Source organism: Nocardia sp. NPDC004123, assembly GCF_053603795.1.
Map to the genome: position 1 here is coordinate 1 of NZ_JBSGGG010000004.1, position 57671 is coordinate 57671.

At 68.9% G+C, this 57671-nt stretch carries 9 protein-coding genes and 1 tRNA gene (1 of these 10 running past the window's edge); 8 read left to right on the top strand and 2 right to left on the bottom strand.

Translation table 11 applies throughout. The features are described 5' to 3' along the window. Positions 1-505: 505 nt before the first annotated feature. Both ACWEQQ_RS06305 and ACWEQQ_RS06310 read left to right on the top strand, forming a co-directional pair. Entirely contained in the window at positions 506-718 is a 213-nt protein-coding gene (locus ACWEQQ_RS06305; RefSeq protein ID WP_452347439.1) for a hypothetical protein, read from the top strand. Positions 719-1083: 365 nt separating this feature from the next. Continuing rightward, a complete protein-coding gene (locus ACWEQQ_RS06310; RefSeq protein WP_452347440.1) occupies positions 1084-1500 on the top strand; it encodes a hypothetical protein in 417 nt (138 codons plus the stop codon). Positions 1501-1581: 81 nt separating this feature from the next. Here the strand turns inward: ACWEQQ_RS06310 and ACWEQQ_RS06315 are convergent. Next, positions 1582-1658 (bottom strand) — tRNA-Pro (locus ACWEQQ_RS06315). A 1000-nt stretch (positions 1659-2658) separates the two neighbouring features. Here ACWEQQ_RS06315 and ACWEQQ_RS06320 point away from each other — a divergent pair. The 4 genes from ACWEQQ_RS06320 (at position 2659) to ACWEQQ_RS06335 (ending at position 54298) form a co-directional block, all read left to right on the top strand. Continuing rightward, positions 2659-16419 (top strand): type I polyketide synthase, encoded by a 13761-nt coding sequence (locus ACWEQQ_RS06320; protein ID WP_452347441.1) that lies wholly within the window; start codon positions 2659-2661, stop codon positions 16417-16419. Beyond that, positions 16416-32195 carry an SDR family NAD(P)-dependent oxidoreductase gene (locus ACWEQQ_RS06325; protein WP_452347442.1) on the top strand — a complete coding sequence of 5260 codons (15780 nt, stop codon included), beginning with the start codon at positions 16416-16418 and terminating at the stop codon, positions 32193-32195. Before ACWEQQ_RS06320 ends, ACWEQQ_RS06325 begins: the two co-directional genes overlap by 4 nt. A gap of 52 nt (positions 32196-32247) precedes the next feature. After that, on the top strand, positions 32248-53607 hold the full coding sequence (locus tag ACWEQQ_RS06330) for an SDR family NAD(P)-dependent oxidoreductase (RefSeq protein ID WP_452347443.1): 21360 nt from the start codon (positions 32248-32250) through the stop codon (positions 53605-53607). A gap of 175 nt (positions 53608-53782) precedes the next feature. Beyond that, complete coding sequence (locus ACWEQQ_RS06335; protein WP_452347444.1) at positions 53783-54298, top strand: hypothetical protein; 516 nt, start codon at positions 53783-53785, stop codon at positions 54296-54298. Positions 54299-54405: 107 nt separating this feature from the next. Here ACWEQQ_RS06335 and ACWEQQ_RS06340 read toward each other — a convergent pair whose 3' ends face one another. After that, the gene (locus tag ACWEQQ_RS06340; RefSeq protein WP_452347445.1) at positions 54406-55497 is read right to left on the bottom strand and encodes an ROK family protein; all 1092 of its coding nucleotides are present in this window, start codon (positions 55495-55497) and stop codon (positions 54406-54408) included. A 212-nt stretch (positions 55498-55709) separates the two neighbouring features. Between ACWEQQ_RS06340 and xylA the strand changes: the two genes are divergently transcribed. Both xylA and ACWEQQ_RS06350 read left to right on the top strand, forming a co-directional pair. Next, complete coding sequence (xylA, locus tag ACWEQQ_RS06345; protein WP_452347446.1) at positions 55710-56891, top strand: xylose isomerase; 1182 nt, start codon at positions 55710-55712, stop codon at positions 56889-56891. Positions 56892-56895: 4 nt separating this feature from the next. Then, positions 56896-57671, top strand: the 5' portion of a protein-coding gene (locus ACWEQQ_RS06350; RefSeq protein ID WP_452347447.1) for an FGGY family carbohydrate kinase. The gene runs 667 nt beyond the window's last position; only the first 776 of its 1443 coding nucleotides appear in the window; its start codon is at positions 56896-56898; its stop codon lies off the right edge, out of view.

Here is a 57671-nt window from a genome sequence, read left to right on the forward strand (position 1 = left end):
CAACGACCTGCTACACCGGCTCGGCCGCTACGACCTGGCCGCACCCCTCCCGCTCGCCGCGTAACCCCCGACGAACTAACGGGCGCACCCACTAGGTGGCTGGCCGCTCACGCACGGTCTTGTGCACGATTTCGGGAGCTACGTGATCAGCATCCTACTGTTGGCGATCGCGGCGTTCTGCGGGCTATGGGTAGTCGTGATCCTTCATGACTACTTCAGCAAATAGTCACACCGGTCGGCTCCGGCGGTCCGTGCTCACCAAGTCCGCTCGGTGACGCACACCCGAGGAGCATGGCACACCTGCCAGCTCCTCGGGTTTTTTTTGTCCGACTTCTGGGGGCGGAAATCTCGGTTCCCGAGCACAACTGACCTTCCGCCGCGGACGGTCGGCCAACATTGTCCCAACCCGGTTCGAGGTAGGCCACCACTTCCGCAGCGGCGTGGTGAAAGGCCTGATCGGGGCCGACGTACCTACGAGGGGCAGGCACGCATCCGAGGGGCTGGTGTGGCCTGGACCGCTGATCGTGTAGGACGAGCCACAAGATCGGGTGGCTCGAGATGGTTTGGGGCACAGGATCCGAAGACGATCAAGATCGAGAACTCGATCGGGAATCTACAGGTGTGGCAGGCGACCGCCGGTGAGCTGGATCGTCATCTCGAGCGTCTGGTCGCGATGGGTCTGCGCCGTAAGGCCAAGCAGTACAAGATAATTCTGTGAGCGATGATGCAGATTGCCGTCCGGCACTGCGCTGTCGAGACCAACCCTGTCGACGGGGTGAGCTCGTTCACCCGGCGCAGCACCCGCGCTCGGGGCAAGGCCGGAGACCAGGATGCGTTGCCGGGCTTCAGGGCTCAGGTTCGTGCCTGGGCGTCCGGGGAGACTGTTCCCGGTACGCCGGCCTACACGTCCGGCCCGCCGCGCGATTGGTCGGTGGTGTGGGTGACCGATCTGACCTGCGGCACCGGGCTGTGCTCGCACGAGGTGTTCGCGGTCCTGCTCGAGGAGATCGATCTCGATGCCACGATTCCCTACCTCGATGTCACGGGCACGCTGGTGGAGGTGAAAGGCTCCGGGACCGGCGGGTGGGTGCGCCAGCCGTTCCCGAAGTCGGCGAACGGGTGGCGCCGGATACTGCTGCCCGAGCACTCCGCGCAGGCCTGCCGCGAGGCGCTGAAGGACCTCGAGGTCACCGGGCAACCGAACCCCACAGGGTCCTGTTTCCCGCACGCAACGGTTCCCTGCGCAACCCGAACAACTTCGGGCGCAGCTGGCGCGCCGCACGTGGGGAGAACTACTACTCCTGGGTCACTCCGCAGACGTTCCGGCGCGGGGTCGGCACGGCGGTCGACAACGCCTACGGCGATCCGGAGCGGGCCGCGCGACAACTCGGCAACACCAAAGCGGTGGCCAAGGCTCACTACATCGATATCCCCGAAACGGCACCCGACAACCGGGAGGTTCTGGAGCGGTGGGCGCGGGGAGAGCGGCCGAAAACGTGAGATTTCTGTGAGAAACGGCCGATTTTGGACGAGCTCGGTGACACAAAAAATCCCCTCCGACCCTGGTCGGAGGGGATTTCTTGGTCGGGCTGACAGGATTTGAACCTGCGACCACTTGACCCCCAGTCAAGTGCGCTACCAAGCTGCGCCACAGCCCGTTGCATTCGCTCTCGCTTGTGCTCGATGAGATTACCCCAGGACCCCCCTGAACATCCAAATCGGCTGGTACTCGGCGTGTGGCAGGGGTAAAGCGGACGCACTTGGCTGGGGGTCAAGTGCGTCGCGGGGTTGGGTCATCTGGCGCTCGGGCTGCGCGCACCGCGTGATCCTGTGCTCGCTCGACTCCGAGGCCATCCAGGACGATGACCGACCAGAGGGTGATCCGACGCTTCGGGTGTGGCGCACGGTCCCTCGCTGGCGAGGTGGTTGGACGCCTTCGCGAAGGTGTCGGTTCTATGTGCCGGAGGGGTGCGGCATAGGTGGTCGACGTGCCGGCCGGAACCTGCGTTTCTGCGGCGGCGGTCATGGGACGGCAATGGTTTCGACACATGTTCGAAATCGTTTGTGCCGCAGGGTAATAAAGTGCAAAAAGGTGCGGTTTTCATTGCCGCTCTCGGGGCCCTGGGTGCGGCTGTGCTGCCGGTGGTTTCGGGGGCAGTTGGACGATTGACAAGTCAAGATCGTTCGAACTACTGTTCAGTACGATGACCCCCGCCGCTCGAAAACCCCTGGTACACATGCCTCATTGGGTTGGCATGGCCACGTAGCGTGGCAGTCTTCAGCATCCGTTGCTGATCAATTGTTGCACTGATCCTGGCGGCACAGCTGGGTCAGTTGACCTGGTCTGAAACATCTCCTCGGCCAGGGTCCCTGTGGAGGCACCCCATATCATGCGGGCTCTTCTCTAGGTCGCTGTCGCATCGAAATCCGTTGTGTCGAAAGAGGAATCATCTGTGTCGTCGGCATGCTGTCGACTGGATCCGGACGCTGCGCGCTCGGTGCGATGGTGTTTGGCCACGGGTTGGCCAGGGTAGAAGAACGGAACTTGTTGGCCGCGGTCGTCTTCGGCTGTCCGGCGGTGGATGAGGGCGCGCGGTGGGTGCGTGCCATGAGGAAGGATTTGCAGAGGTGACCGGATCGGCGTTTGCCGTCGCTATCGTGGGTATGTCTTGCAGGATGCCGGGGGCGGCCGATCTCGACAGTTTTTGGCAGTTGCTCACGGAGGGGCGCGCCGCGATCGGCGCGGCTCCCGAGAGCCGGGAGAGTATTACCGAGCGAGCCGGATTCGTCGGCACCGCAGGGGAGTTCGACGCGGATTTCTTCGGGGTTTCGCCGAATGAGGCGCGGGCACTCGATCCGCAGCAGCTGCTGGCGCTGGAGCTGAGCTGGGAGGCGCTCGAGGACGCGGGCCTGGCCGCCACGGCGCGCGAGGCCCGGCGGTGCGGTGTGTTCCTCGGCTGCACCGGAAGCGATTTCGCCGAGATTCTGGCCTCGCGGGGCGGCCCGGGGGTCAGCCGCCACTCGCTGTGGGGTGTCGGGCGGGGCATTATCGCGAACCGCATCTCGAACTATTTCGGTTTCAGCGGCCCGAGCATCGTGGTCGACAGCGCCCAGGCATCGTCGCTGGTCGCGGTGCATCTGGCCTGTGAGAGCCTGCGCAGCGGCGAGAGCGATGTGGCCCTGGCCGGCGGCCTGAACTTGATTCTGTCGCCGACGAGCGGTGAGCGGATCGAGCAGTTCGGCGCGCAGTCGGCGCTCGGCGCCTGCTACACCTTCGATGCGCGGGCCGACGGGTTCGTGCGTGGCGAGGGCGGCGGCATGGTGCTGCTGAAGCCTCTCGCCCAGGCAATCGCCGACGGTGACCGTATTCATGGCGTCATCCGTGGCAGCGCGATCAACACCGGCAATGAACGCCGAGTGCTGAGCGCGCCGAGCCGGGATGCGCAGGCCGCGGCGATTCGCGATGCCCTGACCGCGGCGGGCGTCGAGGCGGCGTCGGTGCAGTACGTCGAATTGCACGGCACCGGCACGCCCGCCGGTGATCCGGTGGAGGCCGCCGCGCTCGGCGAGACCTACGGTGCGGGCCGGGCGCAGGACGCGCCGCTGGCCGTCGGATCGGTCAAGACGAATATCGGGCATCTGGAAGGCGCTTCCGGTATCGCGGGCCTGATCAAGACGGTGCTCTGCCTGAGCCATCAGGAACTGGTGGCCAGCCTGAACTTCGAGACGCCGAATCCGCGAATTCCGCTCGCGGACATGGGTTTACGGGTGGTGACGGGCACCGAGGACTGGCCCGTGACGGACGTGCGCAGGGCGGCTGTGTCGTCGTTCGGCATGGGCGGATCGAATGCCCACGTGATCGTGGAGGAGGCGCCCGCCGTCGGGTCCGCCGCAGCTGCCAGTGAGCCCGGTGCGGTGCCGTGGGTGGTGTCGTCCCGCAGCGAGGCCGGTGTGCGTGCGCAGGCGGCCCGGCTGCGGGAGTGGCTGCTCCGGCATCCCGATTCGACCGCGGTCGACGTGGCGTACTCACTGCTGGCCACGCGCGCCCAGATGGAGTGGCGCGGAAGCGTTGTCGGCCGGGATCGCTCCGAGCTGCTGGCCGGTTTGGCGGCCCTGGCCGACCCGACCGCACCCGCCGTGGCGATCGAGCCCGCCACCGGGCGGGCCGAGCAGCGCCGCATCGCGTTCGTCTTCCCTGGGCAGGGCAGCCAGTGGGAGGGTATGGCGCTGGGCCTGCTGGACGCGGGTGGGCCGTTCGCGGAGTCGATCGCGGATTGTGAAGCCGCGCTTGCGCCGTACGTGGACTGGTCGCTGACCGCGGTACTGCGCCGCGAGGCCGGCGCGCCCCCGCTGGATCGCGTGGACGTGGTGCAGCCGGTGCTGTTCGCGGTGATGGTCTCCCTGGCCCGGATGTGGCGAGCGGCCGGCGTGGAGCCGGACGTGGTGATCGGCCACTCTCAGGGCGAGATCGCCGCCGCCTATATCGCGGGCGGACTCTCGCTGCCCGATGCGGCGCGCGTGGTCGCGCTCCGGTCGCGCGCGGTCGCCGAGGAACTGGCAGGTCAGGGTGGTATGGCCTCGATCGGCCTCGGCGCCGATGCGGTCCGGGAGCGGTTGGCGGCGTACGGGGATCGGCTCTCGCTCGCGGCCGTGAACGGTCCGGCGCAAACCGTGATCGCCGGCGATGTCGCCGCGATGGAGGACTTCCTCGCCGCCTGCGCCCGCGACGGCGTGTGGGCCCGCCCGATTCCGGTGGACTACGCCTCGCATTCGAAGGCGGTCGAGCGGCTGCGTGATCGCCTGCTCGCGGAACTGGCGCCCATCCGCCCGCAATCCGGGTCGGTGTCGTTCTTCTCCACGGTCTCCGCCGACCGGCTGGATACCGCGGAACTGGATGCCGAATACTGGTATCGATCCCTGCGGGAACCGGTCCGATTCGCCGATGCCGTCACGGCGCTGATCGCCGACGGTGTCAACGGATTCGTCGAGTCGAGTCCGCATCCGGTGCTCACGATGGGCATCGGCGTGACCGCCGAGGCCGCCGGTGCGGCCGAGAGCGTCGCCGTTGTCGGCTCGTTGCGGCGTGGCGAGGGCGGCCCGGACCGCTTCCTGGCATCGCTGGCACAGGCGCACTGCGCCGGCGTGCAGGTGGATCCGAGTGCGCTGGTCTCCGGCGGGGCGCGGATCGACCTGCCGCCGTACGCATTCCAGCGTCGCAACTTCTGGGCCGGCGCGCCGGCCATTTCCGGCGGCTCGACCGACATCGCCGAGGTCCCCGAGGACCGCACGCCCGAGAGCGGTGAGCAGGCGTGGGATGACAGCCCGCTGGCACGCACATTGCAGGCGACCCCCGAATATCAGCGCGGCGCCGTCGTTCTCGACCTGGTCCGTGAGCAGGCCGCCGCCATCCTCGGCCACGAGTCGGCCCGATCCATCCACCCCGACCTGCCCTTCACCGAGTTCGGCTTCGACTCCGTCAGCGGCGTGGAGTTGCAGAACCGCCTGACGCGCGCCACCGGTGTGCCCCTGCCGTCGTCGCTCATCTTCGACCACCCGACCGCGAATGCGGTGGCGGCGCTCCTGCAGGCCCGGGTCACCGGGACCGATCGGGGCGAGCGCCGGGTCTCGCGGCGCGCGAATACGGACGAACCGATCGCGATCGTCGGCATGGCCGCCCGATTCCCCGGCGGTGTGCGTTCCGCCGAGGACCTGTGGGACCTGCTCGCGGCGGGCCGCGACGCGATCGGTGAATTCCCCGAGGATCGCGGCTGGGACCTGGACCGGCTGTTCGATCCCGACCCCGACAAGCCGGGTAAGGTCTACACCCGTCACGGTGGATTCCTCAGCAGCGCAGGCGATTTCGATCCAGGATTCTTCGGCATCAGCCCGCGCGAAGCCTTGGCGATGGACCCGCAGCAGCGGCTGTTGCTCGAAACCTCCTGGGAAGCACTCGAAGACGCGGGCATCGACCCGGTGTCGTTGCGGGGCAGCGACACCGGTGTCTTCGCCGGCGCCTGCTCGTCCGGATACGCCGGCCGGGTGACCGGCGACCTGGAGGGCTTCCGCCTGACCGGCACCTCGCACAGCGTCATCTCGGGCCGCGTCGCGTACGCGTTCGGCCTGGAGGGCCCGGCGGTGACGGTGGATACGGCGTGCTCGTCCTCGCTGGTGGCCTTGCATCTGGCCTGCCAGGCGCTGCGCCAGGGCGACAGCTCGCTGGTGCTCGCCGGTGGCGTGACCGTCGCGGCCAGCCCGTACCTGTACGTGGACTTCGCCCGCCAGCGCGGCCTGGCGCCGGACGGCCGGTGCAAGGCGTTCTCGGCGGCCGCCGATGGTGTGGCGTGGTCGGAGGGCTCGGGTGTGCTCGTCCTCGAGCGACTCTCGGACGCCCAGCGGCTCGGCCACCATGTCCTGGCCGTGGTCCGCGGTAGCGCCGTGAACCAGGACGGCGCGAGCAATGGCCTGACCGCGCCGAACGGTCCGTCGCAGCAGCGAGTGATTGCCCAGGCCCTCGCCAATGCGGGGATCACCGCGGTCGACGTGGACGCCGTGGAGGCGCACGGAACCGGCACGGCCCTGGGCGATCCGATCGAGGCCCAGGCGTTGATCGCGGCCTACGGCCAGGATCGCGGCGAGCGGGAACCGCTGCGGATCGGCTCGTTGAAATCGAATATCGGCCATGCGGTGGCCGCCGCCGGTGTGGCCGGTGTGATCAAGATGGTGCAGGCGCTGCGGCACGAGCGCCTGCCGCGGACACTGCACGCCGAAACGCCGTCGCCGCACGTGGATTGGGCCGCGGGCGCGGTGCGCCTGCTGACCGACGCCGAACCGTGGACCGCGGGCGACCGGGTGCGCCGGGCGGGTGTGTCGTCGTTCGGGATCAGCGGCACCAACGCGCACGTCATCCTCGAGGAAGCGCCTGCCGCACCGGTTACCACGGGCGACACTGCGAAGGCGCAGCCGGGCAGCGCCGCACCGGTGGCGCCCGCCGAGAGTGACTGTGCGGAGACGCAGCCGGACAGCGTGGCACCGCCCATCCCAGTGCTGGTGTCGGGTAAGGGCGAGGCGGGTCTGCGCGCGCAGGCCGCCCGATTGGGTGCCTGGCTGTTCGAGCGCCCCGACATCGACATCGCGGATGCGGCCGAGGCGCTGGCGAATTCGCGGTCGCAGCTGGATTCACGCGCTGTGGTCCTCGGTCGCGATCGCGCCGAGTTGCTCGAGCGGCTGGCGAATCTCGCCGAATCGGGAACCGGCGCCGGTGTCGTCACGGGTGTCATCGGCGCGGGGACGACGGCCTTCCTGTTCACCGGGCAGGGTGCCCAGCGGATCGGCATGGGAGCCGGGCTGTACGAGGCCTTCCCGGTGTTCGCCGACGCGTTGGATTCGGTGTGCGCCCACTTCGATCCGCTGCTGGAGTGCTCGCTCCGGGACGTCATGTTCAACGGTTCCGCCGATGGCGGTACCGCTGTCCTGGATCGCACGGAGTTCACCCAGCCCGCCCTGTTCGCCTTCGAAGTGGCGCTGTACCGCTTGCTGGAGTCGTTCGGCGTCACCCCGGATGTGGTGATCGGTCATTCGATCGGCGAGATCGCGGCCGCATACCTCGCGGGTCTGTGGTCGCTCGAGGACGCCTGCCGATTGGTGGCAGCGCGCGGCCGTCTCATGGGCGCGCTGCCCGAGGGCGGCGCGATGCTGGCTGTCGGAGCGCCCGAATCCGAGGTGAACGAGGTCGTCGCCGGCTATCCGGGCCGCGTCTCGGTCGCCGCGGTGAATGCGCCGCAGGCCCTGGTGGTCTCGGGTGACGAGGACGCCGTCGCCGAGATCGAGGCGCTGTTCGCCGATCGTGGTGCGAAGACGTCACGGCTGCGGGTCAGCCACGCCTTCCACTCGCATCGAATGGAGCCGATGCTGGCCGAATTCGAGTCTGTTGCACAGGATTTGACCTACAACCCGCTTCGGCTTCCCGTGGTGTCGAACGTCTCCGGTCAGCTGGCCGGGGACGAGATCATGGAGCCCGCCTACTGGGTTCGCCAGGTGCGGGGCGCGGTGCGATTCGCGCCGGGCATCCAGACGCTGATCGCCTCGGGGGTGCGCCGATTCCTGGAGGTGGGCCCCGACGCGGTGCTGGCGGCGCTGACCCGGCAGACCCTTCCCGAGGACGCCGAGTCCGCGTCGGTGGTGGCCGCGGCCGCGCGCCGGGATCACGATGAGCCCCAACAGTTCTCGACGATGCTGGCACACGCTCACACCGCCGGTGTGCGGGTGGACTGGACACCCCTGCTCGGTAGCCGGTCGGCCCGGCGAATTCCCCTGCCCACCTACGCCTTCCAGCATCAGCGATTCTGGCTGCCACCGCGTCGCGAAGCCACCGGCGACCCCCAAGCTCACCCCTTGCTCACCGGTGTCTTCCCGGTAGCCGGTAAGGACGAGTTCGTCTTCACCGGCCGGTTCTCGCTGCCCACCGACCAGTGGGTCGCCGACCACATGACCTACGGCACCGTGGTGCTGCCCAGCGCGACCCTGATCGAATTCCTGCTCGTCGCGGGCAGCCGAATCGATTGCGGCGTCGTCGAGGAGCTGACCCTGGAGGCTCCGATCCTCCCGTCGGAAACCGACGAGGTCGAACTCCAGGTATCGGTGCAGGAGCCGGACCCGACCGGCCGACGCCAGTTCAGCTTCTACTTCCGCAAGGCCGGCCGCGCGGGCGAATGGGTCCGCAACGCCAGCGGTGTCCTGGCCCCCGCCTGGGACGGCGATGACGTCCTGCTGGACCAGCTGCGCGACGAGGCATGGCCGCCGGCCGACGCCGAAACCCTCGATACCGCATGGATTCCCGAGCGAATCGCGAAGGGTTCCGGACTCGAATACGGCCCGGCATTCCTCGGTGTCGACGCCGCCTGGCAGCGGGACGGAGCCGTCTTCTCCGAGATCACCCTGAACACGGCCGCCGCGCCCGAACCGGAGCGATTCGATCTGCATCCGGCCCTGCTCGACCTGGTGATGCACGCCGGGCTGGCCGGGCTCATCTGGCGCGATCAGGACAGTGACCCCGACACCGGTCGATTGCTGTTCCGCTGGGGCGGCGCGCGACTACATCAACCGCTGGTCAAGGCGACGACGCTGCGGGTCATCGCCGTCGAGAGCGGCCCGGAGACCATCTCCGTTGCGACCGTTGACGATTCGGGGCGGCCCGTGGTCTCCGTCGACGCCGTCGTCATGCGGCCCTATGACGTGAAACAGATGCGCGGCACCCTCGCCGCGGATGATGCCGACCTCTATGACATCCAGTGGACGCCGACGGCAGCGGCGACACCGGGTCCCGCCGCGGACCGGATGGCTGTGCTCGATTCAGCGCCGGTCGCCGGTATCGCCACCCACGCGCCGACCCCCTCGGAACTCGCTGCAGCACAATCGATTCCAGATTTCGTGACCTGGATTCCGCACGACGCCGCCGCGGCCGGCGATCCCACGGCCGTCGGTGGCTACCTGGAATCGGTACTGGCGACGGTACAGTCGTGGCTCGCGGAACCGCGTCTGGCCGACACCCGACTGGTCGTGGTGACCTCGAACGGCGCCGCGCTGACCGGCGAGACACCGGATCTCGCCGCGGCAGCGGTCTGGGGCCTGATGCGCAGCGCCCAAACCGAATACCCGGGCCGATTCGTTCTCCTCGACACCGACCCGTCGGCCGACGCGCCCGCCGTCGACCAGGCGATGGTCGCCGCAGTGATCGCGACCGGCGAACCGCAGGTCGCGGTGCGCGCCGGAGCCTTGCTCGTGCCCCGGCTGGCGAAGACGCGAGCCGACCAGGACGCCGAGCCCGGATCCTCCTTCGGTACCGGCACCGTCCTGATCACCGGCGGCACCGGTGGCCTCGGCGCACTGCTGGCTCGGCATCTGGTCACCACGCACGGCGTCCGCCATCTGATGCTGGTGTCCAGGCGCGGCGAAACCGCCGACGGCGCAACCGAATTGGTGCATGAGTTGTCGGAAGCCGGTGCTTCCGTCCGCGTCGCGGCCTGCGATGTGGGCGATCGGGAGGCCATCGGCTCGCTGCTGGATTCCCTCGACGCCGATCATCCGCTGACCGCCGTGGTCCACGCGGCGGGCGTCCTCGACGACGGCACCCTCGCGGGCCTGACCGCCGAGCAATTGCGGCGCGTGTTCACCGCGAAGGCCGCCGCCTGGCACCTGCACGATCTCACCCGTGACCGGAACCTCTCCGCCTTCGTGCTGTTCTCGTCGGTCGCCGCGACGATCGGTTCGGCGGGACAGGGCAACTACGCGGCGGCCAACGCCTTCCTCGATGCCCTGGCGCACCGTCGCCGCGCCGCAGGGCTGCCCGCGATTTCCCTGGCCTGGGGGCCCTGGAACTCCGCCGGCGGCATGACCGGTGGCTTGGACCGCAGCGCGCTCGCCCGCTGGGAAAGGCTGGGCCTGCACCCGCTCGCGCACGACGAAGGCCTGCGGCTGTTCGATGCGGCGACCAGCCGAGCCGCCGCGCACCTGGCGGCGATCCGGTTCGACCCGGCCGAACTGCGCCGCGAAGCGGGCACCGGTGCCGTGCCGTCGGTACTCCGCGGGTTCCTGCCCCGCACCACGGCTCAGGCTGCGGCCCCGTCGAGTTCACTGGGCGCGCGCCTGAGCCGGGTGCCCGAGGCCGACCGTGCCGAGGTGGTGCTCGACCTGGTTCGCGAGCACGCCGCAGCCGTGCTCGGACACGGTTCGGCCGAAGACATCAGTCCCACCGAACGATTCGACGCTCTGGGATTCGACTCGCTCGGCGGCGTCGAATTCCGCAACCGGCTGGCGAAGGCCACCGGTATCCAACTGCCGTCCACCCTGGTCTTCGACCACCCCACCGCCGCGGCGGTCGCCACCCTGCTGCACAGCAAGATCGAGGGAACCGAATCCGGTTCCAAACCGACCCGCGTCTCGCGCCGCGCCCGCACCGACGAGCCCATCGCGATCGTCGGCATGAGCTGCCGATTCCCCGGCGGCGTCCGCACCCCCGAGCAGTTGTGGGATCTGGTCCGGTCCGGAACCGATGCCACCACGGAATTCCCGGACGATCGCGGCTGGGATCTCGAGCGCCTGATCGACCAGGACCCGGACAAGCCCGGAACGGTCTACAGCCGCGGAGGCGGATTCCTCGACGACGCAGCAGATTTCGACGCGGGCTTCTTCGGAATCAGCCCGCGCGAGGCCCTGGCGATGGACCCGCAGCAGCGGCTGCTGCTGGAGGCCTCCTGGGAGGCACTGGAGGAATCCGGCATCGACCCGATCACGTTGCGCGGCAGCGATACCGGCGTGTTCGCCGGCGCATGCGCCTCGGGCTATGTCGACAATGTCACCGGCGACCTGGAGGGATTCCGGCTGACCGGCACCACCCACTCCGTCGTCTCCGGCCGCGTGGCCTACGTCTTCGGTCTCGAGGGACCGGCGGTCACCATCGACACCGCCTGCTCGTCCTCACTGGTCGCGCTGCACCTGGCGTGCCAGGCATTGCGTCAGGGCGAGACCTCGCTGGCGTTGGCCGGCGGCGTCACCGTGGCCGCCACCCCGTATCTTTCCGTGGATTTCGCGCGGCAGCGCGGGCTGTCGCCGGACGGCCGCTGCAAGGCGTTCTCCGCCGCCGCTGACGGCGTGGCCTTTGCCGAGGGCGTGGGCGTCCTGGTCCTGGAGCGGCTCTCGGACGCCCGGCGACTGGGCCACGACATCTTGGCAGTCATTCGCGGCAGCGCGGTCAATCAGGACGGCGCCAGCAATGGCCTGACCGCGCCGAACGGCCCGTCGCAGGAGCGCGTGATCGCGCAGGCCCTCGCCAATGCCGGGCTCACGCCCGCCGACGTGGATGCGGTGGAAGCGCACGGGACCGGCACCCCGCTGGGTGATCCCATCGAAGCCAACGCGTTGATCGCCGCCTACGGGCAGGATCGCGGCGACCGCGAGCCGCTGCGCCTGGGATCGATCAAATCGAATATCGGTCACACCGTCGCGGCCGCCGGTGTCGGCGGCGTGATCAAGATGGTGCAGGCGCTGCGCCACGAGACCCTGCCCCCGACCCTGCACGCGGAAGCACCCTCTCCGCACGTGGATTGGTCGGCCGGGGCGGTGCGCCTGCTGACCCGTCCGGAACCCTGGCCTGCCGGGGGAATGGCCCGCCGGGCGGGTGTGTCGTCGTTCGGAGTCAGCGGCACCAATGCCCACCTGATCCTGGAGGAAGCGCCCACCGCACCGGTCGTCTCGTCACCGGCCGCCGACGGCCCGCGCACGGTGCTGCCGTGGCTGGTGTCGGCCAAGAGCGAGAACGCCCTGCGCGCACAGGCGGCGAAGCTGCACCGGTGGCTGATCGATCACCCCGACGCCGACGCGGCGGACGTGGCCTACTCGCTCGTCACGACACGTGCCCGGCACGAGTGGCGGGCAGCGGTCCTCGGCGGTGATCGTGACGAACTGATGGCGCGGCTGGCGAAGCTGGCCGCCGGATCCGCCTCTGCCGGAGTGGTTTCCGGCACGGTCGGCTCCGGGAAGACCGCCTTCCTCTTCACCGGTCAGGGCGCGCAGCGGGTCGGCATGGGCGCGGGTCTCGCCGCCGCCTTCCCGGTGTTCGCCGCGGCGTTGGACGAGGTATGTGCCCGGTTCGATCCCTTGCTCGGATGTTCCCTGAGGCAAGTGATGTTCACCGGACACCTGATCGACGATCACGGAGTCGCCGCCGAGACCGGCACCTTGGATCGGACCCGACTGACGCAGCCCGCGCTGTTCGCGTTCGAAGTGGCGATGTACCGGCTCCTGGAGTCGTTCGGCCTGGCTCCGGACCTGGCGGTCGGGCACTCGATCGGCGAGCTGGCGGCAGCGTACGTGGCCGGTGTGTGGTCCCTGGACGACGCCTGCGAACTGGTCGCGGCTCGCGGACGACTGATGGAGGCGCTGCCTGCGGGCGGTGCGATGCTGGCCGTCGCCGCGACCGAGACCGAAGTCGCTGCCATGATCGTCGGGTTCGGTGACCGGGTATCGGTGGCCGCGGTGAATGCGCCTGCGGCCGTGGTGGTCTCGGGTGACGAGGACGCCGTCGACGAGATCGACCGTCGGTTCACCGCGCAGGGACGCAAGACGAACCGCTTGCGGGTGTCGCACGCATTCCATTCGCCTCGGATGGAGCCGATGCTGGCCGAGTTCGAGACCCTCGCCGCGCGCGTAACGTTCAATGCACCGCGAATTCCGTTGGTGTCGAACGTTTCCGGCCGGATCGCGGGCGACGAGATCCTGGCACCCGAGTACTGGGTGTCTCAGGTGCGTGCCGCGGTGCGTTACGCCGACGGTGTCGAGACGCTGACGGCATCGGGCGTACGCCGGTTCCTCGAGATCGGCCCCGACGCGGTGCTGGCGGCGATGACCCGGCAGACGCTCCCCGCGGAGGCCGAGGCCCGATCGGTGGTCGCCGCGGCCGCCCGCCGGGACCACGACGAGGTCGAGCAGTTCCTGACGATGCTCGCCCAGGCGCACAACGCCGGGGTGACGGTCGACTGGAACCAGCTGTTCACCGCCCGCCCGATGGCGCGAATCACCCTGCCCACCTACGCCTTCGACCATCGGCGGTACTGGCTCGAACCCAACCTCGACGAGCCCCGGAGCGCCACCTCGGAACACCCACTACTCACCGATGTGGTGCGGGTGGCCGACCGTGACGAGTGGCTGTTCACGGGACGGCTGTCGCTGCGCGCCCAGCCCTGGATCGCCGACCACACCACCTACGGCGTTGTGCTCGTCCCGAGCGCCGCGCTCATGGAGATGCTGCTGGTCGGCGGCCGGCGGATCGGCTGCGACGCCGTGGAGGAACTCACCCTCGAGGCGCCGATCCTGCCGCCGGCGGAGGGCGAGGTCGAACTCCAGGTCCTGGTGCGCGAACCGGACGCCGAGGGCCGCCGATCGTTCACCTTCCACTACCGCCTGACCGGCGATGCCGCCGACGGCGAATGGACCCGCAATGCCAGCGGCGTGCTCAGCGCCCGGCAGTTGATCGACATCGGGCTGGTGGACATGATGCGCGCCGCTTCCTGGCCGCCCGCCGATGCCGAACCGGTGGACCCCGAATGGATTCCGGCCCAGGTGGCGCGTGCCGCCGGACTGGAATGGGGACCCGCGTTCTTCGGCATCGAGGCCGCGTGGCGCAGCGGCGACACGGTCTTCTCCGAGGTCGCCCTGACCGAGGACACCCCGGCCGACCGGTTCCGGCTGCACCCGGCGCTGTTCGACATGGTGATGCATGCCGGACTCGCCTGCCTGATCTGGCCCGACCACCAGGGCGACGCGTCCCAGGGCAAGCTGCTGTTCCGCTGGGGCGGAACGCAATTCCACACCGCGTCCACGGTGACCAGGCTGCGGGTGATGGCCATCCAGCGCAGCAGTGAGGCGATCTCCGTCGTGGCCGTCGACCAGGACGGCAACCCGGTCGTCAGCATCGACGAAGTACTCATGCGCTCCTACGACGTCCAGCAGTTCCGGGCGGCGCTGCCCGGCGGCCGCGCGGCACGGTACGGGTTGGGCTGGGCCCCGGCGGAGGCGCTCGCCGACGTCCCGGCCGGGAGCATGGCCGTGCTCGGGGCCGGGCAGGTGGCCGGAATCGACGAGCAGTACCCGGATCCGGCGGCACTCGCCTCGGCTCCGATCGTTCCGGGCGTCGTGGTGTGGTCCGAAGCCGCAGCGCCGCACGATGGTTCGCAGCCCTCCGGACGCGATCGGGTCGATACCGCCCGGCGTACGGTGCGGGACTGGTTGGCCGACGAGCGATTCGCGCGGTCGCAGCTGGTCGTGGTGACCAGCCGGGCCGCAGCGCTGCCCGAAGAGACACCGGACACCGGATCGGCCGCGGTGTGGGGGCTGATCCGCAGCGCCCAGACCGAGTATCCGGGGCGGATCGTACTGCTCGACGCCGAGGAATCCGCTGGTGTGCAGCACCTTTCGGCCGACTCGATCCGAGCCGTGATCGCGACCGGAGAACCGCAGGCGGCGGTGCGGGGCAATGGTGTCCTGGTGCCGCGACTACAGGCACTGGCATCCTCGGCGGCCGAGCGGGTGTCGTTCGGTCCCGGGACCGTGCTGATCACCGGCGGTACCGGGGGATTGGGTGCGCTGCTGGCCCGCCACCTGGTCGCCGAACACCGGGTCCGGCACCTGCTACTGGTCTCACGCCGCGGCGAGAGTGCCGACGGTGCAACAGAACTCGCGGCGGAGCTGACGCGATCCGGTGCCGAGGTACGGATCGCCGCCTGCGACGTCACCGACCGCGACGCGCTTCGGGACCTGCTGGCCGCCGTGCCCGCGGAGCATCCGCTGACCGGTGTCGTCCACACCGCGGGCGTGCTCGACGACAGCGCGTTCCACACGCTCACCGGCGACCGGATCGACCGGGTGTTCGCCCCCAAGGCCGATGCGGCGTGGACTCTGCACGAGCTCACCCGCGACCTGAAGCTGTCGGCGTTCGTGATGTTCTCGTCGATCGCCGGCGTGATCGGTTCGGCCGGGCAGGCGAATTACGCTGCCGCGAACAGCTTCCTGGACGCCCTCGCGGTGCAGCGCCGCGCCGCGGGACTCCCGGCGCTCGCGCTCGCCTGGGGGCCGTGGCAGCAGGGTATGACCGGCGTCCTGGATCGTGCCGCCATGAACCGGTTGGAGCGACTGGGCCTGGCCCCGCTGGATCGTGCCGAGGGCCTGCGCCTGTTCGACGAATCGCTGACCACGGCGGAACCGGTGCCGGTGCTGGCGCGGCTGGACACCGACAAACTGCGTATGGAATCGCATTCCGGTCCGGTGCCCGCGGTGCTGCGCGGATTCGTTCGCACCCGGGCCCGGTCGGTCACAGCGCCGAGCAGTGCGCAGTCACTCGGAGACCGCCTGCACGGTGTGGCGGAAGCGAAGCGCCGCGGGTTCGTCCTGGACCTGGTGCGGGAACACGTGGCGGCGGTGCTGGGCTACGGCTCGGCCGACGACATCGGAGCCGATCGGGGCTTCAACGAACTCGGCTTCGATTCCCTCGGCGGCGTCGAATTCCGAAACCGGCTGGCGAAGGTGACGGGGCTGTCGCTGCCCTCGACCCTGGTGTTCGACTATCCGACGGCGGGTGATGTCGCCGACTATCTGCTGGCACAGACCGTGGTGACCGCGCCGGCGCAACCGCCGTCGGCGACGGCCGACGACCTGGCGCGGCTCGAGGCACTGCTCGAGCGAATCATCGCCAACAGCAGCGACAACGACGAGATCGTCACCGGATTGCGGGGCGTCAACGAGCGCCTCGTCGCCCATCTGGGCGGTACGTGGTCGCGCAGCGGCTACGACGATCTCGAATTCGATTCCGACACTGCGCTATCCGACAGTGAGCTCTTGGATCTGATCGACGAGGAGTTTGGCCCAGCATGAGCAACCCCGGCACCAGCAACGAGGAACGGCTCAGCCGGTATCTGCGCAAGCTCACCGGAGACCTCCGCGCCGCCAAGAAGCACATCCAGGATCTGGAGGACCGGGCCGGCGAGCCGATCGCGATCGTCGGCATGAGCTGCCGCTATCCGGGTGGGGTCGAAACTCCGGCGCAGCTGTGGGATCTGGTCGCCTCGGGCACCGACGCCATCGGGCCCTTCCCGGCCGACCGCGGCTGGGACCTCGAGCGGCTGTTCGACACCGACCCCGATACGCCGGGCACCATCTACACCCGCGAAGGCGGATTCCTGGATGCGGCAGGCGATTTCGACGCCGGATTCTTCGGGATCGGCCCGCGCGCGGCCCTGGCGATGGATCCGCAGCAGCGCCTGTTCCTGGAAGCGGCCTGGGAGGCCCTGGAGGATGCGGGCATCGATCCGGTGTCGCTGCGCGGCAGCGACACCGGGGTCTTCGCCGGTGTCATCCATCAGGACTACGGCCCCCGCGTGGGTGCGCCGGGCCTGACCGCCGAGGCGGAAGGCCATGCCTACCTGGGTGTTTCCTCCAGCATCCTCTCCGGCCGGGTCGCCTTCACCTTCGGGTTCAAGGGCCCGGCGCTCTCGGTGGACACCGCGTGCTCATCGTCGCTGGTCGCCCTGCACCTCGCGTGCCAGGCGCTGCGGCAGGGCGACACCTCGCTCGCCCTGGTCGGCGGCGTCACCGTGATGTCCGATCCGGCCCTGCTGATCGCCTTCGGCCGCCAGCGCGCGCTGTCCCCGGACGCGCGGTGCAAGGCCTTCGCGGCGGCGGCGAACGGGACCGGATTCTCCGAGGGCCTCGGCATGCTCGCGGTCGAGCGACTGTCGGATGCCCGCCGTCTCGGCCACCCCGTCCTCGCGGTCATCCGCGGCAGCGCGATCAACCAGGACGGCGCCAGCAATCGCCTGACCGCACCGAACGGTCCGTCGCAGGAAAAGGTGATCGCGCAGGCCCTCGCCAATGCCGGTCTGACACCCGGCGACGTCGATGTGGTCGAAGCGCACGGCACCGGCACCACCCTCGGCGACCCGATCGAGGCGCAGGCGCTGATCGCCGCCTACGGTCGCGGTCGCGTCGGAGCTCCGCTGCGCCTCGGCTCGCTCAAGTCGAACATCGGGCACACCTCGGCCGCGGCCGGTGTCGGCGGCGTGATCAAGATGGTGCAGGCGCTGCGGCACGAAACGCTGCCCGCCACACTGCATGTCGATGCTCCGACCCCGCACGTGGACTGGTCGGCGGGCTCGGTGCGGCTGCTCACCACGGCCGAACCGTGGCCGGCGGGGGAGCGGGTGCGTCGCGCCGGTGTGTCCTCCTTCGGCGCCAGCGGCACCAACGCGCACCTGATCCTGGAAGAGGCCCCCGCTCCGGAGGAGGCCGCCGCCGAACCAGCGGACCAGGCGCCCGATCAGGGTGCGCAGACCGTGGCGTCCGATGTCTCCGCCTGGCTGGTCTCGGCGAAGACCGAGGACGGCCTGCGTGCGCAGGCGGGCAAACTGCGGCAGTGGGTGACCGAACACCCCGACCTGACCACCGACGAGATCGCCCATTCGCTGTTGACGACCCGCGCCCGGCTGGACTGGCGGGGCACGGTGGTCGCCGGCGACCGGGACGCCATGCTGGCCGGACTGGCAGCGCTGGCGGAACACGGATCGGCGAGCACCGCCGCGGGCGTGACGGCGGCGCAGGCGGTCACGCGCAAGGCTGCCTTCCTGTTCACCGGGCAGGGCGCACAGCGGGCCGGAATGGGACGTGAACTGGCCGAGGCGTTTCCGGCGTTCGCCGCCGCGTTGGACGAGGTGTGTGCGCAATTCGACCCGCTATTGGGCGGATCGCTGAAGCAGGTGATGTTCACCGGCCGGCAGGTCGGCGCTGCCGATGCCGCCGTGCTGGATCGGACCGAGTTCACCCAGCCCGCACTGTTCGCCTACGAGGTCGCGCTGTGCCGGCTCCTGGAATCCTTCGGTGTGACACCGGATTTCCTGATCGGCCATTCGATCGGTGAGCTGGCCGCCGCGTACATCGCCGGTGTGTGGTCGCTCCCGGACGCGTGCCGGCTGGTCGCGGCGCGCGGCCGCCTCATGGGCCGGCTGCCCGAGGGCGGCGCGATGCTGGCCGTCGCGGCCACCGAGCGCGAGGTGTCCGAGGCGCTCGCCGACCATGCGGACCGCGCGTCCATCGCCGCCGTGAATTCGCCTGCGGCCGTGGTGGTATCCGGTGACGAGGACGCGGTGACCGCGCTCGAGCAGTGGTTCACCGACCGTGGCCTCAAGACCTCGCGGCTACGGGTGTCGCATGCGTTCCATTCCCACCGGATAGACCCGATGCTGGCCGAGTTCGCCACTGTCGCACGGGAAGTGACCTATCGCCGCCCGCAGATTCCCCTGGTCTCGAATCTCTCCGGCCGGATCGCCGGTGATGAGGTACTCGAGCCCGCGTACTGGGTCCAGCAGGTGCGGGCGAGCGTTCAGTTCGCCCGGGGCGTCGAGACCCTCGCGGCCTCGGGTGTGCGCCGGTTCCTGGAGATCGGTCCCGATGCGGTCCTGACGGCCATGACCCGGCAATGCCTGCCGGAGGACCTCGAATCCCAGTCGTCGGTGATCGCCGGAGCCCGCCGAGGCCGAGCCGAGGTCGAACAGTTCGTCACCTGCCTGGCCCACGCGCACACGGTCGGCCTCGAGGTCGACTGGACCGCGTTCTTCGCCGGTCGGCCGGTATCGCGAGTGTCGTTGCCCACCTATGCTTTCCAGCGCCGCCGCTACTGGCTCGAGGCTGCGCAGGGCACCGCCGGTGTCGAGTCCGCGGGTTTGGGTGCGGTGCAGCATCCGCTGCTGGGCGCGGTGGTCTCGGAACCCGAATTCGGTGGCGTGTTGTTGACCGGCCGGTTGTCGGTGGCGACCCATGCCTGGCTGGCCGACCATGCGGTGGCCGGGTCGGTCCTGCTGCCCGGGACCGGTTTCGTGGAGCTGGCGCTGCGCGCCGGCGCCGAAGCCGGGTGCCCGGCGATCGAGGAACTGACGCTGCGGGCGCCCCTGGTCCTGCCCGCGTCCGGCGGTGTCCAGATCCAGGTGGTTGCCGGCGGGCCGGAAGATGAACTCACGCAACGGCCGGTGTCGATCTACTCTCGGGCCGAACAGGATCGCGACGGAGAGTGGGTACTCAACGCGCGGGGTCTGCTGACCACTCGCGACGACGCCACCGAACCCGTATCGCAGACCTGGCCGCCTGCCGAGGCGACCGGTCTCGATGTCTCGGCCGCCTACACGGCGCTGCTGGCACGTGGTTACGACTACGGCCCGGCGTTCCAGGGTGTGCGGGCGCTGTGGCGACGCGGCGACGAGGTGTTCGCCGAGGTCGCCATCGATACGGACTCCGGGATGCGAGCCGAGGGTTTCGGAATCCATCCGGCACTGCTGGACGCGGCCTTGCAGGCGGGACTGCTTGCCGGGGTGTCCGAAAGTGCTGCGGGACAGCCGGATTCACTGTTCAAGGTAGCGGCGGGCCAGGTGGTGTTGCCGTTCTCCTGGGAGTCGGTGTCGCTGTACGCGGCCGAAGCGTCGGTGCTGCGCGTGCGTCTGACCACGACCGGATCGTCGGTATCGGTGTGGGCGGGCGACGAGCAGGGACAACCTGTGCTGTCGGGTTCGGTGACGCCCCGCTCGATGCCATTGGCGCAGCTGGCCGCCGCCGGAGCGACCGGCGCGGCCGATCCGCTGCTGGAACTGGTGTGGTCGCCGACCACGTCCGAGCCGGTGGCGGCGGATGCCGTTGTGGGCCAGTGGGATCGGTTGGATTCGCAGTCACCGGTACCGCCGGTGGTGGTCGTCGAGGCCGGGTCCGGCTGGAACGAACACACCGGCACCGACGTGGTGACCACCACCCACACCGAGGTCGCACGAATCCTCGAGGTGGTGCAGGCGTGGCTGGATCAGGACCGGTTCGCCTCGAGCACCCTGCTGGTCGCCACCCGCGGCGCGGTCGCCCTGCCCGGTGAAGATCTCACCGACTTCGCGGGCGCCGCCGTGTGGGGCCTGGTGCGTACCGCGCAGACGGAGGACCCGGGCCGAATTGTCCTGGTGGACTCCGACACCGGCCTCGACGAGCGACTCGCGGCCACCGTCCTGGCCGTGGACGAACCCCAGGTGGTCGTGCGCGCCGGCGTCACCCACACCGCTCGACTCACCCGGCCGACACCCGTGTCTTCCGCAAGCGGTGACGAAGCTTCCGCCTTCGGCGCGGGAACGGTGCTGATCACCGGCGGCACAGGCGGTTTGGGTGCCGTGGTGGCCCGGCACGTGGTCGTCGAGCACGGCGTCCGGTCGCTGCTGCTGGTCAGCCGCAGCGGTTCGCAGGCCGAGGGCCTGCCAGCCCTCTGCGACGAGTTGACCGACCTGGGCGCACAGGTGCGAGTCGCGGCCTGTGACGTCACCGCCGCCGACGCGGTGGCACGACTCCTGGCCGACGCACCCGAGCCGTTGACCGCCGTGATCCACGCCGCGGGTGTGCTCGACGACGGGATCATCGCGTCCCTGACCCCGCAGCGGCTGGACGCGGTCCTGGCGCCGAAGGCAGACGCCGCCTGGTACCTGCACGAGGCGACCGCGGATCTGAATCTGGCTGCGTTCGTGGTGTTCTCCTCGGTGTCCGGCACGATCGGCGGACCCGGACAGGCCAACTACGCGGCCGCGAACACCTTCCTCGACGCCCTGGTGGCGCACCGGCGTGCACGGGGACTGGCCGGGCAATCGCTGGCCTGGGGTCCGTGGGCACGCTCGAGCAGCATGACCGGGCACCTGGGTGAGACCGATGTGGCCCGGATGAGCCGCGGCGGCTTCACCGCGATGCCGGACGAGCAGGCACTGGCCGGATGGGATGCGGCGCTCGCACAGGACACGGCGCTGGCGGTGATCGCGGCGGTGGACACCACCGCGATTCGCGCTCGCGCCGAGGCGGGACTCCTGCCGCCACTGCTGCGGGAACTCGGGCCGGCCGTGGCCCGGCGTCCAGCGGCGACGACCTCGGCGGCGGGATCCGGTCTCCGGCAACGACTTGCCGGTCTGGATACCGATCAGCAGCGGCAGGCGGTACTCGCGACCGTGCGCACCCATATCGCGGCCGTGCTCGGTCACGACGGTGCCTCCGCGATCGAACCCGATTCCTCCTTCCAGGACCTGGGATTCGATTCGCTGAGCGCGGTCGAGCTGCGCAACCGGCTCAAGACCGCCACCGCCCTGTCACTGTCGGCCGCAGTCGTTTTCGACTACCCGACACCGCGCACCCTGGCCGCCTACCTGGCCGACGAGCTCACCGGCACCGGGCGCGCCATCGCCGTCACCGCCACCAGGACCGCCGACGACGAACCGATTGCGATCGTCGGCATGGCGTGCCGGTACCCGGGCGGGGTGAGTTCTCCCGAGCAGCTGTGGAATCTGGTTGCGAACGGGACCGACGCGACCTCGGAGTTCCCGGTGAACCGAGGCTGGGATGCCGACCGTCTGTACGACCCCACCGGCGAGACGCCGCACACCACCTACACGCGCGAGGGCGGATTCCTGCACTCCGCAGGCGAATTCGATCCCGCGTTCTTCGGCATCAGCCCCAATGAAGCCGCGGTGATGGATCCGCAGCAGTTCCTGCTGCTGGAAACCTCCTGGGAGGCATTGGAGCGGGCCGGTGTCGATCCGGCGGAACTGCGCGGCAGTTCGACCGGGGTGTTCACCGGCATGATGTATCACGACTATCCGGTCAACGCGAACGCGGGATCCATTGCCTCCGGCCGGGTTTCGTATGTGTTCGGGCTGGAGGGCCCGGCGGTCACCGTGGATACGGCGTGCTCGTCCTCGCTGGTGGCGATGCACCTGGCCGCGCAGTCGCTGCGGTCGGGGGAGTGCGATCTGGCGTTGGCCGGTGGTGTCGCGGTGATGGCCACCCCGGAAACGTTCGTGGAGTTCAGCCGCCAGCGCGGGCTGGCCCCGGACGGGCGTAGCAAGTCGTTCTCCGACACCGCTGACGGTGTCGCCTGGTCCGAAGGCGCCGGCGTGCTGGTGCTGGAGCGACTGTCCGACGCGCGCCGCAATGGTCATGACGTGCTCGCGGTGGTTTCCGGTTCGGCGGTGAATCAGGATGGCGCGTCGAACGGGCTGACCGCGCCGAACGGTCCGTCGCAGCGGCGGGTGATCCGCCAAGCGCTGGCGAATGCGGGGGTGTCCTCGGCCGACGTCGATGTGGTGGAGGCCCACGGCACCGGTACGACGCTGGGTGATCCGATCGAGGCCGAAGCGCTGCTGGCCACGTACGGGCAGGACCGGGATGCCGATCGCCCGCTGTGGCTGGGGTCGTTGAAGTCCAATATCGGTCATGCGCAGGCCGCCGCGGGCGTGGGTGGCGTGATCAAGATGGTGATGGCGATGCGCCACGGCATGCTGCCCAAGACGCTGCATGTCGATCAGCCCAGCACCAAAGTCGATTGGACCCAGGGCCATGTCCGGTTGCTGACCGCGGCGGTGGCGTGGCCGGAGGTGGATCGTCCGCGTCGTGCGGGCGTGTCCTCGTTCGGTATCAGCGGCACGAATGCTCACGTCATCGTCGAGCAGGCTCCGGCGGCGGACCCGGCTCCGGCTGTGGTCGAGACCGTCCCGGCTGGTGGAGTGCTGCCGTGGGTGGTCTCGGCGCGCGGCAGCGCGGCCCTCGCCGCTCAGGCCGAGCGCTTGACATCGCTTGCGGGTGACCAGGATCCGGCGGACATCGGTTTCTCGCTGGCGTCGACGCGCGGTGTTTTCGAGCACCGTGCGGTGGTCGTGGCCGAGGGCCGCGATGGTCTGCTGGCGGGTGTGCGGGCATTGGCCGCGGGCGCACCGGCTGCCGGAGCGGTGTCCGGTCGTGTGGTGTCGGGTTCGACGGGTGTGGTGTTCTCGGGTCAGGGTGCGCAGTGGGCCGGTATGGCTGTCGATTTGCGTGCGGCGTATCCGGTGTTCGCCGAGGCGTTCGATGGGATTGTTGCTGAGCTGGATCCGTTGCTGGGGCAGTCGGTTTCGTTGAGTGAGGCGTTGGCGGACGCTGATCTGGTTGATCGGACGGTGTTTGCGCAGGCGGGTTTGTTCGCGTTCGAGGTGGCGTTGTTCCGGCTGCTCGAATGCTGGGGTGTGCGTGCCGATGTGGTGGCGGGTCACTCGATCGGTGAGGTCGCTGCCGCGCATGTGGCCGGGGTGTTGTCTCTGGCGGATGCGTGTGTGCTGGTGGCGGCGCGTGGCCGGTTGATGCAGGCATTGCCCGCTGGTGGGGCGATGGTCGCGGTCGGTGCGTCCGAGTCCGATGTGTTGCCGTTGCTGGCCGGTGAGGTGTCGATCGCGGCGGTCAACGGCCCTGCGTCGGTGGTGCTTTCCGGCATCGAGGACGACGTCGCCGCTGTCGTCGAGCGGTGTGCCGAGCAGGGTTGGCGGACACATCGACTGCGCGTTTCGCATGCCTTCCACTCGACCCTCATGGAACCGATGCTGGCCGAATTCGCCACGGCCATAGCGGGTTTGACCTTCGGCAGTCCGCGTATTCCGTTGGTGTCGACGGTGACCGGCGACGAGATCGGCGACGAGATGTCGGCCCCGTCGTATTGGGTCGGTCAGGTCCGGGACACGGTGCGGTTCGCCGCCGCGGTCACCGCAATGGCCCGCCTGGGCGTGTCCAGGTTCGCCGAGGTCGGTCCCGATGCGGTGCTGACCCCGATGGTCGCCCAAACTCTCGATACCGCAACCGCCATCGCGCTGACCAGGCGTGACAACGCGAACGCCACGACCGTCGTCAGTGCGGTGGCCGGGCTGTTCGTCTCCGGCGCGGAGGTGGACTGGGCCGGTTTCTACACCGGCACCGCGGCGCGGCGAATCGACCTGCCCACCTATGCTTTCCAGCACGAGCGCTTCTGGCTCGATGCCCGGCAGATGCTGGCCCAGTCGTGGCTCGGCGCCGAACTGGGCGGAGTCACCGCGGTCGGTCTCGACGCGGTGGACCATCCCCTGCTCGGTGCGGTTGTGCCGCATCCGGATTCGGGTGCGGTGAGCTTCACCGGCCGCTGGTCGCTGGACTCCGTCGAATGGCTGGCCGACCACAGCGTGCTCGGCACCGTGCTGCTGCCGGGCACCGGTTTCGTCGAGCTGGCCGGCCACGTCGGCGGTCTGCTGGGTTGCGCGGTGGTGGAGGAGCTCGTGCTGCACACCCCGCTGACGCTGCCGGCCGACGGCAGTGTCGCAGTGCAGGTGGTGGCGGCCGCGGCCGACGACGCCGGTCGTCGTCGGCTGACCGTCCATTCGCAGCAGACGGCACAGGGCCCGTGGGCGCTCCACGCCGAAGGTGTTCTCGCCCCGGGCGAGGTGGTGGCCGAGTTCGACCTCACCGCCTGGCCTCCGGCCGGTGCGCAGCCGTTGCCCGTCGATGGCGTGTACGACGAGCTGCTCGACATCGGGTATGGCTACGGCCCGTTCTTCCAAGGATTGCGGGCGGCCTGGCAGCGCGGCAATGAGTTGTTCGCCGAAGTCGCGCTGCCGGACCCGAAGGACGCCAAGGGTTTCGGTATTCATCCGGCACTGTTCGACTCCGCCTTGCATGTCGGGATCGTTCACGGCCGTGACGGTGGCGCCGCCGTGCTGCCGTTCACCTGGAACCGGGTCGTGTTGCACTCGGCCGGTGCTCCCGCGCTGCGGGTGCGCATCGTGCGTGAAGAGGGCCGGTTCGCTGTCCAGCTCGCCGATGAGCAGGGCCGGCCGGTGATGTCGGTGGGGGCCTTGGTCTCTCGGCCGGTATCGGCTGAACGCCTGGGCACGGACCGGGTGTCGGAAGCCCTCTTCGGGGTGGATTGGGTCCCTGTCGCGCCGTCGCCGACGACCGTCGATCATCGTCACCTCGCGGGATTGATCGCCGATCTGGATGTCGATCCCGATTCGGTCGTTCCCGAGATCGTGTTGTTCGAGTGCCCGCACTTCGACGATGTGCCGCCTCGAGCCGCACGGCAGGTCGCGACCAGCGTCCTCGAAGCCGTCAAGGGTTGGTTGTCCGACACTCGTTTCGCCGGTTCTCGTCTGGTGGTGCTCACCAAAAACGCAGTGTCCGTGGATGATTCCGAGGATATCGATCTGGCGCAGGCGCCGGTCTGGGGCTTGCTGCGTGCCGCGCAGGCGGAGAACCCGGGTCGTTTCCAGCTTCTCGATCTGGATGAATACGGTGATCCGTCCGCCGTGGCGGCCGTGGCCGCCGCGGTCGCGTCGGAGCCGGAGGTGGCCCTCCGGGGCACGAGCGTGTTCGTGCCGCGTCTGACCGGTCACGCACCCGGCACGATCGATCGATCGACCACACCGGGCACTGTCCTGATCACCGGTGGCACGGGCGGTCTGGGCGCGGTGATCGCACGGCACCTCGTGGCCGAACACGGTGTGCGCCATCTGCTTCTGACCTCTCGGCGTGGCCTGGATGCGCCCGGCGCTGCCGAGCTTCGTCAGGAGCTGGCCGAGCTCGGTGCCGAGGTCACCGTCGCCGCGTGCGACGTCTCCGATCGAAACGCGCTCGCGGCACTGCTCGACAGCATCTCGGAGCAGCATCCGCTGACGGGTGTGGTGCACGCGGCGGGAACCGCCGACAACGGCGTGATCGAGTCGATCACCGCGGATCGCATCGACGGCGTCTTCCGGCCCAAGGTCGACGCGGCGTGGCATCTGCACGAGCTCACTCGCGACCTCTCGCTGTCATTGTTCGTGCTGGTGTCGTCCGCGGGCGGCCTGGTGCTGGCTGCCGGCCAAGCGAACTACGCCGCGGCGAATGTCTTCCTGGATGTGCTGGCGGCGCATCGCCGCGGCCTGGGATTGCCTGCCACGTCCCTGGATTACGGAATGTGGGCGCGCTCGAGCGGACTCGGAACCGAACTGTCCGAGGACGACTTCGACCGGATGCGCCGACAGGGTTTCCCGCCGCTCTCCGAGGCCGAGGGTCTGGCGCTGTTCGATGCGGCGATATCGACCGAGACCGCACAGCTGGTGGCGCTGCGGGTCGACAAGGCCGTGCTCCGGACCCGGGGCGAGCAGATTCCTGCCCTGGTCCGCGTGCTCGTACCGGCCCCGGTCCGCCGCCGGACGCCGGCGGCGGGCCAGGCGTTCCTGCGTACGCTGGCCGGACTGTCGGACGCCGATCGCAAGACCGCTCAGCTCGACCTCGTCCGATCAGTGGCCGCCGAGATCCTCGGGCACGCCTCCATGGCAGCTGTCGAACCCCAGCAGGCTTTCCAGCAGCTCGGTTTCGACTCGCTGAGCGCCATCGAGTTCCGCAACAAACTCAATGCCGCGACCGGTCTGCAGCTGCCCGCGACGCTCGTCTTCGACTACCCCAACGCGCAGATCGTCGCCGAGTTCATCGACTCCCAGCTCACCGGCAGCGCAGCCGTCGAGGAGGTCGCGGTCAGCCGGGTCCGAACCGGCGATGACCCGATCGCGGTGGTGGCGATGAGCTGCCGCTACCCCGGTGGCGTCGCCTCGCCCGAAGACCTGTGGGGGCTGGTCACCTCGGGCATCGACACCACCGGCGAGATGCCGATGGACCGCGGCTGGGACCTCGAGGGCATCTACGATCCCGAACCCGGCAAGGCGGGCAAGACCTATACCCGCCAGGGTGGATTCCTGTACTCGGCAGCGGAATTCGATGCGGACTTCTTCGGGATCAGTCCCAATGAAGCGACCGTGATGGATCCGCAGCAGCGGTTGCTGCTGGAGGTCTCATGGGAGGCGCTGGAGCGCGCCGGCGTGGATCCGGCGGTGCTGCGCGGCAGTTCGACCGGTGTCTTCACCGGCGTGATGTACCACGACTACGCCCAGGCGACCGGCACCGGTAGCGGTGCCGCGGGCAGTTTGGTCTCGGGCCGGGTGTCCTACGTGTTCGGCCTGGAAGGCCCTGCGGTCACCGTGGATACGGCGTGTTCGTCGTCGCTGGTGGCGCTGCATCTGGCGTCGCAGTCGCTGCGGTCGGGGGAGTGCGATCTGGCATTGGCCGGTGGTGTCGCTGTGATGGCCACCCCGGACATGTTCCTCGAGTTCGGTCGTCAGCGGGGTCTGTCCCCGGATGGACGGTGCAAGTCCTTCGCCGACGCGGCCGACGGCGTGGGCTGGTCCGAGGGCGCCGGTGTTCTCGTGTTGGAGCGGTTGTCCGACGCGCAGCGCAATGGGCATCAGGTGCTCGCGGTGATCGCCGGTTCGGCGGTGAATCAGGATGGCGCGTCGAATGGTCTGACCGCGCCGAATGGTCCCTCGCAGCGGCGTGTCATTCGCCAGGCGCTGGCGAATGCCGGTGTCTCGCCGGTCGAGGTGGACGCGGTGGAGGCTCACGGCACCGGTACGACGCTGGGCGATCCGATTGAGGCTCAAGCGCTTTTGGCGACTTACGGCCAGGATCGTGATGCGGACCGTCCGTTGTGGTTGGGTTCGTTGAAGTCCAATATCGGTCATGCCCAGGCTGCGGCCGGTGTGGGTGGTGTGATCAAGATGGTCATGGCGATGCGCCATGGCGTGCTGCCCCGAACCTTGCATGTGGATCAGCCCTCCACGAAGGTGGATTGGTCCGAGGGTCATGTCCGGTTGTTGACCGAGGCGGTGGCGTGGCCGGAGGTGGATCGTCCGCGTCGTGCGGGTGTGTCCTCGTTCGGTATCAGCGGTACCAACGCGCACGTCATCGTCGAGCAGGCCCCGGCGACTGCGCCTACGGTGGAACAGGCTGCCGTGGATGCGGTGCCGAGCGTAGTGCCGTGGATGCTCTCGGCGCGCAGTGACGAGGCGCTCGCCGATCAGGTTGCCCGCCTGACATCGGCTGTGGCCGAACATGATCCGATCGATATCGGCTTCTCGCTGGCATCGACGCGTGCCGTGTTCGAGCATCGCGCAGTTGTGGTGGCCGAGGACCGTGATGGTCTCCTCGCGGGAGCGCGGGCACTGGCTGCGGGTGTGCAGGCACCCGGTGTGGTGACCGGTCGTGTGGTGTCGGGTTCGACGGGTGTGGTGTTCTCGGGTCAGGGTGCGCAGTGGGCCGGTATGGCCACCGAACTGCGTGCCGCATATCCGGCATTCGCTGAGACATTCGACGCGATCGTCGCCGAGCTGGATCTGTTGCTGGGGCAGCAGGTTTTGCTGAGTGAGGCGTTGGCTGACAGTGATCTGGTCGACCAGACGGTGTTCGCGCAGGCGGGTTTGTTCGCGTTCGAGGTGGCGCTGTTCCGGCTGCTCGAATCCTGGGGTGTGCGTGCCGATGTGGTGGCGGGTCACTCGATCGGTGAGGTGGCTGCCGCGCATGTAGCCGGTGTGCTGTCCCTGACGGATGCGTGTGTATTGGTGGCTGCCCGTGGTCGTTTGATGCAGGCACTGCCCACCGGTGGCGCGATGGTTGCTGTCGGCGCCTCCGAGATCGATGTGCTGCCCCTGCTGGTGTCCGGTGGCGTGTCGATCGCGGCGGTGAATGGTCCGTCGTCGGTGGTGCTCTCCGGCGTCGAAGACGCTGTCGTGGCGGTCGCTGAGCGGTGTGCCGGGCACGGTTGGCGGACGCATCGGTTGCGTGTCTCGCATGCCTTCCATTCGGTCTTGATGGAGCCGATGCTGGCCGAGTTCGCTTCGGCGATCGAGGGTTTGGCGTTCGCCCGCCCGAGTATCCCGTTGGTGTCGACGGTGACCGGTGCCCGGATCGGTGACGAGATTTCGGATTCGTCGTATTGGGTGGATCAGGTCCGGGACACCGTGCGTTTCGCCGATGCGGTCACCGCGATGGCGGGTCTGGGTGTGTCCAGATTCGCCGAGGTCGGTCCCGACGCGGTGCTGACCCCGATGGTCGCCCAGACTCTCGATGACGGGGATGGCTCGGCCGCCACGGTGGTGGCGCTGGCACGTCGAGACCATGCCGATGCGTCGGCCGTGTTGACTGCGGTGGCCACACTGTTCGTGGTCGGCGCTCCCGTCGACTGGTCCGGTGTGTACGCCGGGACGGGAGCCCAGCGAATCGACCTGCCCACCTACGCTTTCCAGCGTCGCCGCTACTGGATGCGCGAGGGGTCCGCGGGTACCGGTGACGCCCGGGCCATGGGTCTGGCGGCGACCGGGCACCCTCTGATTTCGGCGATGCTGTCGCAACCGGACTCCGGCGCGGTGATCCTGACCGGTCGCCTCTCGGTGGAGACCCATCCGTGGCTGGCCGATCACCGGGTCCTGGGCACCGTGTTGTTCCCCGGCACCGGTTTGGTCGAACTCGCCCTGTATGCCGGGGAGCGAGTCGGCCACACCAGCCTGGAGGACTTGGTGCTTCAGGCTCCGCTGGTGCTGCCGGAGTCCGGCGGCGTCGCGGTGCGCATCGTGGTCGCGGCCGAGGATGAGACCGGCCGTCGCGCGGTGCGGATCTACTCCTGCCCCGATAGCGACGTCGATTCCGCCACGTCGTGGACGCTGAATGCTGAAGGCGCACTTGCATCGGACGAGGTGGCGGCTCTTGTCGACCTCACCTCGTGGCCTCCGGTCGGTGCGCAGCTCCTGCCCATCGACAGTGTCTACGACGAGCTGCTCGAAGCCGGGTACGGCTACGGTCCCTTCTTCCAGGGATTGCAGGCGGCATGGCAGCGCGGCGATGACGTATTCGCCGAGGTCGCCCTTCCGGATCCGCAGGACGCCAAGGGTTTCGGGCTGCATCCAGCTCTGCTCGATGCCGCGCTGCACGCACTGCGACTGGCGGGCCACCTGTCCACGGAGGGAACCGGACCGGCATTGCCGTTCGAGTGGTCCGGTGTCACCGTGCACGCGGCGGAACCGGGCGCATTGCGCGTCCGGCTGACCCGCGTCGGCGAGCACGCGGTGGCCATGGAGCTGGCGGATCCGACCGGTGCTCTGGTGGCGACGGTGCGGCATCTGGCCTCCCGGCCGATCGATCCCGCACAGCTGACCACCGGCGCATCCACCGTCGGCAACGCGTTGTTCCAGGTCGACTGGACACCGCTCTCGGTATCTGCGTCCGAGATCAGCACCGTGTCCTGGATGGATCTCGGTGACGAGGTTCCCGCCGCCGTAGTGCTGGACTGCCCGGCGAGTAATGATCCCGCCGGAGTTCGTGCCGCGACTCACGGTGTACTGCAAGTACTTCAGTCCTGGACTGCCGGACACCGGTTCACCGGGTCGGTGCTGGTGGTTCGGACCAGTGGCGCGGTATCGGTTGCCGGGGAGGACATTACGAACCTGGCCGGTGCCGCCGTCGGTGGTCTGGTGCGTTCCGCGCAGGCGGAGAACCCGGGCCGGATCGTGTTGGTAGACACCGATTCCGACCTGCACGGGCTGCTCGGCGGCATCCTGGCCTCCGGGGAGCCCCAGGCCGCCGTGCGCGGCGGTCAGGTGCATGTCGCGCGACTCGCCCGAGCGGCGGCGTCGAGCGCCTCAGCGCCGAGTTCGGCTCTCGGTCCGGACGAAACCGTTCTGATCACCGGCGCCAGCGGCTTCCTCGGTGGACTTTTCGCCCGGCACCTGGTCGACACCCAGGGTGTCCGGCACCTGCTGATGCTGAGCCGACGCGGTGCATCCGCTCCGGGCGCGGCCGAGCTGCGCGCGGAACTGGAACATCTCGGCGCCGAGGTCGAGTTCGTCGCTTGCGATGTCACCGACCGTGGCTCGCTCGCGCAGGTATTGGCCGCCATCCCGGTGGACCGTCCGCTCACGGGTGTGTTCCATACGGCCGGTGTTCTCGACGATGGCGCCATCGGTTCACTCACCGCGGATCGCATGGACACGGTCCTGCGGCCCAAGGTCGACGCCGCCCTGCACCTGCACGAGCTGACCGCCGATCTGCCGTTGAAGGCGTTCGTGCTGTTCAGTTCGGCGGCCGGCGCATTCGGCAACCCCGGTCAGGGCAACTATGCCGCGGCCAATGCCTGCCTGGATGCCTTGGCATTGCACCGCAGGGCATCCGGGCGTAGCGGACAGTCGCTGGCGTGGGGTCTGTGGGGCACCGACGGCGGTATGGCCACGGAGCTCAGCGACGTCGACCGGCAGCGCATGGCCCGTTCCGGCATGCTGCCGCTGTCCGAAGAACAGGGCCTGGCATTGTTCGGCGCGGCCACCGGACTCGATACGGCGGCTCCGATCCTCGCCCGTCTCGATCTGGAGAGCCTCCGCAACGCGGGGTTCGCCGCGGCCCTGCTGTCCGGCCTGGTCCCCGCTCGCCGCAGAGCGGCCTCGGACGCACCGGCGGCACTGCGGACTCGTTTGGCGAATACTCCCGGGAGCGAACGCCTCGGTGTGCTCGCTGAAATCGTTCGTGGTCAGGTCGCGGCGGTACTCGGGCATCAGAACGCGAATGCGATCGCGGCCGACCGGGCCTTCAGCGACCTGGGCTTCGATTCGATCACCGCGGTCGAGTTCCGCAATGCCCTCAAAACCGTGACGGGCCTGCGCTTGCCGGCCACGCTGGTATTCGACTACCCGACGCCGCAGGCGCTGGCCGAATACCTGGCCGACGAGTTCACCGACGAGCGTCCCACCGGCCAATCGACGGATCTGTCGGAGAACGATATTCGCCGAGCTCTCCAGACGATTCCGCTCACCCGCCTGCGCGACGCGGGCCTGTTGGATGCCCTCATGAAACTCGCCGGCGGGCCGGACAGCCCCGGCGAGATCGAGCAGAGCATCACCGAGGAATCGATCGACGAGCTCGATATCGACGACCTGATCGACCTGGCTTACAACAACTCCTCAGAAGACTGACGGCGCGATTCGCCGACGAGTCACGCTGACCTTAGGAAGAGCTAGCACACTAATGACGAAGCCCGAAGACAATACTCAGAAGCTCGCTCAGGCATTGCGCGTCTCGCTCAAGGAGACGGAGCGGTTGCGTGCCCGCAATCGCAAGCTCGACGCGGCTCTTCGCGAACCGATCGCGATTGTGGGTATGGCCTGCCGGTACCCGGGTGGGGTCAGTTCGCCTGAGGATCTGTGGAATCTGGTCGCGGAGGGAACGGACGCGACCTCGGAGTTCCCCGGCAATCGTGGCTGGGATGTCGATCGCCTCTACGACGCGACCGGGGAGACACCGAACAGCACCTATACCCGCGAGGGCGGATTCCTGCATTCCGCAGGTGAATTCGACCCCGCGTTCTTCAATATCAGTCCCAATGAAGCCGCGCTCATGGATCCGCAGCAGTTCCTGCTGCTGGAGACCTCATGGGAGGCGTTCGAGCGGGCCGGTGTCGACCCCGGCTCGCTGAAGGGCAGCCGGACCGGCGTCTGGGTCGGCATGATGTACCACGACTATCCGGCCAATGCGAACTCGGGATCCATTGCCTCCGGCCGGGTCTCGTATGTTTTCGGCCTGGAAGGGCCGTCGGTCACCGTGGACACGGCGTGCTCGTCCTCATTGGTGGCAATGCATTCGGCGGCGGCCTCGCTGCGGTCGGGGGAGTGCGATCTGGCATTGGCCGGTGGTGTGGCGGTGATGGCCACCCCGGAGACCTTCGTGGAGTTCAGCCGTCAGCGGGGCTTGTCTCCGGATGGTCGGTGTAAGTCCTTCTCCGACACGGCCGATGGGGTCGGCTGGTCCGAGGGCGTCGGTGTTCTGGTGTTGGAGCGACTCTCCGACGCCCAGCGCAATGGGCATCGGATTCTCGCGGTGATCGCCGGTTCTGCGGTGAACCAGGATGGCGCGTCCAATGGTCTGACCGCACCCAACGGCCCCTCGCAGCGACGGGTCATCCGCCAGGCGCTGACCAATGCGGGGGTGTCCCCGGCGGAGGTGGATGTCGTCGAAGCCCACGGCACCGGTACGACTTTGGGCGATCCGATCGAAGCCCAGGCGCTGCTGGCGACGTACGGGCAGGAGCGCGACGCGGACCGGCCATTGTGGTTGGGCTCGCTGAAGTCCAATATCGGTCACGCTCAGGCCGCGGCCGGTGTGGGCGGTGTAATCAAGATGGTCATGGCGATGCGCCATGGCGTGCTGCCCCGAACCCTGCATGTGGATCAGCCCTCCACGAAGGTGGATTGGTCCGAGGGTCACGTGCGACTGCTGACCGAGGCGGTGGCGTGGCCGGAGGCGGATCGTCCGCGTCGTGCCGGTGTGTCCTCGTTCGGTATCAGCGGCACCAACGCACACGTCATCGTCGAGCAGGCCCCGGCGACCGAGCCCGCCGTGGATCAGGCGCCGGTGGCGAAGACCGTCCCGGCCGGTGGGCTGCTCCCGTGGGTGGTTTCGGCACGCAACGCCGAGGCTCTCGCCGGTCAGGCTGCTCGCCTGACATCGCATGCGGCCGAACATGATCCGATCGATCTCGGTTTCTCGCTGGCATCGACGCGGGCTGTTCTCGAGCATCGCGCAGTTGTGGTGGCCGAGGACCGCGATGGTCTCCTGGCGGGAGTCGGGGCGCTGGGCCGCACCGAAACCATTCCTGGCGTCGTGTCCGGTCGTGTGGTGTCGGGTTCGACGGGTGTGGTGTTCTCGGGTCAGGGTGCGCAGTGGGCCGGTATGGCTGTCGAGCTGCGTGCGGCGTATCCGGTGTTCGCCGAGGCGTTCGATGGGATTGTTGCTGAGCTGGATCCGTTGCTGGGGCAGTCGGTTTCGTTGAGTGAGGCGTTGGCGGACGCTGATCTGGTCGACCGGACGGTGTTTGCGCAGGCGGGTTTGTTCGCGTTCGAGGTGGCGTTGTTCCGGCTGCTCGAATGCTGGGGTGTGCGTGCCGATGTGGTGGCGGGTCACTCGATCGGTGAGGTCGCTGCCGCGCATGTGGCCGGGGTGTTGTCTCTGGCGGATGCGTGTGCGCTGGTGGCGGCGCGTGGCCGGTTGATGCAGGCATTGCCCACTGGTGGGGCCATGGTCGCTGTCGGTGCGTCCGAGGCCGATGTGCTGCCGCTGCTGGTGGCCGGTCGGGTGTCGATCGCGGCCGTCAACGGCCCGTCGTCGGTGGTGCTCTCCGGTGTCGAGGACGCGGTCGCCGCCGTTGTCGAGGCGTGTGCCGAGCGTGGTTGGCGTACACACAAGTTGCGGGTGTCGCATGCCTTCCACTCGGCCCTGATGGAGCCGATGCTGGCCGAGTTCGCCACGGCGATAGCTGGTTTGGCGTTCGCTCGTCCCACCATCCCGTTGATTTCCACGGTCACCGGCGTGCGAATCGCCGAAGAAATGATCGATCCGTCGTATTGGGTCGGTCAGGTCCGCGACACCGTGCGGTTCGCCGATGCGGTTGCCGCGATGGCGAATTCGGGCGTGTCCCGGTTCGCCGAGGTCGGACCCGACGCCGTGCTGACCCCCATGATCGCCCAGACTCTCGACGACGCCGCCACGGTGGTGGCCTTGGCACGCCGGGATCGGGCCGATTCGTTCTCCGTGCTGTCCGGGGTGGCCGCGCTGTTCGTGTCCGGTGCCGACGTCGATTGGGCCGGTTTCTATGCCGACTCCGGAGCTCAGCGAATCGACCTGCCCACCTACGCATTCCAGCATCGGCGCTTCTGGATCGCCGCAGGCGCTGTCGGTGGCGATGCCCGGGCGATGGGCCTGGCGGCCACCGGACATCCCCTGGTCCCGGTGGTGGTGTCGCAACCGGATTCCGACGCGGTCACCCTCACCGGCCGACTGTCGGCGCAGACGCATCCTTGGCTGGCCGATCACCGGGTGATGGACACCGTGCTGTTCCCCGGCACCGGTTTGGTCGAACTCGCCTTGCAGGCGGGGGAGCAGGTCGGCTGCTCGGCCCTCGAGGAGTTGGTCCTGCGGGTGCCGCTGGTGCTGCCGGAGTCGGCAGGCGTCGCGGTGCGCGTGGTGGTCGGTGCTCAGGACGCTGCGGGCCGACGCGGGGTGCGGGTCTATTCCTGCCCCGATGACGGTGTCGATGCGGTGCCGTTGTGGACATTGAACGCCGAAGGCGTGCTCGCATCGGGATTCGACAGCGCGCCAGCAGATTTGGCGCAGTGGCCGCCCGCCGGCGCCACCGCCGTCGATATCGACGGTGTGTACGACTCCCTCGATGCGCAGGGCTATCACTACGGTCCGGTGTTCCAGGCGCTGACCTCGGTGTGGCGGGGCACCGACGGGCTGCTCTATGCCGAGGTCGAGCTGCCGGAGCAGGCCCGTCCGGACGCCAAGCGGTTCGGTGTACATCCGGCATTGCTCGATGCCGCTCTGCATGCCCTGCGCTTCGCCGACGGCATGCCCGCGGAGGGTGCCGGGCTGGCCTTGCCGTTCGAGTGGTCCGGTGTCGCCGTGCACGCGACCGGAGCGGGCGCGCTGCGCGTCCGGCTCACCCGCGTCGGCGAGCACGCGGTCACCCTGGATCTGGCGGACCCGACCGGTACCCCGGTGGCGACGGTGCGGCAGCTGGCTTCCCGGCCCATCGATCCCGCGCAGCTCACGGGCAGCGCATCCGCGGTCGGCAATGCGCTGTTCCAGATCGGCTGGGAGCCGATCTCGGTCGGTGAGGTCGAAGTCGGCACGGTGTCGTGGGCGGATCTGGGTGACGAGGTTCCGGCCGCGGTCGTGTTCGATTGCCCGGAGGGCAACGACCCCGCGGCCATCCACGCCGCGACCCATGCGGCTCTCGCGGTGGTTCAGTCCTGGATCGCCGATGCTCGGTTCGCCGAGTCGACGCTGGTGGTTCGGACCGGGGGAGCCGTATCGGTTGCCGGGGAGGACATTACGAACCTGGCCGGTGCTGCCGTCGGCGGCCTGGTTCGCTCCGCACAGGCGGAGAACCCCGGCCGGATCGTGCTGGTGGACACCGACTCCGCGCTCGACGGGCTGCTCGGCGGGATTCTCACCGCACAGGAACCACAGGTGGCCGTGCGTGCCGGACAGGTACACGGTGCGCGGCTGAGCCGGGCCAGCGCGGCGACCGCTTCGGCGACCGACCCCTTCGATCCGGACGACACCGTTCTGATCACCGGTGCGAGTGGTCTGCTCGGTGGACTGTTCGCCCGGCACCTGGTCGACACCCACGGCGTGCGTCGCCTGTTGCTGCTGAGCCGACGCGGCGAGGCCGCTCCCGGCGCCGCGGAGTTGCGCACGGAGCTGCAGCGGCTCGGCGCGGAGGTCGAGTTCGTCGCGTGTGATGTCGCCGATCGCGACGCCCTCGCGCAGGCGATCGCGAATGTGCCTGCCGCACATCCGCTCACCGGTGTGTTCCATATGGCCGGCGTCCTCGACGACGGCGCCATCGCGTCGCTCACCCCGGCCCGGATGGATGCGGCGCTGGGACCCAAGGTCGATGCCGCGCTGCACCTGCACGAACTCACCGCCGACCTGCCGCTGAAGGCGTTCGTGCTGTTCAGCTCGGTCGCCGGTGCGTTCGGCAATGCCGGACAGGGCAACTATGCCGCGGCCAATGCGTGCCTGGATGCGCTCGCGGCCCTGCGCAGGGCCGCGGGCAGCCACTCACAGTCCCTGGCCTGGGGTCTGTGGGACGGGGGCATGGCCGGGCAGCTCAGCGACGCTGACCTGCACCGCATTTCGCGTTCGGGCCTGCTGCCGCTGTCGGAGGACCAGGGCCTGGCCTTGTTCGACGCCGCCACCGCGAGCGACGTGCCCGCCCCCATCCTCGCCCGTCTGGACCTGGACAGCCTGCGAGGCGCCGAATTCGCCGTGCCCGTCCTGTTTTCCGGCTTGATCCCGGCACGCCGCAGAGCGGCCTCGGGTGCGGCGACGCCATTGCGTGCTCGGCTGGCCAACACTCCCGACAGCGAGCGTTTCGGTGTGCTCGTGGAGATCGTGCGCGGTCAGGTCGCGGCGATCCTCGGTCATCAGAACACGAACGCGATCGCGGCGGACAAGGCCTTCGGCGAGCTGGGCTTCGACTCGATCACCGCTGTCGAGTTCCGCAATGCCCTCAAAGCCGTCACCGGCCTATCGCTGCCCGCGACACTGGTATTCGACTACCCGACACCGCAGTCGCTGGCGAAATATCTGGCCGACGAATTCACCGGCACCGGCCGGGAGACCGAGGTCACCGCCAGCGCGGCCGTCGACGACGAGCCGATTGCGGTGGTAGCGATGAGCTGCCGCTATCCGGGCGGAGTCGCCTCGCCCGAAGACCTGTGGAAGCTCGTCACCTCCGGCATCGATGCCACCGGCGAGATGCCGACGGATCGAGGCTGGGACATCGAGGGCATCTACGACGCCGAGCCCGGTCACGCGGGCAAGACGTACACCCGTCAGGGCGGATTCCTCTACTCCGCAGCGGAATTCGACGCGGAATTCTTCGGGATCAGTCCCAACGAAGCCGCGATGATGGACCCCCAGCAGCGGTTGCTGCTGGAAGTCTCGTGGGAGGCGCTGGAGCGCGCCGGTGTGGACCCGGCGGTACTGTGTGGCAGCTCGACCGGCGTCTTCACCGGCATGATGTACCACGACTACGCGCAAGGAACCGGGAACAACGCAACCGGGAGCTTGGTCTCGGGCCGGGTCTCGTACGTGTTCGGCCTCGAAGGCCCCGCGGTCACCGTGGACACGGCATGTTCATCCTCGCTCGTGGCCATGCATCTGGCCGCGCAGTCGCTGCGGTCGGGTGAATGCGACCTGGCGCTGGCCGGTGGTGTGGCGGTGATGGCCACGCCGGAGACCTTCGTGGAGTTCAGCCGTCAGCGGGGCTTGTCCCCGGATGGTCGGTGTAAGTCCTTCTCCGACACCGCCGATGGGGTCGGTTGGTCCGAAGGTGCCGGTGTGCTGGTCCTGGAGCGACTGTCCGACGCCCGCCGCAACGGCCATCAGGTCCTCGCGGTGATCGCCGGCTCGGCGGTGAATCAGGATGGCGCGTCGAACGGTCTGACCGCGCCGAACGGTCCCTCGCAGCGGCGAGTGATTCGCCAGGCGCTGGCCAATGCCGGGATCTCGCCGGTCGAGGTGGACGCGGTGGAGGCCCACGGCACCGGTACGACGCTGGGCGATCCGATCGAAGCCCAAGCGCTGCTTGCGACCTACGGCCAGGATCGTGATGCGGACCGGCCATTGTGGCTGGGGTCGCTGAAGTCCAACATCGGTCACGCCCAAGCCGCGGCCGGTGTCGGTGGCGTGATCAAGATGGTCATGGCGATGCAGCACGGCGTCCTACCCCGAACGCTGCACGCTGATCAGCCCAGCACCAAGGTCGACTGGTCCGAGGGCCATGTGCGGTTGCTGACCGAGGCGGTGGCGTGGCCGGAGACGGATCGTCCGCGTCGTGCGGGTGTGTCGTCCTTCGGTATCAGCGGCACCAACGCTCACCTCATCGTCGAGCAGGCCCCGGTAGCTCCGGTGGCGGAGTCGGCGCCGGTGATCGAGACCGTTCCGGCGGCGCTGCCGTGGGTGGTTTCGGCGCGCGGCGGTGACGCTCTCGCCGGCCAGGCGGCTCGCTTGGCATCGTCTGTGGGCGAACACGATCCGATCGATATCGGCTTCTCACTGGCATCTGCGCGCACGGTGCTCGAGCATCGTGCTGTCGTCGTGGCCGAGGAGCGCGAAGGTCTCCTCGCGGGACTACGGTCGTTGGCCGCCGGTGTGCAGGCACCCGGTGTGGTGACCGGTCGCCCGGTGTCGGGTTCGACCGGTGTGGTGTTCTCGGGTCAGGGTGCGCAGTGGGCCGGTATGGCTAACGAACTGCGTGCCGCGTACCCAGTATTCGCCGAGACATTCGACGCCATCGTCGCCGAGCTGAATCCCATGCTGGGGCAGCAGGTTTCGCTGGGCGAGGCTTTGGTCGACAGTGATCTGGTCAATCAGACCGTGTTCGCGCAGGCGGGTTTGTTCGCGTTCGAGGTGGCGCTGTTCCGGCTGCTCGAATCCTGGGGCGTGCGTGCCGATGTCGTGGCCGGACACTCGATCGGTGAGGTCGCTGCCGCGCATGTGGCCGGTGTGCTGTCTCTGACCGATGCGTGTGTGCTGGTGGCGGCGCGGGGCCGTTTGATGCAGGCATTGCCCACTGGCGGGGCGATGGTCGCGGTCGGCGCGTCGGAGGCCGATGTGCTGCCGCTGCTGGTGGCCGGTCGGGTGTCGATCGCGGCGGTCAACGGCCCGTCGTCGGTGGTGTTGTCCGGCGTCGAGGACGATGTCGTGGCTGTTGCCGATCGTTGCGCCGAGCAGGGGTGGCGCACTCATCGACTGCGTGTCTCGCACGCTTTCCATTCGGTTCTGATGGAGCCGATGCTGGCCGAATTCGCCACGGCGATCGATGGTTTGGTCTTCGCTCACCCGAGCATCCCGCTGGTGTCCACCGTGACCGGCGCTCGGATCGTCGGCGAGATGTGTGATCCGTCGTACTGGGTGGGTCAGGTCCGGGAGTCGATGCGCTTCGCGGATGCCGTTGTGGCGATGGCTGATTCGGGCGTGTCCAGGTTCGCCGAGGTCGGTCCGGACGCGGTGCTGACCCCCATGGTCGCCCAGACCCTCGATGACGGTGCCGCCGCGGTGGTCGCGTTGGCGCGTCGCGATCGGGCCGATGTGACGACGCTCCTGGGTGGAGTGGCCGGGTTGTTCGTCACCGGCGCCCAGGTCGATTGGGCCGCTCTGTACACCGGTTCCGGTGCTCGGCGAATCGACCTGCCCACCTACGCTTTCCAGCGCCGGCGCTATTGGATGGCCCCGACGTCCACCGGTAGTGGCGACGCCCGGTCGATGGGTTTCGTGGCCAGCGGGCATCCGCTGGTTTCGGCCGTGGTCTCGCAGCCGGATTCCGAGGTGGTCACGCTCAGCGGCCGTTTGTCGGCCCAGACCCAGCCATGGCTGGCCGATCACAAGGTCATGGACACCGTCCTACTGCCCGGCACCGGACTGGTCGAACTCGCCCTGCAGGCCGGAGAACACGTCGGCTGCGCGACCCTGGACGAGCTGGTCCTGCAAGCGCCGCTGGTGGTTCCGGAGTCGGCCGGGGTCGCGGTGCGCGTGGTGGTCGCTGCCCCGGACGGCGCGGGTCGTCGCGGTGTGCGGATCTTCTCGTGCCCCGACAGTGGCGCCGATTCCGCGTCGTCGTGGATATTGAACGCCGAAGGTGTGCTCGCGCCGGACGAGGTGGCGGCGGATTTCGATCTTGCCGCGTGGCCTCCGGCCGGTGCGCAGCCGATGGATATCGACGGCGTCTACGACGAGCTGTTCGATCTCGGCTACGGTTACGGCCCCCTGTTCCAGGGTTTGCAGGCCGCATGGCACCGTGATGGAGAACTGTTCGCCGAGGTCGCGCTCCCGGATCCGCAGGGAGCCAACGGCTTCGGCATCCATCCGGCATTGTTCGACGCCGCTCTGCATGCCGGAATCGTGCACGGCCGTCGCAACGGCGGCGGTGATTCGCCGGTGCTGCCCTTCACCTGGAACCGGGTGGCGCTGCACACGGTCGGTGCTGCCGCAGTGCGAGTACATATCGCGGTGCAGGACAATAGGTTCGCCGTCCAGCTCGCCGACGAGCAAGGGCAACCGGTGTTGTCGGTGGATGCTCTGGTCTCCCGGCCGGTGTCGGCCGAGCGGCTCGGCGGCCGGCGCGCGTCGGAAGCCCTTTTCGGCGTGGAGTGGGTCGCTGCCGGGTTGTCGGACGGGGTGACGGTCGAGCCGGATCGGCTGGCGATCCTCGGTTCTGATCAGGGCGTTGACGGGGTGCCCGGCCACCGTGATCTCGCGGCATTGATCGCCGATCTGGATGCGAACCCCGACGCGGTTGTCCCTGAAATCGTCTTGCTGGACTGCCCCCGTGGGTTCGGCCGCGAGCCGGAGGCCGCACGGCAGGTTGTCACCGGCGCCCTGGATACCGTTCAGCGGTGGCTGGCCGAATCCCGGTTCGCCGGTTCCCGTTTGGTGGTGCTCACCAGGCAGGCGGTGACCGTCGCCCATGTGGAGCAGGTGCGCCTGGATCAGGCCCCGGTGTGGGGGCTGGTGCGGGCAGCGCAGGCCGAACACCCGGGTCGTTTCCAGCTTCTCGATCTGGATGGCGACGGTGAGTCGTTCGCGGCCGCAACCGCGGTCGCCGCTGTCGCGTCGGAACCCGAGGTTGCCCTCCGCGGCACGAGCGTGCTCGTGCCGCGTTTGAGCCGCCACGCTTCGGGCACGATTGTTCGATCGGCAGCGTCGGGCACGGTGCTGATCACCGGCGGCACCGGTGGTCTCGGTGCGGTGATCGCCCGGCATCTGGTGACCGAACACGGTGTGCGCCAACTGCTTCTGACGGGTCGTCGTGGCCCGGATGCGCCGGGAGCCACCGAGCTGCGCGACGAACTCGTCGAGCTCGGCGCCGAGGTCACCATCGCCGCGTGCGACGTGTCCGATCGAGACGCGCTGGCCGCCCTGCTCGACACCATCTCCGACCAGCACCCCCTGGCCGGAGTGATCCACGCGGCCGGAACCGCCGACAACGGCCTGATCGAATCGATCACGCCCGACCGCATCGAGCAGGTGTTCCGGCCCAAGGTCGACGCCGCGTGGCATCTGCACGAACTCACCCGCGACCGGTCGCTGGAGTTGTTCGTGCTGGTGTCGTCGGCAGGTGGTCTGGTGCTGGCCGCCGGCCAAGCCAACTACGCCGCCGCGAATGTCTTCCTGGACGCGCTCGCCGCCCACCGTCGCGGCCTGGGATTGCCCGCCACATCCATCGATTACGGGTTGTGGGCGCGGTCCACCGCGCTCGGCGCTGAGCTGTCCGAGAGCGACTTCGACCGGATGCGGCGGCAGGGCTACCCGCCGCTGACCGAGGCCGAGGGCCTGGCGCTGTTCGATGCGGCGATCGCCACCGACGACGCCCAACTGGTCGCGCTGCGAGTCGATCCGGCCATCCTGCGAACCCAGGGTGAGCGGATCCCGGCGCTCCTCCGTTCGGTCGTCCCGACGCCCGTGCGCCGCCAGACTCGCACCGCGGCAGGTCAGGCCTTCCTGCGAAAGCTGGCCGGTCTCTCCGACAGTGATCGCGACAGCGCGCTGCTCGAACTCGTCCGGTCCACTGCCGCCGACATTCTCGGGCACGCCTCCATGGCAGCTGTGGAACCTCGGCAGGCTTTCCAGCAGCTCGGTTTCGACTCGCTCAGCGCTGTCGAGTTCCGCAACAAACTCAATACCGCGACCGGTCTGCAACTACCGGCCACCCTCGTCTTCGACTACCCCAATCCGCAGGTCGTCGCGGAGTTCATCGGTTCGCAACTCACCGGCACCGGAGCCGTCGAAGAGCTCGCGACCAGTCGGGTCCGAGCCGACGACGAGCCGATTGCCGTGGTGGCGATGGGATGTCGCTATCCGGGTGGCGTCATGTCGCCGGAGGATCTGTGGAGCCTCGTCGTCTCGGGTGCCGACACCACCGGTGAGTTGCCGGTGGATCGTGGCTGGGACATCGACGGCATCTACGATCCCGAACCCGGCAAAGCAGGCAGGACCTACACGCGCCGGGGCGGATTCCTGTACTCCGCAGCGGAATTCGATGCGGAGTTCTTCGGGATCAGCCCCAATGAAGCCACGATGATGGACCCCCAGCAGCGATTGCTGCTGGAGGTCTCATGGGAGGCATTGGAACGCGCGGGTGTGGATCCGGCGGTGCTGCGCGGCAGTTCGACCGGTGTGTTCACCGGCGTGATGTACCACGACTACGCCCAGGGAACCGGGACCGGAGCCAGCACCGGCGGCAGTCTGGTCTCGGGCCGGATCGCTTACACGCTGGGATTGGAGGGCCCGGCCGTCTCGGTGGATACGGCGTGTTCGTCGTCGCTGGTGGCGCTGCATCTGGCGTCGCAGTCGCTGCGGTCGGGGGAGTGCGATCTGGCATTGGCCGGTGGTGTGGCCGTGATGGCCACCCCGGACATGTTCCTCGAGTTCAGTCGTCAGCGGGGTCTGTCCCCGGATGGACGCTGCAAGTCCTTCGCCGACGCCGCCGACGGCGTCGCCTGGTCCGAAGGCGCCGGAATGCTGGTGCTGGAACGACTCTCCGATGCCCAGCGCAACGGTCACCAGATTCTCGCTGTGATCGCCGGTTCGGCGGTGAACCAGGATGGCGCGTCGAATGGTCTGACCGCACCCAACGGTCCCTCGCAGCGGCGGGTCATCCGTCAAGCGCTGGCCAATGCCCGGGTGACTTCGACCAACGTGGATGTGGTCGAAGCTCATGGCACGGGAACGACTTTGGGCGATCCGATCGAAGCCCAGGCGCTACTCGCGACCTACGGACAGGACCGTGAGGCGGATCGTCCGCTGTGGTTGGGTTCGCTGAAGTCCAATATCGGTCACGCTCAGGCCGCGGCCGGTGTGGGTGGTGTCATCAAGATGGTCATGGCGATGCGCCATGGCCTGCTGCCGCGAACGCTGCACGTGGATCAGCCCAGCACCAAAGTCGATTGGAGCGAGGGTCATATCCGGCTGCTGACCGAGGCCGTCGCCTGGCCGGAGGTGGATCGTCCGCGTCGCGCCGGTGTGTCCTCCTTCGGTATCAGCGGCACCAATGCCCACCTCATCGTCGAACAGGCTCCGGCAGCGGCCCCGGCTCCGGTGGCCAAGACCGCCCCGGCCGGTGCAGTGCTGCCGTGGGTGCTCTCGGCACGTACCGACGAAGCCCTTGCCGAGCAGGCTGCCCGCCTGACGTCCCATATGGACGACCACGATCACGACCCGATCGACATCGGCTTCTCGCTCGTGACTTCGAGGGTGCTGTTCGACCATCGGGCCGTGGTGTTGTCCCCCGAGCACGACGGCCTGCGGGCCGGCGCTCGAGCGGTGGGGCGCGGCGAAGCGACTCCGGGTGTGGTGTCCGGCCGTGTGATGCCGGGTTCGACGGGTCTGGTGTTCTCGGGTCAGGGTGCGCAGTGGGCCGGTATGGCTGCCGAGCTGCGTGCGGCGTACCCGGTGTTCGCCGAGGCGTTCGACGCGATCGTCGCCGAGCTGGAACCGCTGCTGGGGCAGCAGGTTTCGCTGAGTGAAGCCTTGGCCGGCGCCGACCTGGTCGACCAGACGGTGTTCGCGCAGGCGGGCTTGTTCGCGTTCGAGGTGGCGCTGTTCCGTCTGCTCGCATCCTGGGGCGTGCGTGCCGATGTCGTGGCCGGCCACTCGATCGGTGAGGTGGCTGCCGCGCATGTGGCGGGGGTGCTGTCTCTGACGGATGCGTGTGTGCTGGTGGCCGCGCGTGGCCGGTTGATGCAGGCATTGCCCACCGGTGGCGCGATGGTTGCTGTCGGTGCCTCCGAGACCGACGTTCGGGCACTGCTGGCGGCCGGTGACGTGCCCGCCGGTGAGGTGTCGATCGCGGCGGTCAACGGCCCGTCGTCGGTGGTGCTCTCCGGCGTCGAAGACGCTGTCGTGACGGTCGCTGAGCGGTGTGCCGGACACGGTTGGCGGACGCACCGGTTGCGGGTCTCGCATGCCTTCCATTCGGCGTTGATGGAGCCGATGCTGGCCGAGTTCGCTTCGGCGATCGAGGGTTTGATCTTCGCCCGCTCGAGTATCCCGTTGGTGTCGACGGTGACCGGTGCCCGGATCGGTGACGAGATGTCGGATCCGTCGTATTGGGTGGATCAGGTCCGGGACACCGTGCGTTTCGCCGATGCGGTCACCGCGATGGCGGGTCTGGGTGTGTCCAGATTCGCCGAGGTCGGTCCCGACGCGGTGCTGACCCCGATGGTCGCCCAGACTCTCGATGACGGTGCTGCCGCGGTGGTGGCGCTGGCGCGTCGTGGTCAGGCGGATGCGTCGGCCGTGCTGGCCGGAGTGGCCGGGCTGTTCGTGACCGGCGCTCACGTCGACTGGGCCGGCCTCTACACCGGTACCGGAGCCGGGCGAATCGACTTGCCCACCTACGCTTTCCAGCGCAGCCGCTACTGGATGCTCGACGGCTCCGCCGCCGGCGGCGACGCCCGGGCCATGGGCCTCGCCGCCACCGGACACCCCCTGGCCTCGGTGGTGGTGTCCCAACCGGATTCCGACGCGGTGACCCTCACCGGCCGGCTGTCGGTGCAGGCACACCCCTGGCTCGCCGATCACACGGTCATGGACACCGTACTGTTCCCCGGCACCGGTCTGGTCGAACTCGCCCTGCACGCCGGCGAACAGGTCGGCTGCTCGACCCTCGAGGAACTGGTCCTCCAGGTCCCCCTGGCACTCCCGGAGTCCGCGGGACTCCCGGTGCGCGTCGTGGCCGGCGCACCCGATGAGACCGGCCGTCGCGCGGTGCGGATCTTCTCCCGCCCCGAGGACGGCGTCGATGCGGCGCCGGCGTGGACCTTGCACGCCGAAGGTGTGCTCGCACCCGGAATCGGCAGTGCGCCTGTCGATCTGGTGCAATGGCCGCCGGCCGGTGCGGTCGCCGTGGACATCGACGGTGCGTACGACTCGCTCGATGCGCAGGGCTATCACTACGGTCCGGTGTTCCAGGCACTGAAGTCGGTGTGGCGCGCCGCGGACGGGCTGCTCTACGCCGAGGTCGAACTGCCCGAGGCGGCCCGCGCCGAGGCGGGGCGGTTCGGTCTGCATCCGGCGTTGCTGGATGCGGCGTTGCACGCGTTGCGTTTTGCCGAGGACACATCGGCGGAGGGCGCCGGGCTGGCGCTGCCGTTCGAGTGGTCCGGTGTCAGCGTGCACGCGGCCGGCGCCGATGCCCTGCGTGTCCGGCTCACCCGTGCCGGCGAGCATGGCGTTGCCATCGATCTGGCGGACTCGACCGGCGCTCCGGTGGCGACCGTGCGGCACCTGGCCTCCCGGCCGATCGATCCCGCGCAGCTGACCATGGGCGCATCCGTCATCGGCAATGGGCTGTTCCAGATCGACTGGACGCCGATCACGGTGCGTCCTACCGAGGTCACCGCGGTAGTGTGGCCGGATCTCGGTGAGCAGGTCCCGCCGGTGGTCGTGCTGGAGTGCCCCACGGGCGACGATCTGGCCGCCATTCATGCTGCGGCGCACGACGTTCTGGAGATCCTCCAGTCCTGGATCGCGGACCGGCGATTCACCGAATCGGTGCTGGTCGTTCGGACCAGCGGCGCGGTTTCGGTTGCCGGGGAAGACATTACGAACTTGGCCGGAGCCGCCGTGGGTGGTCTGGTCCGCGCCGCGCAGGCGGAGAACCCCGGCCGGATCGTGTTGATCGACAGCGACTCCGCACTCGACGGGCTGCTCGGCGGCATCGTGGCCGCCGCCGAGCCGCAGCTGGCCGTGCGCGACGGGCAGGTGCACATCGCGCGGTTGGGCCGAGCGGCCGCCACCGCGGCGACCGTCGCTCCCGCCTTCGATCCGGACGACACCGTTCTGATCACCGGCGCGGGCGGGTTGCTCGCCGGAATGTTCGCCCGGCATCTGGTCGCCGCCCGCGGCGTCCGTCGCCTGCTGTTGTTGAGCAGGCGCGGCGAATCCGCGCCTGGCGCTGCGGAACTCGGGGCGGAGCTGCGGCAGCTGGGTGCCGAGGTCGAGTTCGCCGCGTGTGATGTCGCCGATCGTGGCGCACTCGCCGAGGTGCTGGCAGGCGTGCCCGCCGATCGTCCGCTCACGGGCGTGTTCCACCTGGCCGGTGTCCTCGACGACGGTGCGATCGCTTCGCTGACCCCGGCGCGCATGGACACGGTGCTGGGGCCCAAGGTCGATGCCGCGCTGCACCTGCACGAACTCACCGCCGGACTGCCATTGCAGGCGTTCGTGCTGTTCAGCTCGGTCGCCGGTGCCTTCGGCAACCCCGGCCAGGGCAACTACGCCGCGGCCAACGCATGCCTGGATGCGCTGGCGGCACACCGCAGGGCTTCGGGTAGCCGCGGTACTTCTCTGGCCTGGGGTCTCTGGGACGGTGGCATGGCCGGGCAACTCAGTGATGTTGACCGTCAACGCCTTTCGCGCTCGGGCATGCTGCCGCTGTCGGAGGAACAGGGCCTCGCACTGTTCGATGCCGCTCTCGAGATCGACGTGGCGGCTCCGGTTGTTGCCCGTCTCGATTTCGAGAGCATCCGCAGTGCGGGAACTGCCGCGCCGGCGCTCTTCGCGGGCCTCATCCCTGCTCGCCGCAAAGCGGCCTCGGGCGCCTTCACGGCGCTGCGGGCTCGGCTGGCGAACACTGCCGAGAGCGAACGTTTCGATGTGCTCGTGGAGATCGTGCGTGCGCAGGTCGCCACGATTCTCGGTCATCAGAACGTGAACGCGGTCGCGGCGGACAAAGCCTTCGGCGAGTTGGGCTTCGATTCGATCACCGCTATCGAGTTCCGCAACGCTCTCAAGGCTGTCACGGGGTTGCAGCTGCCCGCGACCTTGGTGTTCGACTACCCGACACCTCAGGCCCTGGCGAAATATCTGGCCGACGAGTTCGCCGGCACCAGCCGCGACGTCGAGGTGACCGCCAGCAGAGCCGTCGACACGGACCCGATCGCCGTCGTCGGAATGGCCTGCCGCTACCCCGGAGGCGTCACGTCCCCCGAGGAGCTGTGGGAACTGGTCCGGGTCGGCGGGGATGCGGTGTCGACCCTCCCGACCGATCGAGGCTGGGACATCACCGGCATCTACGATCCGGAACCGGGCCGCGCGGGCAAGTCCTACACCCGGGAAGGCGGATTCCTGCACACCGCTGCGGAATTCGACGCGGACTTCTTCGGCATCGGCCCCAACGAAGCCACGATGATGGATCCGCAACAGCGGCAACTCCTGGAAACGACCTGGGAGGCGCTGGAACGCGCCGGTGTGGATCCGGCGGTGCTGCGCGGCAGCTCGACCGGTGTGTTCACCGGCGTGATGTACCACGACTACGCCCAGGGCAGCGGGAACAGCGCGACCGGCAGTCTCGTCTCCGGTCGCATCGCCTACACCCTGGGATTGGAGGGCCCGGCCGTCTCGGTCGACACGGCCTGCTCGTCGTCCCTGGTGGCAATGCATCTGGCGGCGCAGTCGCTGCGGTCGGGTGAATGCGACCTGGCGCTGGCCGGCGGTGTGGCGGTGATGGCCACCCCGGAGACCTTCGTGGAGTTCAGCCGTCAGCGCGGGCTCGCACCCGACGGGCGGTGTAAGTCCTTCTCCGACACCGCCGATGGTGTCGGATGGTCCGAAGGTGCCGGAATGCTGGTGCTGGAACGACTCTCCGACGCCCAGCGCAACGGCCACCAGGTGCTCGCCGTGATCGCCGGTTCGGCGGTGAATCAGGATGGCGCGTCGAATGGTCTGACCGCGCCCAACGGTCCCTCGCAGCGCCGGGTGATTCGCCAAGCATTGGCCAATGCCGGGATCTCGCCGGTCGAGGTCGATGTGGTGGAAGCCCACGGCACGGGTACGACGCTGGGCGATCCCATTGAAGCCCAGGCGCTTCTGGCCACCTACGGCCAAGACCGGGCAGCGGACCGTCCGCTGTGGTTGGGGTCGTTGAAGTCCAACATCGGTCACTCTCAGGCCGCGGCCGGTGTGGGTGGCGTGATCAAGATGGTGATGGCCATGCGCCACGGCGTGCTGCCCAAGACCCTGCACGTCGATGCGCCCAGCACGAAAGTCGATTGGAGCGCAGGCCATATCCGGTTGCTGACCGAGGCAGTCGCGTGGCCGGAGGTGAATCGTCCGCGTCGTGCCGGTGTGTCCTCGTTCGGCATCAGTGGCACGAATGCCCACGTCATCGTCGAGCAAGCTCCGGCGGTGGATCAGGCGCCGGTGACGACGGACCGTGGTGATGGACTGCTGCCCTGGGTGGTTTCGGCACGAAGTGGCGAGGCGCTCCGCGGTCAGGCTGCTCGCCTGGCGTCCCTTGTCGATGATCGCGACCTGAATCCGGCGGATGTCGGCTTCTCCCTGGCCTCCACGCGTGCTGTTTTCGAGCATCGCGCGGTTGTGGTGGCCGAGAGTCGCGATGGTCTGCTCGCGGGCGTGCGGTCGTTGGCTGCCGGTGAGCAAGCCGCCGGTGTGGTGACCGGCCGCGTGACGTCGGGTTCGACGGGTCTGGTGTTCTCGGGTCAGGGTGCGCAGTGGGCCGGTATGGCTGTCGATTTGCGTGCGGCGTACCCGGTGTTCGCCGAGGCGTTCGACGCGATTGTCGGCGAGCTGGATCCGCTGCTGGGGCAGCAGGTTTCGTTGAATACGGCGTTGGCCAGTGCTGACCTCGTGGACCAGACCGTGTTCGCGCAGGCGGGTTTGTTCGCGTTCGAGGTGGCGTTGTTCCGTCTGCTCGAATCCTGGCGAGTCCGTGCGGATGTCGTGGCCGGTCATTCGATCGGTGAGGTGGCTGCCGCGCATGTGGCCGGGGTGCTGTCTCTGACGGATGCGTGTGTGCTGGTGGCCGCGCGTGGCCGGTTGATGCAGGCGCTGCCCGCCGGCGGAGCGATGGTCGCGGTCGGTGCGTCCGAGGCCGACGTGCTGCCATTGCTGGCCGGTGAGATGTCGATCGCGGCGGTGAATGGCCCTGCGTCGGTGGTGCTGTCCGGCGTTGAGGACGATGTCGTCGCTGTCGCTGAGCGGTGTGCGCAAAAGGGTTGGCGGACGCATCGTTTGCGTGTTTCGCATGCCTTCCATTCGGCGTCCATGGAACCGATGCTGGCCGAATTCGCCACAGCGATACAAGGTTTGGCGTTCGCCCGCCCCCGGATCCCGCTGGTGTCGACGGTGACCGGTGCACGGGTGACCGACGAGATGTCGGATCCGTCGTACTGGGTGCGTCAGGTCCGGGAGGCCGTCCGGTTCGCCGACGCGGTCGCCACGGCCGCCGAGCTCGGCGTGTCCAGGTTCGCCGAGGTCGGTCCCGATGCGGTGCTGACCCCGATGATCGCCCAAACCCTCGATACCGCAACCACAATCGCCCTCACCAGACGGGACAACGCGAGCCCCGTGACCCTGCTGACGGGCCTCGCCCGTCTGCACGTCACCGGTGCGACGGTGGATTGGACCAGCTACTACGCCGGAGTCGGTGGCACGAAGACCGACCTCCCGACCTACAGCTTCCAGCACCGCCGCTTCTGGGCCACCGGCCCACTGCACACCGGCGAGGCGCACGCGCTCGGCCTGCGGTCCACCGAGCACCCCATGCTCGGCGCGATGGTGGCACAGCCGGAGAGCGGCGGCGTCAGGTTCACCGGCCGCCTGTCCACGGCCACCCATCCCTGGCTGGCCGATCATGACGTGCTCGGCACGGTGCTGCTTCCGGGCACCGGATTCGTCGAACTCGCGGTGCACGCCGGAGACCAGGTCGACTGCCCGGAACTCGAGGAACTCACACTGCTGGCCCCGCTGGTGTTGCACGGGCATGGCGGCGTGCAGATCCAGGTGATCGTCGGCGATAGCGATGAGACCGGTCGCCGAGGGCTCGACATCTACTCGCGCAAGGACGAGGACGATCCGTCGCTCTCGTGGACCCACCACGCGCATGGCACGGTGAGCCCCGGCCAGGAGGCCGGCGACGACGGCTGGGCCGACTTCGTGCAGTGGCCACCGGCCGGTGCCACGGCCGTCCCGTTGGACGGGGCCTACGACGAACTCGCGGAGAACGGGTACCACTACGGGCCCGCCTTCCAAGGGCTTTCGGCCCTGTGGCGTCGCGGGGCGGACCTCTTCGCCGAAGTCGCTCTCCCCGAGCAGACCTCGGCCCAGGGCTACGGTGTGCATCCCGCGCTGCTCGACTCGGCCATGCACGCACTGTCCTTCGGCCTTCCCGAGGGCGTGGACGAGCAGGCCGAGCGGCCGACCCTGGTGCCGTTCGCGTGGTCTTCGGTGCGTGTGCACGCGGACGGCGCCCGGCGGGTGCGGGTCCGGTTGACCTGGCTGAATCAGGGAGAAGTCACCTTGACGATGGCCGATTCCGTTGGCGCGCCACTGCTTTCGGTACGCTCGCTCGCCTTGCGCCCGCTCTCGGTCGAACTGCTCTCGGGGGCGGCCCGGTCCTCGCAGGACGCACTGTACGAGCTCACCTGGCGGCCCGGTCCGGAACTGGGTTCGGCGGCGGGAGTCTCGTGGGCCGACTGGGGCGCGGCGGAGCCGGCGTCGGTCCTGCTCTTCGGGCCCCCGGTCGACGGCGACCACGTGCCGGCCCGGTTGCGGACGGCGCTGCACCGCACGCTCGGCGTCATCCAGCAGTTCCTGAGCGAAGAACGGTACGCCGCAACCACTTTGGCGGTGATCACCGACTCCGAGGCCGACCCGGCCGCGGCCGCGGTGTGGGGTCTGGTGCGCGCGGCGCAGGCGGAGAACCCCGGGCGGATCGTGCTCATCGAGGCGCGTGCGGAGACAGCGGCGGATCACCTGGTCGCCGCGGCGATCTCGGGTGAGCCGGAACTGGCTGTCGACGCCGACGGGGCGCGGGTGCCGCGCCTGGCTCGCGCCGCGTCGCCCGAACCGGAGCCGCAGGCACCGTGGGATCCCGAACGGACGGTGCTGATCACCGGTGGCACCGGCGGCATCGGTCGCCACATCGCCGAGCATCTGGTGACCGAACACGGTGTGCGGCACCTGCTGCTGGCCGGTCGTCGCGGACCGGACGCCGTCGCGGATCTGATCGACGAACTCGGCGCTCTCGGCGCCCGCGTCCGCGTGGCCGCCTGCGATGTCACCGACCGGAATGCGTTGCGGGACCTGCTCGCTTCGATTCCCGCGGAGCATCCGCTGGGTGCGGTCGTCCACGTGGCGGGCGTCGCCCACAACGGTCTGATCGACGCCTTGACGCCGGAGCAGATCGACTACTGCCTCGGCGCCAAGGCCGACGCCGCGTGGTATCTGCACGAGCTCACCCGCGACGCCGGACTGTCCGCATTCGTGATGATCTCCTCGGTGGCAGGCTCGATCCTGCCGGCCGGGCAGGGCGGTTACGCGGCGGCCAACGTGTTCCTCGACGCCCTCGCCACCTCCCGGCACGCCGAGGGCCTACCGGCCACCTCGCTCGCCTACGGCCTGTGGGACATCGAAACCGGACTGTCGCAATGGCTCAGCCAGGCCGACCGACTGCGCATGCGTCGCCAGGGCATGCCGCCGCTGGCCGCGGGCAAGGCGCTCGAATTGTTCGATGTGGCAGTGTCCACGACGGGTCCGGTGCACGTGCCGGTCGAGATCGACCTGGCCGTGCTGCGCGCCCGGGACGCGGTGCCTGCACTGCTCGGCGACCTGGCCAAGCGGGCCGGGCGTCGGCACAGCAGCGGAACACAGGACGCGGGAGCGCTGCGCAGGCAGCTGGCGCAGCTCTCGGAGTCCGAGCAGGAGCAGTGGCTCCGGACCCACATCCTCGAGAACGCCGCCAGGCTGCTCGGGCACGAGAGCGCCGACGCGCTCGACCCCGAGCGCGACTTCCTCGAGGCCGGGTTCGACTCACTGGCAGCCATGGAGTTGCGGACCACGCTGAATGCCTCCACCGGCCTGACCCTGCCGACCGCCGCGATCTTCGATCACAAAACGCCTGCGGCACTGGCCCGATACCTGCGGAAGGAGCTCACCACAACCACTCGAACCGACAGCGAGCGGGTGAGCGAGGACGACTCGCTGTACGGCATGTTCCGCGGCGCAGTGGAATCCGGGCGAGTCGGCACCGGCTTCGCCCTGTTGAATCTGGCGGCGGAGCTGCGCGAGCAGTTCGCGTCGGCATCCGAACTGGATCGGCTCCCTGCTCCGGCGCGAGTCGCCGCGGGTTCGGCTCTGCCGCGGATCATCTGCCTCACACCGCCACTGGCCACCGGCGGCGCGCATCAGTACGCCAGGATCGCCTCGCACCTGCGGACTGCCCGTGAGGTCGTGGCGCTGTCGCCGATCGGCTGCCGGACGGGAGAACCCCTGCCGGCGACGCCTACGGCAGCCTTGGAGGCCCTGGCGCGCACTGTTCTCGAAGCGGCACAAGGAGATCCGTTCGTGCTGCTCGGGTACTCCTCGGGCGGCCTGCTGGCCTACCTCCTCACCGAGCACCTGGAGGCGGCGGGCGGACCCGCGCCCGCGAGCGTGGTCATGCTCGACACCTACCGGGTCGACGATGGCGGCGGCGAATGGCTGCTGCGGGCGATGGCCGAGCACATGGTGTCCAACGAGGCGACCTTCGGCCGCTTCGACCAGGCCCGCTTGTCCGGTATGGGCTGGTATGTCCGGCTGCTCCAGGAGATGGCGCCCGGTCCCGTTGTCACGCCGACCTTGTTCGTCCAGTGCGCCCAGTCGTTCCTGGGAAGTTCGGCAGAGCGTGCGGACTGGCAGGCCCAGCCTTGGGACGCAACGCATTCCGTCGTGCCGGTCCAGGCCGATCACTTCACGATCCTTGAGGACGGTTCGGCGGACGCCGCGGACGTGATCGAGGGCTGGCTCGCGGGTTGAGAGCGACGACCGGGTGAGCGGAGGCTCACCCGGTCGTTCTCGTCTACCGCCTTGCCCGGGAAGGTTGCCGATCCGGCGACGCGTGAGCGGATCGGCCATGGGCTCGACGTGGCCGATATCGAGCGCTAAGCTAGCCGACTATGCAGTCAGTCTGCTAGAGCAATTCATATCGAACATGAAGGGGAATCAGTTGATGGTTCCGAAGATCGGTCGCATCGTGATCGCCACGTTGGCAATCGTTACAGCGCTTGGGGTTTCCGCCTGCGGCAGTGGCACCAAGGACGAAGCCAAGCCGGACAAGGCGACCACGTCGAAAGTGGCTGCAGCCCAGAGCAGCTATCCGGCCGTCCCAGGTACGACGGATCTCAATGCCGAGTTGCAGAAGCTCATGGATCCCAATATCGCCAACGAGCAGAAGCTGGACCTGATTCAGGGCATCAAGGCCGATCCGATGCTGCCGCAACGGCTGACGGATGCCTTCAAACAGATGAACGTCACCATCACGGTCACCAAGGTGACCGATTTGGGCAACGGCGCACTCACCGCCGACGCCCAGGTGTCCATCAACGGTGGAGCGCCGAACCAGGTGTTGGTACCGGTCGTGGCCGAAGATGGGAAATGGAAGGTCCAGAAGGACTGGACTTGCAACACGTTGTCGCTGGTCCAGCAGACTTCCCCGGCCTGCAGCTGATCGAACCGCAGTGCGCCGTCAGGCGGTCCGAAGCGGACTCCCCGACCCGGGATGCAACACGGTGGCGCACCCTGAAACGGAGCTGCGCCCGAGCCCTGGCGGGCTGACTAGCCGGGGCCGTCGGTTGCTCGCTGGGGGATCCAGCATGCCGGGTCGTGGATCAGTTCCTCCAAGGCCAGATACGCGGCACCGGTTGCGCCGGGCGCCATATCCGGTCGGGCGACCTCGACTCGCGGGGCAATCCACTGTGCTGCCACCACGCGGCCGTGGAGGCGTGAGATGAGCGGGGGCAGCAGGAAATCGGCCAGCGCTGCCAAATGCCCTCCGAGCACGATGACCGGTATGCCGAGAATATTGATCGCTGCCGCCAGCGCGATGCTGAGCGCCCACGCGGCACGCTCGAGGGAGTGCAGAACTGCGGCGTTCCCCGCGACTGCGTGGGCGGCGAGCTCGGTTATGCCGGTGCCGGCGGGCAATCCGGCGGCGGCAACGAGTGCTTGCCTGCCGGCGTACAACTCGAGACAGCCCGTGGAACCACACGCGCAGGCACCGCCGCCCGGGTCGACGGTGACATGCCCGATTTCGCCGCTGCCCCCGTATGGCCCGGCCATCACCTTGCCGTCGATCACCGCCGCCCCGCCGATACCGGTATCGCCGGACACGTAGAAAAAGTTCCGGACCGCACCTGGGCGGCCGGGCGCGTATTCGGCCGCTGCCCGGGCGGCCAGATCCGCCTCGTTGCCGACTCGCACCGGCAACCCGGCCCGTGCCCCGGTAGCGATGAACTCCTCGGGACGCACTTCCGGCCACCCCAGATTCGGTGCGGTCATGAGTGTGGCGGTGTCGGCGCGCACGATCCCGGGCAGCGCCAAGCCGACCCCGACAACTCGCACGTCGTCGGCCAGCGCTGTAATCAGTTCTGTGCTGAGCTCGCCGAGTCGGGCCAAGCAGGCGGCGGGTCGGCTGTTCCGCCAGTCGCCGATCTCGCTGCGTTCGCCCGCGATGTCCCCGGACAACGTGATTGCTCGAGCGGTCAAACGATTCGTATCCACTTGCAGCCCTAGGGCGATGAGGCGACTTGCGGCGATGATCGGCGTCGCCGGCCGGCCGCGGCTCGGTGCCGCAGCGCGCGGCAACTCGGCGAGGATGCCACCCGCGACCAGCTCGTCGACGAGGCGAGACGCGGTGGCTCGGGTCATGCCGGTAGCCGAAGCGATACTCGCGCGCGACACACCCGCTGGGTTCTGCAGCACCGTGGTCAGCACCAACGCCAAGTTCGCCGCCCGGAGCGATGTCTGGCGGGCACTTGTCGGCGCCGTGCGAACAGCCAGCGAAGAACCTCGATTCACGTATTGACCGTAACCCACCCGCCAATTAAGTTCATCGGCTAAACAAATGAGAGGATTGTGCGATGTCCCGCCAACCCACCCCGCAGGACAGGTTCTCGTTCGGACTGTGGACAGTCGGCTGGAGCGGCGCTGATCCGTTCGGTGCCGCGACCCGTCCGACACTGGCTCCGTGGGACTACGTCGACGGGCTGGCCCAGCTCGGGGCCTGGGCAATCAGCTTCCACGACAACGACATCTACCCATTCGACGCCGACGAGGCCATTCAGCAGCGGCGGGTGGCCCGGGTGAAGGACGCGGCCGATCGTGCTGGTCTGGCAATCGAGATGGTCACCACCAACACCTTCACTCACCCGGTGTTCAAGGAGGGTGGACTGTGCGCCAACGACCGGGGGGTCCGCCGTTTCGCGTTGCGGAAGATCCTGCACGCGGTCGATCTGGCCGGACAGGTCGATGCCACCACTTTCGTCATGTGGGGCGGCCGTGAGGGCAGCGAATACGACGGATCCAAGGACCTCTACGCCGCGCTCGAACGGTACAAGGAGGGCATCGACACCGTCGCGGCCTACATCGAGGCGCAGGGATACGACCTGCGCATCGCCTTGGAGCCGAAACCCAACGAACCGCGCGGCGACATCCTGCTGCCGACCGTGGGACACGCCCTCGCGCTGATCGCGGAGCTCGACCATGCCGATCTCGTCGGGGTCAACCCCGAGACCGGCCACGAGCAGATGGCGGGACTCAACTACACACACGCGATCGGGCAGGCGTTGTGGAGCGGCAAGCTGTTCCACATCGACCTCAACGGCCAGCGCGGCGCGAAATACGACCAGGACCTGGTCTTCGGCCACGGCGATTTGATGTCGGCGTTCTTCACCGTGGACCTGCTCGAGAACGGTTTCCCCGGCTATCCCGACGGCCCGCGCTACACCGGGGCCCGGCACTTCGACTACAAGCCCTCACGCACCGAATACATGCCCGGGGTGTGGGAATCGGCACGAGCGAACATGTCGACGTACCTGATGCTGGCCGACAAGGCCCGCGCATTCCGGGCCGACCCTCGCGTGCAGGAGGCGATGACACACGCCGGGGTGTTCACCCTCGCCCAGCCGACGCTGGGCGAGGGTGAATCGGTACAGACGTTCGCAGCGGGCCGAGACCAGCTGTTCGACCCCGACACCGCCGCGACGCGCGATTACGGTTTCGTGCGCTTGCACCAGCTCGCCGTCGAGCATGTGATCGGATGAGGCCATGACACTGGTGGCTGGGGTCGATTCCTCGACCCAATCCTGCAAGGTTGTCATCCGCGACGCCGACAGCGGCCGGCCGGTGCGCTCGGGTGCCGCCGCGCACCCGCCCGGCACCGAGGTCGATCCCGAATATTGGTGGCAGGCACTGCAATCGGCGATACAGCAGGCCGGCGGCCTCGACGACGTGGCCGCGGTCTCGGTCGGCGGGCAGCAGCACGGACTCGTCTGCCTGGACGCCCACGGCGCGGTGATCCGTCCGGCGCTGCTGTGGAACGACACCCGATCCGCCGCTGCCGCCCGCGACCTTGTTCACGAAATGGGCGACGGCGATCACGACGCGGGTGTGCGGCGCTGGGTCGACGCGGTCGGCACCGCACCGGTCGCGTCGCTGACCATCACGAAACTGCGCTGGCTCGCCGACCACGAGCCCGCCAACGCCGCGCGTATCGCAGCGATCGCGTTGCCCCATGACTGGCTGACCTGGCGGTTGCGCGGTGCGAGGTCGCTCGACGACCTGGTCACCGACCGCAGCGAAGCGTCGGGCACCGGCTATTTCGATCCGGTGTCCGGTGTCTACCGGCGTGAGCTGCTGGCAATGGCCTTGCGGTACAGCCAGACCCACGCGCAGGGCATCGTGTTGCCGACGGTCGCGGCGCCGACGGCGCCCGCGGGCACCTCCGACCCTGCGCTGGGCCGGTCGGAGATGATCGTCGGGCCCGGGTGCGGCGACAACGCCGGCGCGGCGCTGGGTTTGGGACTGCACGCCGGTCAGGTGAT

What these genes read in the sequence shown, in the direction of transcription:
- ACWEQQ_RS06325 (WP_452347442.1), top strand. Translation starts at nt 16,416, where the DNA reads ATGAGCAACCCCGGCACCAGCAACGAGGAACGGCTCAGCCGGTATCTG.
- ACWEQQ_RS06340 (WP_452347445.1), bottom strand. Translation starts at nt 55,497, where the DNA reads ATGACCCGAGCCACCGCGTCTCGCCTCGTCGACGAGCTGGTCGCGGGT.
- ACWEQQ_RS06330 (WP_452347443.1), top strand. Translation starts at nt 32,248, where the DNA reads ATGACGAAGCCCGAAGACAATACTCAGAAGCTCGCTCAGGCATTGCGC.
- xylA (WP_452347446.1), top strand. Translation starts at nt 55,710, where the DNA reads ATGTCCCGCCAACCCACCCCGCAGGACAGGTTCTCGTTCGGACTGTGG.
- ACWEQQ_RS06335 (WP_452347444.1), top strand. Translation starts at nt 53,783, where the DNA reads ATGAAGGGGAATCAGTTGATGGTTCCGAAGATCGGTCGCATCGTGATC.